This window comes from Kiritimatiellia bacterium (assembly GCA_026417735.1).
In the GTDB taxonomy this organism is placed as follows: domain Bacteria; phylum Verrucomicrobiota; class Kiritimatiellia; order PWTM01; family PWTM01; genus CAACVY01.
On sequence record JAOACR010000020.1, the window covers coordinates 1 to 57,671 of the forward strand.

At 67.9% G+C, this 57,671-nt stretch carries 42 protein-coding genes and 1 tRNA gene; 12 read left to right on the forward strand and 31 right to left on the reverse strand.

All coding sequences use genetic code 11. From position 1 onward, the window contains the following. The 3 genes from N2652_09935 to N2652_09945 all read right to left on the reverse strand — a co-directional run. Window positions 1-1,112, reverse strand: a 1,112-nt coding sequence (locus N2652_09935; GenBank protein MCX7819504.1) for a hypothetical protein, incomplete at its 3' end; no start/stop codon positions are given. A gap of 371 nt (window positions 1,113-1,483) precedes the next feature. Continuing rightward, a complete protein-coding gene (locus tag N2652_09940; GenBank protein ID MCX7819505.1) occupies window positions 1,484-5,503 on the reverse strand; it encodes a PAS domain S-box protein in 4,020 nt (1,339 codons plus the stop codon). 48 nt (window positions 5,504-5,551) lie between these two features. Continuing rightward, on the reverse strand, window positions 5,552-6,913 hold the full coding sequence (locus N2652_09945; protein MCX7819506.1) for an alpha-L-fucosidase: 1,362 nt from the start codon (window positions 6,911-6,913) through the stop codon (window positions 5,552-5,554). 108 nt (window positions 6,914-7,021) lie between these two features. Here N2652_09945 and N2652_09950 point away from each other — a divergent pair, with 108 nt between their 5' ends. Continuing rightward, the gene (locus tag N2652_09950; GenBank protein ID MCX7819507.1) at window positions 7,022-7,567 is read left to right on the forward strand and encodes a LysM peptidoglycan-binding domain-containing protein; all 546 of its coding nucleotides are present in this window, start codon (window positions 7,022-7,024) and stop codon (window positions 7,565-7,567) included. Beyond that, the gene (locus N2652_09955; protein MCX7819508.1) at window positions 7,557-8,003 is read left to right on the forward strand and encodes a hypothetical protein; all 447 of its coding nucleotides are present in this window, start codon (window positions 7,557-7,559) and stop codon (window positions 8,001-8,003) included. Before N2652_09950 ends, N2652_09955 begins: the two co-directional genes overlap by 11 nt. Here N2652_09955 and N2652_09960 read toward each other — a convergent pair. From N2652_09960 to N2652_10035, 16 genes are all read right to left on the reverse strand, one after another. Next, a complete protein-coding gene (locus tag N2652_09960) occupies window positions 7,975-9,489 on the reverse strand; it encodes an excinuclease ABC subunit UvrC (protein MCX7819509.1) in 1,515 nt (504 codons plus the stop codon). The genes N2652_09955 and N2652_09960 overlap by 29 nt on opposite strands. After that, entirely contained in the window at window positions 9,455-10,360 is a 906-nt protein-coding gene (locus N2652_09965) for a sulfite exporter TauE/SafE family protein (GenBank protein ID MCX7819510.1), read from the reverse strand. The genes N2652_09960 and N2652_09965 overlap by 35 nt, the downstream gene beginning before the upstream one ends. Window positions 10,361-10,381: 21 nt before the next feature. Beyond that, window positions 10,382-13,114 carry a right-handed parallel beta-helix repeat-containing protein gene (locus N2652_09970; protein MCX7819511.1) on the reverse strand — a complete coding sequence of 911 codons (2,733 nt, stop codon included), beginning with the start codon at window positions 13,112-13,114 and terminating at the stop codon, window positions 10,382-10,384. A gap of 28 nt (window positions 13,115-13,142) precedes the next feature. After that, complete coding sequence (locus N2652_09975) at window positions 13,143-13,994, reverse strand: M55 family metallopeptidase (GenBank protein ID MCX7819512.1); 852 nt, start codon at window positions 13,992-13,994, stop codon at window positions 13,143-13,145. A 281-nt stretch (window positions 13,995-14,275) separates the two neighbouring features. Then, complete coding sequence (locus tag N2652_09980) at window positions 14,276-15,388, reverse strand: UDP-3-O-acyl-N-acetylglucosamine deacetylase (protein MCX7819513.1); 1,113 nt, start codon at window positions 15,386-15,388, stop codon at window positions 14,276-14,278. A gap of 58 nt (window positions 15,389-15,446) precedes the next feature. After that, a complete protein-coding gene (locus N2652_09985) occupies window positions 15,447-17,099 on the reverse strand; it encodes an arylsulfatase (protein ID MCX7819514.1) in 1,653 nt (550 codons plus the stop codon). Between the two features lie 50 nt (window positions 17,100-17,149). Beyond that, complete coding sequence (locus N2652_09990; protein ID MCX7819515.1) at window positions 17,150-21,145, reverse strand: glycosyl hydrolase; 3,996 nt, start codon at window positions 21,143-21,145, stop codon at window positions 17,150-17,152. Between the two features lie 130 nt (window positions 21,146-21,275). After that, window positions 21,276-22,127, reverse strand: a complete 852-nt coding sequence (locus N2652_09995; protein ID MCX7819516.1) for a hypothetical protein — start codon at window positions 22,125-22,127, stop codon at window positions 21,276-21,278. Then, a complete protein-coding gene (locus N2652_10000) occupies window positions 22,124-23,239 on the reverse strand; it encodes a hypothetical protein (protein MCX7819517.1) in 1,116 nt (371 codons plus the stop codon). Before N2652_10000 ends, N2652_09995 begins: the two co-directional genes overlap by 4 nt. Window positions 23,240-23,375: 136 nt before the next feature. Further along, a complete protein-coding gene (locus N2652_10005) occupies window positions 23,376-25,982 on the reverse strand; it encodes a carbohydrate binding domain-containing protein (GenBank protein ID MCX7819518.1) in 2,607 nt (868 codons plus the stop codon). A 22-nt stretch (window positions 25,983-26,004) separates the two neighbouring features. After that, window positions 26,005-27,351, reverse strand: coding sequence for a magnesium transporter (gene mgtE / locus N2652_10010; protein MCX7819519.1), 1,347 nt, complete (start codon window positions 27,349-27,351; stop codon window positions 26,005-26,007). Window positions 27,352-27,364: 13 nt separating this feature from the next. Next, window positions 27,365-28,735, reverse strand: a complete 1,371-nt coding sequence (gene mgtE / locus N2652_10015; protein ID MCX7819520.1) for a magnesium transporter — start codon at window positions 28,733-28,735, stop codon at window positions 27,365-27,367. Between the two features lie 157 nt (window positions 28,736-28,892). Further along, the gene (locus tag N2652_10020; GenBank protein ID MCX7819521.1) at window positions 28,893-29,585 is read right to left on the reverse strand and encodes a DUF459 domain-containing protein; all 693 of its coding nucleotides are present in this window, start codon (window positions 29,583-29,585) and stop codon (window positions 28,893-28,895) included. Window positions 29,586-29,730: 145 nt separating this feature from the next. After that, window positions 29,731-30,024: a hypothetical protein gene (locus N2652_10025; GenBank protein MCX7819522.1), complete on the reverse strand. Its 294-nt coding sequence runs from the start codon at window positions 30,022-30,024 to the stop codon at window positions 29,731-29,733. Window positions 30,025-30,032: 8 nt separating this feature from the next. Further along, entirely contained in the window at window positions 30,033-31,457 is a 1,425-nt protein-coding gene (locus tag N2652_10030; GenBank protein MCX7819523.1) for an MBOAT family protein, read from the reverse strand. A gap of 18 nt (window positions 31,458-31,475) precedes the next feature. Next, entirely contained in the window at window positions 31,476-35,129 is a 3,654-nt protein-coding gene (locus tag N2652_10035) for a tetratricopeptide repeat protein (GenBank protein ID MCX7819524.1), read from the reverse strand. Between the two features lie 203 nt (window positions 35,130-35,332). Here N2652_10035 and N2652_10040 point away from each other — a divergent pair, with 203 nt between their 5' ends. The 8 genes from N2652_10040 to surE all read left to right on the forward strand — a co-directional run bounded on the left by N2652_10040 (window position 35,333) and on the right by surE (window position 42,678). Beyond that, window positions 35,333-35,851 (forward strand): GGDEF domain-containing protein, encoded by a 519-nt coding sequence (locus N2652_10040; protein ID MCX7819525.1) that lies wholly within the window; start codon window positions 35,333-35,335, stop codon window positions 35,849-35,851. Then, window positions 35,842-36,453 carry a 16S rRNA (guanine(966)-N(2))-methyltransferase RsmD gene (rsmD, locus tag N2652_10045; GenBank protein ID MCX7819526.1) on the forward strand — a complete coding sequence of 204 codons (612 nt, stop codon included), beginning with the start codon at window positions 35,842-35,844 and terminating at the stop codon, window positions 36,451-36,453. The genes N2652_10040 and rsmD overlap by 10 nt, the downstream gene beginning before the upstream one ends. A 67-nt stretch (window positions 36,454-36,520) precedes the next feature. Beyond that, the gene (gene fusA / locus N2652_10050; protein ID MCX7819527.1) at window positions 36,521-38,539 is read left to right on the forward strand and encodes an elongation factor G; all 2,019 of its coding nucleotides are present in this window, start codon (window positions 36,521-36,523) and stop codon (window positions 38,537-38,539) included. Between the two features lie 33 nt (window positions 38,540-38,572). Continuing rightward, complete coding sequence (locus tag N2652_10055) at window positions 38,573-39,325, forward strand: YebC/PmpR family DNA-binding transcriptional regulator (protein MCX7819528.1); 753 nt, start codon at window positions 38,573-38,575, stop codon at window positions 39,323-39,325. An 8-nt stretch (window positions 39,326-39,333) separates the two neighbouring features. Next, window positions 39,334-39,882: a crossover junction endodeoxyribonuclease RuvC gene (gene ruvC, locus N2652_10060; GenBank protein ID MCX7819529.1), complete on the forward strand. Its 549-nt coding sequence runs from the start codon at window positions 39,334-39,336 to the stop codon at window positions 39,880-39,882. Next, window positions 39,879-40,769: a bifunctional methylenetetrahydrofolate dehydrogenase/methenyltetrahydrofolate cyclohydrolase FolD gene (gene folD / locus N2652_10065; protein MCX7819530.1), complete on the forward strand. Its 891-nt coding sequence runs from the start codon at window positions 39,879-39,881 to the stop codon at window positions 40,767-40,769. The genes ruvC and folD overlap by 4 nt, the downstream gene beginning before the upstream one ends. Then, a complete protein-coding gene (locus N2652_10070) occupies window positions 40,766-41,890 on the forward strand; it encodes an LptF/LptG family permease (GenBank protein MCX7819531.1) in 1,125 nt (374 codons plus the stop codon). Before folD ends, N2652_10070 begins: the two co-directional genes overlap by 4 nt. Further along, window positions 41,866-42,678 carry a 5'/3'-nucleotidase SurE gene (gene surE / locus N2652_10075; protein ID MCX7819532.1) on the forward strand — a complete coding sequence of 271 codons (813 nt, stop codon included), beginning with the start codon at window positions 41,866-41,868 and terminating at the stop codon, window positions 42,676-42,678. The genes N2652_10070 and surE overlap by 25 nt, the downstream gene beginning before the upstream one ends. An 8-nt stretch (window positions 42,679-42,686) precedes the next feature. Here surE and N2652_10080 read toward each other — a convergent pair whose 3' ends face one another. From N2652_10080 to N2652_10095, 4 genes are all read right to left on the reverse strand, one after another. Next, window positions 42,687-43,121, reverse strand: coding sequence for a DUF1844 domain-containing protein (locus N2652_10080; protein MCX7819533.1), 435 nt, complete (start codon window positions 43,119-43,121; stop codon window positions 42,687-42,689). Continuing rightward, a complete protein-coding gene (locus N2652_10085) occupies window positions 43,105-43,572 on the reverse strand; it encodes a hypothetical protein (GenBank protein MCX7819534.1) in 468 nt (155 codons plus the stop codon). The genes N2652_10080 and N2652_10085 overlap by 17 nt, the downstream gene beginning before the upstream one ends. Window positions 43,573-43,606: 34 nt before the next feature. Further along, complete coding sequence (locus N2652_10090) at window positions 43,607-44,038, reverse strand: HIT domain-containing protein (GenBank protein ID MCX7819535.1); 432 nt, start codon at window positions 44,036-44,038, stop codon at window positions 43,607-43,609. Between the two features lie 40 nt (window positions 44,039-44,078). Further along, window positions 44,079-44,154, reverse strand: a tRNA-His gene (locus N2652_10095). Window positions 44,155-44,498: 344 nt separating this feature from the next. On the opposite strand from N2652_10095, the gene N2652_10100 reads away from it, so the two are divergent. After that, window positions 44,499-45,551, forward strand: a complete 1,053-nt coding sequence (locus tag N2652_10100) for a Gfo/Idh/MocA family oxidoreductase (GenBank protein ID MCX7819536.1) — start codon at window positions 44,499-44,501, stop codon at window positions 45,549-45,551. 21 nt (window positions 45,552-45,572) lie between these two features. Beyond that, window positions 45,573-46,826 (forward strand): Gfo/Idh/MocA family oxidoreductase, encoded by a 1,254-nt coding sequence (locus N2652_10105; GenBank protein MCX7819537.1) that lies wholly within the window; start codon window positions 45,573-45,575, stop codon window positions 46,824-46,826. Between the two features lie 27 nt (window positions 46,827-46,853). Here the strand turns inward: N2652_10105 and acnA are convergent, their stop codons facing one another. The 8 genes from acnA to secA all read right to left on the reverse strand — a co-directional run bounded on the left by acnA (window position 46,854) and on the right by secA (window position 57,629). Beyond that, window positions 46,854-49,523 carry an aconitate hydratase AcnA gene (acnA, locus tag N2652_10110; GenBank protein MCX7819538.1) on the reverse strand — a complete coding sequence of 890 codons (2,670 nt, stop codon included), beginning with the start codon at window positions 49,521-49,523 and terminating at the stop codon, window positions 46,854-46,856. An 87-nt stretch (window positions 49,524-49,610) separates the two neighbouring features. Beyond that, the gene (locus tag N2652_10115; GenBank protein MCX7819539.1) at window positions 49,611-50,138 is read right to left on the reverse strand and encodes a KH domain-containing protein; all 528 of its coding nucleotides are present in this window, start codon (window positions 50,136-50,138) and stop codon (window positions 49,611-49,613) included. Beyond that, entirely contained in the window at window positions 50,138-51,877 is a 1,740-nt protein-coding gene (locus tag N2652_10120; protein ID MCX7819540.1) for a membrane protein insertase YidC, read from the reverse strand. Before N2652_10120 ends, N2652_10115 begins: the two co-directional genes overlap by 1 nt. Beyond that, the gene (gene yidD / locus N2652_10125; GenBank protein ID MCX7819541.1) at window positions 51,874-52,113 is read right to left on the reverse strand and encodes a membrane protein insertion efficiency factor YidD; all 240 of its coding nucleotides are present in this window, start codon (window positions 52,111-52,113) and stop codon (window positions 51,874-51,876) included. The genes N2652_10120 and yidD overlap by 4 nt, the downstream gene beginning before the upstream one ends. After that, window positions 52,110-52,505, reverse strand: a complete 396-nt coding sequence (gene rnpA / locus N2652_10130) for a ribonuclease P protein component (GenBank protein ID MCX7819542.1) — start codon at window positions 52,503-52,505, stop codon at window positions 52,110-52,112. The genes yidD and rnpA overlap by 4 nt, the downstream gene beginning before the upstream one ends. A gap of 18 nt (window positions 52,506-52,523) precedes the next feature. Further along, entirely contained in the window at window positions 52,524-52,658 is a 135-nt protein-coding gene (rpmH, locus tag N2652_10135) for a 50S ribosomal protein L34 (protein MCX7819543.1), read from the reverse strand. A 252-nt stretch (window positions 52,659-52,910) separates the two neighbouring features. Beyond that, on the reverse strand, window positions 52,911-54,542 hold the full coding sequence (lnt, locus tag N2652_10140; GenBank protein ID MCX7819544.1) for an apolipoprotein N-acyltransferase: 1,632 nt from the start codon (window positions 54,540-54,542) through the stop codon (window positions 52,911-52,913). 21 nt (window positions 54,543-54,563) lie between these two features. Further along, window positions 54,564-57,629: a preprotein translocase subunit SecA gene (secA, locus tag N2652_10145; protein ID MCX7819545.1), complete on the reverse strand. Its 3,066-nt coding sequence runs from the start codon at window positions 57,627-57,629 to the stop codon at window positions 54,564-54,566. Window positions 57,630-57,671 lie beyond the last annotated feature (42 nt).

A 57,671-nucleotide genomic window follows, 5' to 3' on the forward strand; every position in this document is an offset into this window, starting at 1 on the left:
GTGGCATACGCCTCATTGGGCGCCGTGCCGTAGGTGCGCAGCGGCGTGCCCGCTCCGTCGTGAGTCACCAGAACGGCGTCCGCGCCAACACCGCCGTTGGTCCGCGCGATGATGTAAGGAACGATGTCGCTGTGCGTGGCGCCGGCTAACGCGGGCGGCGTCGTCACCTGGATGCGGTTGCGCGAATCACCGAATCCGGTCGAGATGAACGTGACCACACCATTCGTCCGGGTCACCGAACCAAACGTGAGCGTGCTCGTTTGCCCGGCCGCCGCCAGCGAACTGGTGACGACCAGCGAACCGGAGGCGAGCTGCAACTCCCCGAGCGTTTCCGAGTAGTTTTGACCCGACGCCCCGGGGTGCACAAAGGACAGCGCGCCACCGAAACTGCGAACCAGTGCCGCGTCCGGCACACGGTTTCCCAGGTTCACCGCCGCATTGTCAATGATCAACGTCCCACCCGGAGCGCCGGGGCGAAGCTCCACCGCTGAGGTGGCCGACAGTGCGCCATTCGTCGCCAGCCAAAGACGCCCCTCGAGAATCCGCGTTTCCCCGCTCCACTGGGCGCTGGTCAACACCATCAAGGTGCCCTGCCCGACCTTCGTGAGATTCACACCGGCGACGTTGCTCGTCACCGCGCCCCAGAACCAAAGCGGTGTGATCGGCGCGGTGAGCACCGACACGCGCAGGTCATTGCTGAGCGCAATGATCCCATCGATGCGATGCGGCCGCGACGCGTCCGTGGTGTAAGCATTTGAGACGACGATTTCGGCCAGCCCGTCGGTGTCCGCAAACACCCAGGTCGTGTGCGCGGTCCTATTGCTGAAGGTGTAGGGACGATCCCCATCCCCGATCAAGAGGGTACCGATGGTAACAAGGTTGTCTTCATCCTGAATGCGGACAAACCTGCGCGTCGTGGTGATGTTCAATCGCGCGAAGTCGGCGACGTGTCCAACCCCGTCGGGATAGCCGCCTGACCCAATCCAGTTCGCCGCATTGGTCCACTCGCCATCGCCATCCAGATTCCACACCCATGTCTGGGCACCGGCCGTGATGCCCAACAGCAGCCCACCTACGAGCACCAGAACGCCGACCCGCCGTTGATCACGCATGTATGTTCCTCCGATGCACCCGCCGCCCTTCTTCTCTCTGCCTCGCTCTACAATAGCGCGCCCTATCGCTGTCAATAGAAGAAAAGTTGCCACCTTTTTGACCGTGCGTTGTTCACCTCGCGCGGCAGCAGCCCACGCACACGCACCAGAACGCCGACCCGCCGTTGGCCACGCATATGTGTACCTCCGATGAATCCGCCCGTCTTCTTCCTTCTCTCCACACACTATAGCGCGCGCCCTATCGCTGTCAATAATAAAAAGTTGCCACTTTTTTGACCGTGCGTTGTTCACCTCGCGCGGCGGATTGTGCCCCTGCATGGCCGGCCCATTCGGCTGGTTACGCCGTCCCCCCGGAGGCCGGCCCGAACAAATCAACCTCCTTCCCTCCTACGAGGACGCGAGTGCCCTCGCAGTGCAACCGCCGCCGCCTTCTGGAGTTCCGCGATTGTGAAGGGCTTCTGCAGAAATCCCGCGAATCCTTTCGAGGCAAACCGCGCGGAGAGTTCGTCCGCGGTGTAACCACTGGCCAAGATCACTGGCAGGTCAGGGCGGACCTCGCGCAGCCTCCGAAATGTTTCCTCTCCGTCCATCCGCGGCATGGTCAGGTCGAGAACAACCAATACCCATTCCTTCGGCCGGTTGGAAAACATTTCCAGCGCCTCGCGTCCGTCGGCGGCGAGCACCACACGGAATCCCATCCGTTCGAGCATGCGGCCGCCCAGCGCGCGGACGGATTCCTCGTCGTCCACAAATAGCACCAGCCCGCCCTCGTGTCCGGCCAGCTCTGGCAGCAGGGCCGGTTCTTCCACAATCGGCGCGGGGCTGGCAGGCAGCAACACCTTGAACAGCGACCCTTTACCCGGTTCGCTGTACACCTTGATTCCGCCCTTGTGCGCACGCACGATCCCCAGGACCGCGGACAATCCGAGCCCCCGGCCGGCGAACTTCGTGGTGAAGAACGGCTCGAAGATGCGGCCCAGCGTCGCCGGGTCCATCCCGCAGCCGGTGTCCGCGACCTCGAGCAGCACATACAGACCTTCGGGAAGATTGGTTTCGAACGCGGCCTGATCCAGGTAGGCGCGATCACACCGGGTGACGCCGGTTCGAACGGTAATCGTGCCGCTGCGGTCGCCGAGCGCCTCGGAGGCATTGATCACGAGGTTCATCACAACCTGGCGGATCTGAGAGGGGTCCGCACGCACCGGCGGGATGTTGGGCTCGAGGTGGACGTTCAACACCGCGCGCTTTGAGATCGTGGTTCTCAGCAGACCGAGCATCTCGTCCACCAGGCGATTGAGGTCGAAGATTTCGACGACGAACCGGCCGCGCCCCGCGTACGCGAGCATTTGGCGGCAGAGCTCCGCGGCACGGCGAGCGGAAAGCGCAATTTCCTGGAGATTGACGCGAACCGGCGAATGGGAAGGAAGATCCTGCGCGGCGAGCTCCGCGTTGCCCAAGATCGCCATCAGAATGTTGTTGAAGTCGTGCGCAATGCCGCCCGCGAGCACGCCAAGGCTTTCCAGTCGCTGCACTTCGGTCATGCGGGCTTCGATGCGCCGTTTTTCCTCCTCCGCCTTGCGGCGCGCAGTGATGTCGCGGACGAACTCGACGACGCCGGTCACCTCGCCGGTGACGGGGTCACGCATCGGATACGCGTAGAGCTCGACCCATTCCACCGGCGAACCGGGCAGGCCGGGCACGATCTCGCCCTCCGGGCGGCCGCTGGCCAGACAGCGGATCGTTGGACATTGCGCGCAGGGCTCGCCCTTGTTGTGAAAGACGACATGGCACTTTCGGCCCTCGAGCGGGAGATTGGGCTCGTACCAGCGACGCATCGTGCCGTTCGTGAAACGGACGGTGAGGTCGCGGTCGAGCACCGCGATCCCCTCCTGAACGGTTTCGATGATGTCGTGCAGCAACTGCCGCTGCCGCTGAAGCTCCATCGCAGCCCGGTGACGATCAGTGACGTCGAAGAATAGGGTCGCAAAGCGGCCGGGTTCGGGGCAGTAGGCGGTGACGTGATAGGTGCGGCCGGTGGGCGCGTGGTGCATCTCGAATCGTTCGGTCTGACCGGTGGACGCGACCCGACCGTAAATCTCAACCCACTCGAGCTCGGTGCCGGGCAGTGCCTCCCGCAGCGTGCGGCCAAGCAACTCCTCCGCACGCAGACCTGTCTGCCGTTCGAAGGCGGGATTGATTTCAAGGAATCGGTAGTCCACTGGTCGGCCGGCCTGATCACGGATGATTTCGTGCAGCGCGAATCCGTCGTCCATCTCCTCGAAGAGTTGCCGGTACCGCCGCTCGCTCGCGGCGAGCGCCTCGCGCGCCGCGTAGTCGGCACCGACATCGCGGAAGACCAGCACGACGCCGATCGGCCGCGGATGGTCGGGCAGGCGGATCGGCGCGGCGCTGTCGGCAATGCGGATCCGCCGGCCGTCGCGCGCAAGGAGGACGATGTCGTTGGCGAGGCCGACGGCGCGGCCGCTCGTGAGCGCCTGCTGCACGGGATCGGGGGCGGGCTCGCCGGTCGCACCGGCAACGATGCGGAACACCTCCGCGCAGTCGCGGCCGATCGCCTCCGCCGCGCTCCAGCCTGTGAGGCGCTCTGCCTCGGGGTTCAGTAGCGTCACGCGACCGTCGGCATCGGTGGCGATGACTCCGTCATGGATCGCGTGGAGCGTGACGCGCAGATTTTCCTCGCGCTCGCGGAGCTCGCGCGTGCGAGCCAGCACCTCGCGTTCCAGCCGCACCTCCCGCGAGCAGACCAGTCCCACCAGCGCAGTCAAGGTCGCGACGGTGGCCAGCCCCCAGAACTGCAGTGGACGCGCGGGCCAGAACGGATGCGCAGCCGTGGCGGGCTGCAGCTGCCGGCACATCAGCGCCCAGGAGCGCCCGCCCCACACCAACGGGTATCGCAGTGCGTGCTGCGTGAGGCCCTTTGGCGCAGGTAGCTCGATCAGCTCAATCTCGAGAGAGGGGCCCGCCCCGGCGATGCGGCCGATCGTGGCGTTGACGATGGCGGAGGGCTGCAGCACGCTCACGATCCAACCGTCTGGGGTGCGATCCTCCCGACCGGGGCGGCGCACCGCCTCGATCAGGCACCGCCAGTCGGGCAGCGCCTGTGCATCGGCGCTCGTGATGGCATCGGACATCACCAACCCTTGTTCCCGGGCGGCGCGATCCAGCGCCGCGGCCAACACCGGATCGTCGGCGAGGTCGCGCCCGATCCAGCCGCGAGCGCGCTCCGCCGGCACCGCGTACTGCACGGGCGCACGGTACCGCGGCGGTGCCGCGACGGTTTCACCGACAGCGGCGGCCTGCTGCGAGAGCCGCTGCGCTTCCGGCGCGACGGGCTCGCCGGCCGCGATCCGGGGCACCCACAGCACCGCGGAGACCGGCATCCGCCGCAGCAGCGGCGTGGCAAACCCGGCGTACTCTTCCGCGGTAACCAGCTCGCTTCCGCTGAAGAACCGCACCAGCGAGGCGTGATGCGCAGCTACCTCCCGCAGCGCCATCCGCACCGCCCCGCTGACGACGTCAGCGGTGTGGCGCAGCTGCAACTGGCGCTCGCGCTCCTGCGCGACCGTCACCACGCGCAACACGCCGCTGAGCGCCAGCAGTCCGAAGCCGGCCGTGAGCAGCGTTTCGAGATGCCGCCATCGCAGCCGGATTGCAGCGGTCTGCCGCTCCCGCCAGGCCAACACCGCCACGCCCGCCATCAGCACCAGCGCCAGCAGCCCCGCGGATCGCAACACCTCCCAGCGGGCGCGGCGGGCGATGCGCCAGTCGAGTTCGGCGGGTCCGCTCAGTACCGTCGCCGCCATCGGCACGCCGGTCAACGGATCCCAAATCGGCGCCGCTGCCAGCATCCACCCCCGGCCGTCGCTGTCGATCCACTCCGCGATCCCGCCATCGACCAGCGCGCGCAACACCTCCCGCGAGGGTCCGTCCGCCGCACGCGCCTCCAGTCGCGCGCGCCCGGGTTCGCCACCCGACGCCGGCCCCACCACGGCGCGGCCGCGACGAATCGTCATCAGGGAAACGTCGTACCCCTCCGGTAGCCACGCCCGCCACGCATCAAACAGGTCGCCGATCACTCGGGAGGACGCCGATTCGCCGCCGCCTTCGTCCTTCAGCGCCTCCTCGACCCTTTCGGTCGGAAGCCCCGCGGCGAGATCACGGGCGGCCAGCTCGAGCCGCCGCCGGAACTCGTCGTGCATGACGCGCTCGGCCCAGCGCATCCACACCGCGGAGAGCACAACGGAGATGACCAGCAGCACCAGCACCGCGGCGGTGGTCCACCGAAAACGTCTCGACCACCGCGGAAGCGGGTGACTTTTCTTGCGGTGGTTAGCCGGGGATGGTGCAGAATCGGGCCCGGACTCCGCCATCGTCGACGCCCTCGCTCTGCGGCGAGCCTAGCGGGGAGCCCTCCGCTGTCAAGCGGCGGCTTCGGACGGCCCCCCGACCGGAGGCTGCAGATCGCGATCGAACTCGAGCCGAACCACCATCGGCTCGTTGGCCATCTCGTTGGCAGGCAGTTCCCGCAGCCGCAGGTATCCGCGCTGCTCCGCGTGATCGCTCGGCGCCATCTCCAGCGTCCAGCGCACCGGCGCGCCGGTGTTGAGCAGCGTCGCACGGATCGGCGCGAGCGCGAGGGGTTTAAGCTTGATCGCCTCGCCGACCGGATCACGATGTGCAATCACGTAGAGGGTCCGACCGCGCCGGGTCAGCAACACATTGCGGTTGGCAATCCACGCGGACACGTTCTCCGTACCGGTCCACGCCTCGCACACGCGCCGGTACCACTCGCCGAGGCGCCGCAGGATGCCGGCGGCACGTTCCGGAATGGTGCCGTCGGCCCGGGGACCGACGTTGAGCAGATAGTTTGCGCCGCGGGCGCAATAGGCAGCAATGCTGCGCATCAGATGGCGATCGGTGTAGTAGTCCTCCTCCTCGCGCCAGCCCCAGCTCTCCATGCCGACCGACTGGCACGCCTCGGTGGGGCGCTCGAACACGAGCGCCTCGGCGGCCGCGCGGTCGTACTCCCGCTCCGGCGTGCCAAAATCGCCCTCGTCAAAACCGCGGTTATTGATGATGATGCCGGGTTGCAACTCTCGGATCATCGCGTTGATGGAGGGATCGCGGTGCTGCGGGACGTTCATGTCCCACCAAAAGCCGTGGATGCGGCCGTACTCAGTACAGAGTTCCCGCACCTGCGCGCGAAGGAAGTCCAGATAGCGCGCCCAATCGGGCGTGTCGCCCGGTTGCGGTGGCAGCTCGTGGTGCCGGCCCTGGTTCGGATAGCAGGGATGGTTCCAGTCCGCAATGGAGTAGTAGAGGCAGAGGGGCACGCCGCGGCGGTGGCAGGCGTCCGCCAGCAGGCGCAACACGTCGCGACGGTACGGCGTGTTCATCGTATTGAACGGCGTCTGGCGCGTCGCCCACAGGCAGAATCCATCGTGGTGCTTCGTGGTGAAGCACAAGTAGCGCATGCCCGCGGCCTCCATCAGGTCCAGCCACGAATCCGGATCGAACCGGGTTGGATTCCACTGCTGCGCGAGCTTCACGTACTCCGCACGCGGCACGCGAGCGCGCCACTGCTCCTGCTCGTGGAAGCCGCGGATCGCATAGAGGCCCCAGTGGATGAACAGCCCGTAGCGCGCCTCGAAGAACCAGTCGCGGCCGTCGCCGAACCGCCGGGGTACCGAGCGCAACGTGCCGTCGGCGCCCGTTGCGGCACGCAAAACGCCCAGCGCCGCTGAACTAGCCAGAAATGCCCGCCGTCGCATGGTTCGCATCGTCCGGGTCCTCCTCGCTCCACGATACCGGGTGGGGGCATGCACCGCAACGCGGTGCTTGAGGACACCCTGCCCGGGCGACTATGATCTCAGGTCAGAGGGCCCGACATGAACGAGACCAGGCTGAACGAGTCCGGCGGTGGCCGACCGGTCGGCGGCCGCGCAATGCCACTGATCGCCGCCGCGGTGGCGCTGGCCGCCGGTGCGGCCGGATTGGTGACGGCCATCGCCGCGCGCGCAGAACTGCGCCGGCTGCGCGCAGACCTGGAGGACCTGCGCGCGACGGTCCCCGCGAAGGCGGAGGAGCCCGCGCGCAATCTTGCCGCGCAGATCAACCGCGTGCTGGACACGGTTGCTAAGCGCATCAACGACACCGAGCTGCGCCTGAACGAGCTGGCGCGCCGACTCGCGGAGCTCACCACCCCACCTGAGCGTCCGCCCGCCGCCGCCGCGCTGCCGCCAGCGGCCGCAGCTCCACCCGCGGAGGCGCCCTCCGCGGCAGCCACGGCCGCGCGCACCTACACGGTGGCCGCGGGCGACACGCTCGGTGGCATCGCGCGGAAACTCGGCGTCAGCGTGTCGGCGCTGCAGCAGGCCAACCCCGACGTGAATCCCGCAAGACTCAAGATCGGCCAAAAGCTCAATGTGCCCTGAAGTTCGACATCTGATGCTCGCCGGAGCGGCGGCGCTGATGGTGAGCGGATGCGCGACGACACCGCAGGACCGCATTCGCCGTCACGCGGAGTTGTTCGCCTCCTTCCCGCCGGAGATTCAGGCGAAGGTGCGAGCGGGGCGCGTGGAGCCCGGCTTTACGCCGGACATGGTCCGCATCGCGCTGGGCCGGCCGGACCGGGTGATCACGCGACTGACGCCGGAGGGCGAAACGGTGGTGTGGGTGTACACCGACGCGGTGCCGGAAACCTGGTCCGAGCCCGTACCGGTGTTCTGGCCCTACCGTTCCGCCGGCGGGGTGTACCGCTGGTACCCCGACATCTTTTGGAGCTACCGGACCGCGTGGCGAGAGCGGGACGCCGCACGCGTTGAGTTCCGGGACGGTCGGGTCACCGCGGTGGAGCGGGTGGGTCCGTAGTCGCCGCGCCGGCGGGGCGAAGACCGGCGAGGATCTCCGCGGCGAGCTTCGTTCCGATACCGGGCACGGCCGCGATTTCCGCCAGCGGCGCGCGCGCGAGCCGCGCGACCGATCCGAACTTCACCAAGAGCGCGCGCTTCCGTTTCGGTCCGATGCCCTCGATTTCATCGAGCTTCGATTCGGAGAGCCGCCGCGCCCGCAGCCGCCGGTGATACGCCAGCGCAAAACGGTGCGCCTCGTCGCGTAACGCTTGCAGCACCGTCAGCGCGGGCGACTCGCGCGGGATTTCCACGATGCCCTCCGACCCGTCGGGCCCGTGGATCACGTGCTCGAACCGCTTCGCAAGGCCGATCACCGGCATCGCGCCGAAGCCCGCGTCGCGGGCGGCAGCCTTCGCGGCGCGCACCTGCGGGATGCCACCGTCCACCACGATCAGGTCCGGCGCCGACCACCCCTCGTCCTCCCCGCGCGCCCGTTCCAGCCGGCGGCGGACCACCTCGCCGATCATCGCAGGATCATCCGCGCCGTCGACGGTCCGAATACGGAACCGACGGTAGCGCGAGCGCTGGGGCAGACCGTCCTCCGCGCGGACGAGACTGCCGACCGCAACGTCGCCGCCGATGTTGGAGACGTCGAAGCATTCCATCACGCGGGGGATAGTGGCCAGTCCCAACCGCGCCGCGAGCTCGGCCATCCCCGCGCGGGCGACCGCCGCATGCAGTTCCGGCGTGCGCCGCGCCAGCGCGCGCTCCCGCACCGCACGATCCAGCGCACGGGCGAGATCGCGCAGCGCCGCGGCTCGTTCGAAATCGAGCGAGGCGGCCGCCTGACGCATCGCGTCGGCGATCAGCCGGCGGCGTTCGGGATCTTCCCCGCGCAGAAACCGGCAGGCCTGTTCCAACCGCTCCCGGTACGCTTCGGCAGTGATGCGGCCGACGCAGGGCGCGCTGCAGTGCCGGATGATGTCGGCGTGGCAGTGGCGGTGGTCCTCGGGGCCGGGGAGGCGCGGGCGACACTGCCGCAGCCCGAACTGCTTGCCGAGGAAGTCGAGCGTCGCGCGGGCGACCGCGGCCGAAGGATACGGACCGAACCACAGCGCGCCGTCATCCCGCCGAATCCGAGCGAGCGTGAAGCGCGGCCACGGTTCACGCGGATCCACGCGCAACAGCAGAAACCGCTTGTCGTCGCGAAACGCAATGTTGTAGCGCGGGCGGTGTTCCTTGATCAGCCGGCTCTCCATCACCGCCGCCTCGGCCTCGGTGCGTAGCGGCAACACCTCGAGGTCGCCGATCGAGTGCACCAAACTGCGCAGCTTCGGGTCGCCGCGCCGTCGCGCCGCAACCGAAAAATACGACCGCACCCGGCGACGCAGCGAGCGGGCCTTCCCGATGTAGATCACCGTGCCCGCCGCATCGCGGAACAGGTACACGCCGGGTGCGTCGGGCAGCGCCTCAAGCTTCGCGCGAAGATGTTCGTTCCCCTGCACGGTTCGCCGCGCTCCGCACGGTTTGACCCCCCGTGCCGCGCGATTCCAGGGCCACCATCGCGCCCATCGCCAGCAGAATCAACCCAAGCAGCAGTCGGGCGGCGACGATACCGAACCGCTCGAGCGCCAGCGCCACCGCGCAGAGCATTAGCAACCCGCCGAAGGCACGCTCAAACCGCGCCCGAACGATGCGCGCGCAAGCGCGCGCACCGACCCGGACACCGCCAAGCGCGCCGGCCGCCAGCAGTACGGCCGGCGCCCAATCCATCTGCCCTGCCATCCCATAGCGCACCGCCCCCCACCCCCCGGCCGCCGCGACACCGGCCAGACTGAGCGCCACCGCGTCACGATGGTGCATCCGCGCGCCCAGCATCAGCGCCGGCACCAAAATCAGCCCGCCGCCAAGGCCGACCAGCCCGCCAATCACGCCGGCCGGAAGACCGAGCGCCGCGGCCAGTGCTGCAGACAGTGCGCCTCCCCCATCCGCCCCACCTGGCCGTGCGTGCGGCGCCACCATCAGCCGCAGCGCGACCGCGGCCAGCACCGCGGCCAGCACCAGCTGCACAACCTCGCCGGCTACGCCCAGCCGACCGCTCCACACCAGTGCGCGCCGCCCGAGTTCCACTCCGACCGCACAGGCGATCGCGAGCGCTGCCGCGCTCCGCCCCTCCACCCGCCCGAGCTGCCAGTGCTGCACCAGCCCGGCGGCGCCGGTCACCGAAACAACGGCCAGGCTCGTACCGACCGCCACCACCGGGTCGCGCCCCGACCACATCAGCAACGGCACCACCGCCCACCCTCCCCCCGCTCCATAGAACGCCGCGAGCATCCCCATCAGCGCCCCGAGCGCCGGCCAGAAAAATAACTCCAATCCGCGCACCCTTCCCGCCCATCAACGCTCGATCCGCATCCGCCCCAGGTACTCGCGCGCGCCAGTCACCTCGACGATCGGCCAGCTGGCACGTAGCGGATGCGCGTACGGACCGATTCGCTCCATCGGGATCGGTTCAAAGCCAAGCTGGAAAGCGGGCGACTGCGGCTTCAGCCGAAAGTTGTCCCCATCGAGGTCCTCAAACAGCGGATCGGCCACCACCGACGCGCTGTCGAAGCCCAGCGCCCGCCAGCTCGCCCATTCGTCTTCCACCTCGCACTCCACCAGCCGCGGCACCGCAAGCTCGACGAACCCATCGGCCTCCGGAAAATCGAAGCGCACACGGAACCGCGTCATGCCGGGCCGGAACTCGCCGTCGCCCGGCGACGGAGTGGTCACCAGCGCCTCCAGCCTCGCCCATTCCGTCGTCAGCCGCTGCAGACGCGCATCGGAGACCCAGAAAAACTCGCCGGCACGAAACGTCTGTAGCCTCAGCGCGAGCCGACGGTCCGCACGGTCCGCGCGCGCGCGCACCGAGAGCCGGTACACACGCCCCGGTGTCAGCTCCACCTCTTCGCTAATGAGAATGGGCGTCACCACCCGCCCGGACGCGTCCTTGTTCGTCTGCGCGCCACCCGTCAACCGCGCGACGCCGCCCGACACGGTGCCGCCGACCGATCGCAGCGTCACCGTCGTGCTGGGCGAGGCCTGCCAGCGCCATCCCGGCAACCGCCCGTCCGGCGCGGCCGCAAAAACCGCGTTCGACAACGGCACTTCCGCCCGCTCGCGCCGCACTTGGCAGTAGCCCGTTCGGATCGGCGCACCAAATCCCCACACGACGTTCGAATCGCTGCGGTAGGCGTGGCGCGGAAGGTGCCGAAACCGGAACAACGCGGTGTTGGTGCCGCGCCATGCGATGATGTTTCGTACCAGCTCGTTGCCGGTCATGATCGTTCCATCCGGTTGAGGGGCGTTGGTCGGATGAACCTGCATGTTCCTCATCGAGCGCCAGGCCGCCGAGGTCGCGACCGACTCGTACCCCGTGATCATCGTCCGCAGATGCTGTGCCCAGTATGAGTGTTCCGGCGTCCATCCGTTGTACTCGAGCATCCGCTCACCGCAATCCACAAAGATGTTGTTCACGATGCGTGTGTCGCGCGCATTGTGGAGCATCAGCGCAGCACGGGAACAGCGCAGAACAACGTTGCCTATGATGTCCACTCCGCCGGCGTTGTCGTCCTGGTATATGCCGAACGCGAAGCCGGGCATCGTCAAGCATTCCCCCTCCGCATGCAGCCCGAACATGTCGTGGATGAAGTTGTGGCGCAGGAGGGTGCCACGCGAGGAAATCCAGTCGCGCCCGGCAGTATAGGTGCCGCCCGTGTCGGAGGTGTCGAGGTTCATGTGCCGAATCCGGTTGAACTCGATGCGCAGATTGTTGCCAGAGTACATAATGCCCATCCTCGGCCCGTCGTGGATGAGGTTGTGTGCGATCCGGTGACCTACCCCGGCGACGCTGACGCCGACGCCCTGCGCATACTCGAGCCCAACGTGGTGGATGTAGCAGTTCTCCACCGTGTGCGCACCCCCTCTCAGTGAGATCCGATCCCCCCCGCCGACCGAGACGCCGGAGGCTCCAACCTCGGAGATATCACACCCGAACACCACGTTGGAAAGCCCCTCCCAGATCCCGATCCCATGCCCGGCGTGGTCACCGGCGCTCCGCACCGTGCAAGCGGCCACCACGCACTGCGTTGCACCGTGCATCAGCACCGCGTGCGACTGCGCGCACTCGAACCGAATCCGCTCGACCCGGATCCACGACGCACCCGGACGAAACGCCAGCAGTGTCGCCAACCGCCCCACCCGGACCGGCGGCGCAGCGTCCGGATGCACCGCCTCGGGCGGAATCATCCACAAACGGTCCGTCGCCGCCTCGTGCCACCACTCGCCCGGTGCGTCGAGCGCCGAGCGAACGCCGCGAAGGTAGTACCGGTCGCCCGGCCGGATCGCATACGACGCGTTCCGCTCTAGCAGGACGCGCCGTTGACCCACCTCGACGCTTTTCACCCTCACCACGTCGTTCCACCAATTGTATCGGGGAAACACCACGATCTCCGCACCCTGCCATTCTCGCCAGGCGGGCGCATCCTCGGCGCGGTACTGACAACGGTCCCGCAACTCACCAGGAAGCTCCTGATGCATCGAGACCTTCGTACCATTCGCGAACATCCACCCCCTGGTGTGCGGTGCAGCCGCATCACCGTTCGGTGTTCGCGCCATGGGCAGCCGCCGGCCACCCCAGACCACCATCCGCACTGGCGCACCGGTCCACCCGATCCTGCGCAGATCCGCTACCCAGATGCCATTGCTCGCGATGTGGAACTGCTGCACCCGTCGGCCGCCGGTCCAAACGGTCGCACCGTTCGTCGTCCCCCGAATCGTCATCGGCCGGCCCGGCCCCCCGCTGTGCTGCGCGGTCAGTTCGACCGTCGCTGGCAGCTCCCACACCCCCGGGCCGAACTGGATCACCACCTCTCCCCGATCCGGCAGTGAGCTCAGCAGCATCAGCGCCCGCCCAACCGTCGCGACCGGCCCGTCACTACCGTCCGGCAACGGCTGCTCCGACCGCCCGCTCCAGCGATCGAGGCCGTTCGTTGCTACGTGAATCCGCAGCGTTGTCTCCGCGTCCGCGCGAACAGCTGCGGCGAGGCACAACGCAACGAAGTGCGCGGCGCGCAATGCGATGGTCATGATTTTTTCCTGGAGGTTAGACGCCACCTCAGCCCGCGGGGCCGAGCAGCAACGTTTCCACGCGCTCGCCGGTGCGTTCCTCCACTTGGGGGTTCGGCACCGGCACAAAGGCCGGGTCATGCGTTCGCCGCGACCCCGGCGGCAGCAGTTCGCGCGTGAGCGTAGCGGGATACTCGATCCGGATCAGCGGGATCTCGCGCCGCTTTCGCAGCGCCTCGATTGTCGCCTCGCGAATCCTCCGCCGGGATACCTCGGCCGGAAGTGGCTCCGCACTTTGCGGCCCCGTGCCCCGCTTCGTCTCGCAAACCACCACACCCGGGATCCACGCCCGGGCTTCCGCGCAGGTTTTGTCGTCGCCCGTCACCAGCACGACCGGCACGCCGTACTCCGCCGCGATCGCGGCGTCCACTCCAATCTCCCCCACCTCCCGCCCGTTGAGCCGCATGCGCTGAATTCCTTTCGACGAGTACGTGTGCGCGAGCACCGCGCCGGGCGTCAGCGACATCGCGTGATAACCTAGCAGAATCACCGCCTCGCTACCCGCCAGCTCCGGATAACGTTCACGCCGAGTAGGCCCCTGAATCAACCGGGCGCGACCGTCCACCCGCGACGGTGTCACATTGCTGCCCCCGCCATGCCCGTCGCGTACGATCACCACCGTCGCCCCCGCCTCGAAACACGCGGCCACACATGCATTGATGTCCCCCTCCATCGCGGCCACACCTTCCCCGGCGCGCGCGCCGTGGATGAACTCGCTGCCGGTCACGCCGGTGCATCCCTCCATGTCGGCAAACACATACACTTGGAACGCACCGCAGGGTTCGACCACACACGCGGCCGCCATCAGCAGCGTCCACACCCGGATGTCGACAGCTGACATCCCCGAAGACTCCTTTCGCCCTTTATTCGACGATCCTCGGATTCGAAGAATACCCCTCTCGTCCACCACCCACCAGCGAACACCAGGTCCATAGATGCGGCTCCGAGGGCTCTGAGACTTCCCATGGGGGGCGCGCTCCTTCTCGAGGCCCCAGTCGCCAAGCGCCGCGGCTGGTCCGCACCGCGGCAACGATCGATTGCACTCTCGGCGGCACGAGGCCACGGGAGTTCCTCCCTCTCGAGCGGCCGGCATGCCGGAGCGCGATCCGAGGCCGACACGGCCTACCCGCAATGCCCTGTGCCGATCGCCCGGCCGCTGGAGTTCTCCGGCCGCACACCCGATGGCGCCGGCGCCTCACCGGGTACAAAGGACATCAGCAGACCCTGCCGATGGAGCAACGTGATCAGCCGCACGTCCAGCGCATGGCCAGCGCGATAGGACACCACCTGACCCACGAACCGCCCCCCTTCGACCAAGCCGAGCGCCGCGGCCAGATCCAGCGCCGCCCGGTGCCAGACCGCTTCGAGCGACCGCCCGTTGTGGATCAGGCGCGGCCGGTTCAGATACGCACGGCGACCCGCGATCAGCAGGTTCCGCCGGTTGTAGCCGAGCCGCCGCACATCCGCGAACAAACGGCCAATGGTCTGGCAGTAGAATTTTTTGGAAACCGTCGTGTTCGTCCGCGCGACCGACGCGGTCCGAAAAATCTCCCGGTCCATGAAAAACCGGATCCGTTGACGTCCAATCACATTCGGAAAATCGATCGCGACATCCATCAGCAGCGACCGGATCATCCCGCCCCGCGGCGGCGCGACGGCGAGAAACGCACCGTTCGGCGCAACGACCGCGACCGGCTCCCGCACCGTCACATGGTGCGCCGGCGCATCGGTCTCCACGATGCCCACCCGCTCGGCCGCCTCGACCAAGTCCAGACTGCCCCGCTCAAAAAGAGGGGGATCGCCGGAGTCCAACCGCACTCGGACCCGGTCAAGCACAAGGCCCACCTTCAGGGCCAGGATGTGCTCCACCATCCGGCAGTAGTTGTGGGGGTCGCCGCTGCGCAAGACGATGTTGCTGACGATGCGGCCGGTGGTCCACACATTGCGCACTGTCGCGAGCGTCGGGAGGTCGTCCGGCCGGTCAGTCCGCTCAAACCACCAGCCGGTTTCCGGCGACGGCGCCAGCGTCAGGCGTCGTGTTTCCCGCCCATCGAACGTTCCCGGCCCCCGGACTTCGACAGTACCACCCAGCGTCGTTTCTTTTGCCGGCCAGGAGGGCGGCGGCCGGTCGGTCAGATCGTGGTCCACCGGCTGATCGGCCCAGAGTTCGACGGACCGGCGGTACTGGCCGACGTCACCCCGAAGCACTTTCGCGGAGGCAACCCACTCGTTCACGGAGCCAAGCACTATTGCCCAGCCCCCGCCAACAGACAAGCCGACCGGCCGGCACCTCTCAGTCGTTCAACGCTCCGCTCTCTGGCACACCCGTGCGCCCCTTCGCAGACTCGTCCTTCACCGAGGAGAACGTCGCGGCAGGTGCAGCGTCACGGTTCGCCAGCTGGCGGATTTCTTCGGCGATCGCATTCCACTTGGCCACCATCGCTTCCAACCGCCGGGGATCGCGCGCCGCAAGGTTCCGGGTCTCTCCCCGGTCCTCCGCCAGGTTGTAGAGCTCCCATGGATCTCCCCTGGACGCGACGATCTTCCAATCGCCCATCCGCAGCGCCCGGTGTCCCTCGTGGCAGAACCATACGGCCTCATGCAGCGGCTCGCCGTCCCCCCGCAGCACCGGGACCAAACTCCGCCCCGCCGGATTCGGCACAGATCGCCCCTCCCATTCCTTTGGCCACGGGACCCCGGCCAGCTCCAGCACCGTGGGCGCGAAGTCAATCACGTGTGAGACGGTGTGCCGCAAGCCACCTCGTTCGCGTTCCGGGATGCCAGCCGGCCAGTGCACGATCAAGGGCGTCGCGATCCCGCCCTCGTGCACCCACACCTTGTGCCGCCGGAATGGCGTGTTCGCGACGCTCGACCACCCCGGTCCCAGGCACAGGAATGTCCCCGCCGAACCGTGAGGCGCGTTCGGGTCGTGTCCGTCACCCCGAATCATGATCTCCGCGCTGGCGCCGTTGTCGCTCGCGAACCAGATCATCGTATTGTCCATCGCACCCATCGCAGCCAGTTGATCGAGGATGCGCCCAATCTCCCGGTCCATCCGGTCCACCATCGCGGCGTGAATCGCCATCTTCATCGCCTGAAATCGCTGTTGCTCCTCCGTCAGGTCCGACCACCGCAGCGGACGGTCCACCTCGCCCGGCCCAAGTTTCTCCAACGCATCGGGGAACGAGTACGGCGGCCCCAGTTCCCGTTCCATTGGGGGCGGGTCGTGCCGCACGATGCCGAGTTCCCGCAAGCGGCGTCCCCGCGCCGCCTGCACCTCGTCCCAACCATTCGTATAACGGCCCGCGTACCGCGCGATGTCTTCTGGCGGCGCCTGCAGCGGAAAATGCGGCGCGGTGAAGCAGACGTAATGGAAAAACGGACGCCCCGAGTGTTCACGGGCATGCTCCCGCAGGCACGCGATGGCGTGCTCCGCGATCCACGTCGTCATGTAGAAGTTGCTGCCCCGCTCCACCGGCGGCCAGGGACGATCATTGAGCGTGTGCCGTCGGGGATCGAAGTAGCGGTCGTGGTCCTCGATGATGTAAGCCCGATCAAACCCCTGGGGGATTGCCTGGCCGTCAATGTGCCACTTGCCGGAGTGGTAGGAGCGGTAGCCGGCCGCTTTCAGCATCGCCGGGAGCAAGGGCGCCCAGCGCGGTCGAACATGCTCTCGGCGACCGCCACCCTGCACCCCCGGCATCGCGTCGCGCCGCACTTGTTGAGGATAGAAACCCGTCAGAAGCGCCGCACGCGTTGGCCAGCAGCGGGCGGTGTTGTAGAACTGGGTAAACCGGAGACCATTCGCGGCCAGGCGGTCGAGGTTCGGCGTTTCGATTTCGCCGCCGTAGCAGCCGAGATCCGAAAACCCGAGGTCGTCGGCGAGTATCAACATCACGTTCGGCCGGGGTGGCGCCGACATTGCTATGCCCGCGCTCGCGAACATCGCCGCGAGAAACTGGCACCACGGCGGTCTCATTGCCCTCTCCCCCGCGTTTAGCGAATCACGTCCACCGCTACCGTGCGCACAACGACCGGCCCCACCAGCCCCGACGGAGCCAGCAGCGCACCCGCCGAATAGATCCCGCCCCGCGTGAGGAACGCAATCCGGCCCGACGGCCGTGCACCGCCGCGCAATAGCCACTCCGGCCACTCGATCGGAACGCGCTCGCCCGCCCGCGATGGGACCCAGCGGACGTCGTCATCCGGAAACCGCGCGTCGCCAATCAGCCGGTTCACCCACAGGTTCGTCACCCGCACCTCGAGGCGATGGCGGCCGGGCGCCGGGGGCGGATCCAGCCGCAACCGAAACGGCGGTGCCCACACCGTGCCCAGCTCGCGACCATCCAACCGCACCGATGCGATCACGTGCACCGCCCCGAGGTCCAGCCAGAGCTCCTGATCGCCGCTCTCGGAAATCCCCGGCGGTAGCTCGAAGTCAATTGAGTAGGTCGCAGTCCCGGAAAAATGCCGCACACCCGGATCGGCATGCAGCGAAAGGTCCACCAACTCATCCAGCGCAACCGACGGCGGCGCGCCGCGACCGGCAGGAAACGTGATGGTCCAGCGTCCGCGGACCGCAAAATCGTGCACCACCTGCGATCGCGACAGCTCCGTCTCCCGTCCGTCGTTGAGGCGAACCCGCAGCGGATCGGACCGCCATCGCCGGACCCACAGCGATCCGTCCCTGGCTCGAACCAGCTCGGCCGCCGGCCCGGCCAACAGGTCGTCAGGTGCGGCGAGCGCGGCGATCTCGGCATCGGACAAGCGTCGCGAATACAGTGCCACGCGCTCGGCGCGACCGCGAAACGATTCCGCCGACCCTGCACGCGCGTGCACCCGCATCGTGGTGCCGGTTGCGCGCCGCATTTCGTGCCCGTTTACGTAGAGGGCCGGGACCCCACCGGCGACCGCTACCGCCACATGCGCGCCGCCACTGAGGTCGCCGGTCCAAGTGAGCACCGCCGGCGCGTGGTGCGCGCTGTGTTCAAACACCACCACACCATTGCGCCCCACCGCGACCCCCATTCCCGCATGCCCCCGCCCCCAGGCGCGCTCGCCGTGCGGCGGTGGCACCAGCCAGTTCTGCCCCTCAAAGGCAATCAGCGCCCGTCGCTCGGGCGGCAACGGTATGTCCCTCCCCGGCCATACCCACGCGCTGAGGGTGAAGTCGCTGTCCGCCTCGCGCACCGGCGCATCAGACGGCGGAAGCGCACGTGTTGCCCACCCCGCGCTTTCGACCTCTACCGCATATCGAGCCCGCCCGCTGGGACGAAAGACCACAAACACCGAACCCCGCGGGGGCAGCACAAGCGGCACCCGACAGCGTCCGTCACTCTCCCGGCGATACAGGCCCACCGCACGGACGGTTCCGTCCATCGGGTCCCACAACTCCGGTTCACCCGCTGCATCCCGAAACACCAACTCCGCCGACTCGCTCCGCTCGCGCGATTGACACACGAAATAGACATCCGCGTTCCAATCCTCCACCCGTCGGTGAATCCATCGGACCTCCGCGTCCGACGCCGCCCGCCCCAGCTGCACGTCCGGCGCCACGCCCAGCCGGCGAAATGCCTCTTCAAAGCTCATCCCCGACAGCAGTCGCCCCCGGCCCACCGGCCGATCCACCTCCCCCTCACTGTCCGCCCAAAGGTGACCCAGAGCGCGTTCGACACGCCGGTCTCCGTCGCCTCGCTCAGCGAGCGACGGCGAACGGACGGGCCGGACCGGCGCCAGCACCGTCGCACCATCCTCCAGAAGGCGACGCACCTGTTCGGCCACCGCCACTCGCATCGTTGGTATCGGCGGCAGCAGCAGCACGCGGTACCGCATGCCGGATGGCAACACGATCCGGCCGTCCCGCACACCGGCCTCCAGCACCGCTCGTCCGTCTGCGCCGTCGAAGTCGTAGCCCCACGGAAGCGGCGGCGACAACTCCTCGCGCCAGCCGATCCGATTCGGAACATCGTCCCCCACGAACGCGAGCACGTCGGCAACGAAGCGTCCCTGGCGCAGCATCCACTGACAGCGGGTGATGTACTCGATCCACGGTCTTCCGTCCTCCCACCACGTGTTATGGCGGTTGAAATTGAGACCCCAGTGGAAAAATGTGAATCCCGGCCCGACGACGTCCCACGGCTGATGAGCGAAGGTGTGAAACACGAACTGATTTACTCCCGCACAGAACGCCTGATCGCCGAGTTCCTTCAGCGTGTACGGATGATTCTGCCACTTCTCCGCCTCCGGTCCGGCAGTGTATGCCTCCGCCGCGATCACCGAGCGCCCGGTGATGTGCGCGAGCGACGCAGCGACTTTGTTGTCCACCCGCAACCACCCCCCGGGTGAACGGTCCAACCAAAACTCCCCCATCGGCACATGGCTGCGCCGATGCCACCCAACGTTGTAGAGGTACTGCTGACGGCCCGTGCTCTCCGCCACGAACGTCAACCGGTGGTCCGCCGCAAACTGCGATGCGACCGCGAAAAAGTTGCGGTCCAGTTCGTCAGCAAGGAAGCGCCGCCAGTCCCAGAGCATGCGATCAGACTCGTCCGCGGAGCCGACGATCCACCCCTCCAGCAGCGCCGGCCAAAACGGCGTCAGTTCGTAGCCCACCCTCTCGCGGAACCTCCGCTCGAGCCCATCCGTCCAGTTCTGGATCCCGCACTCCCAACTGTCAATCTCCATCGCGGCAAATGTCCGGCCAGCCGCGGGGCCGGCCAATTTCAGGAGCCGGCCGACGTACTGCTCGAGATGAAACCGCACGACCCGCGCATCGAGCTTGTCACACTCCAGACCTCGACCTTCCGCAGTGGCCGGCCCGACGTAGTGCCCGTTGCTGGTGAAGCCGATCCGAAGCACTCGCCAGCGGCGCGCGTCGGGCACGCGCCACCGGAGGCGTCCCTCTGCCGACATCGCTCGGGTCAGGTCCAGCACTTCCGCCGGTCGCACCACGTGAGTGGCGGGCAGCTCTCGGTCCAACGCGGGGCCAGGATAGGCGCGGTGGTGGCGCCACTCCGCGCCATGCCCGCGGCTGCGCAACCGGCCGGCCTTCGCCTCAGCGAAGTGCACCCGCGCGGCATCACTCAGCCGAAGCTCACCAATTCGCATCGCCACGGAGTTCGTGAATGCGATCCGGATGACGACCGCGGTCGCCGTCTCCAACGCAACCGTGGCCCAGTCGTCCGACCTCTGGAAGTCCCAGTTGAGCGTGAAGACGCCGACCGGCCGGAAGCCCACCCCGTCGGTGGAGGCCTCCAGCACCATCGGCGTGTCGGACTCCCACACGTGCGGCGCACAGTTCGCGGCGCGCAGCGAGCGCACCACGCGAGGTGCCTCAAACCGCCACTCGATCGCATGCCCTTCCGGCCGGCGTGGAAACACAACCTGCGTGGCAGGTTGCCCGTCCTGGAGCGCGCGCAGTTCGGCCGCCGGCACTGTCCCGGCCAGCTCGGCGCTCAGGTGCTGGCCCTCCGGAACCGGAAACGCCACCACGGCGATCTCGCGGTAAAAGCTCTCGCGCGCCGGTGGCTGCGCCAGCTCAAGCTCCCTCTCACCCGGGCCGGTGACCTCGGCAGCGCTCCACACGAGGATCTTCATCGACGTTGCCGGTGTGATCCACGGACCGCCCGCTTCGGAGAACCCGTCGCAGTTGTGCACCCCGAACTTCAGTCCCAATCGCTCTGCCTCGGTCAGAGTGTGCCGGACCATGTCGAGCCAGGCCGGCTGCAGAAATCTCACCTGGCCGGTGGGCCACTGTCCGCCGCAATTGAACATGTAGCAGCCCCCGAGACCAATCCGGGCCATCGCCTCGAGGTCTTTCGTAACGCCCTCGCGAGTGATGTTGCCGTTGAGCCAGTGCCACCACGTGAGCGGCCGCGCATCCGCCGGCGGTGAGCGGAACACCATGTCCGGCCTCATCCGTGCGCCCGCGCCGAGCACCGCTTGACTCGCCAGCAACCCCATCAGCAAAACCGCTTGCCACCACCCTTTCATCGTTCGGGCACTCCTGACTGGGGATCCGTCGTTCGGGCTACCGAACAGGCTTCCTGCCCCGACTGCGCTGCGTCGGAAGCTGCACTGCCCACTCGGACGGCCCCGCACCCGCCACCAGCAGCATCGTCGCTCAACGCCGCGCCCGTTCGGGTGTCACCGTTTCGGGAGTCGCCGCGGTCGCCCCCTTCGGCAACCATTCGATCGTCGCACGTGACTCGAACGTTTTGCCGCCCCAAAGATACGCAAAGCCGAATCCTTCGGCGGGTTTGGTGCCTCCGTACTGCCAGAAGCGGAACAAGGCGTCCCGCCGGTCCATCGAACCCCGCACCACCCAGTTCGTCCAGATGCCCCGAACCGTCCACGTCGTGCAGTTCAGATGATTGGTCACGTCCTCCCAGAAGCGGATCGTCCGCGCATTTCCGTCATCCAGCACCAGCTCCACGGCCATGTCCCGACACAGCTCGGGGAGGTTCGGTATGCTTGAGATCGGCCGTGAGGGCACTCCTGGCGCCCGGCTGAAAAAAACCGAAGTACGGACCGAGCCCGAGGGGTCCCGAGCGGACTGGCGATAGCTTGTCTCCAGCACCACCGAATTCGATGCGAAGCGTGTGTCCAACACCACGCGGGACCTGCGCTCGTCTTCCACGCGGATCCGCAGGCGGAACTCCGCGGAGGCCGCCCGCGCCGGCGCCTTCGACGTCTCGATCACCGCGCTCTGCAGCGACCGCTGCACTGCGAATCCCGCATCGCGCGCCCAAAAACCGACGTGGAAGATCCGGAAGGGCGGGCCGTCGCGCACGCCGTCGCTGAACAACTGCAGCCAAAGACCGTCGCGGCCCCAGCTCACCTCGTAGTCCGTCGTGCGGTGCACGACCGCACGCCGGCTCACCGGCTCGCTCGACGTCACCCCCCCCACTGGCGCTTCCGCCGCCAGCCCGAGGGTTGCCAGCATCACGAGGACGAACGGATGTGCTCGCTTCATCCCCTCCACTCTTGGACCGTTTCGATCATCGCCAGCACGTTCTCGATCGGCGTACCGGGCTGCACGTTGTGACAGGAACACACGATGTAGCCTTCGCCGCCCGCACCGAGCGTTGAAAGGCAGTAGCGAGTCTCCGCGCGGACATCGTCCGGGGTTCCAAACGGCAACACCCGCTGATTGTCCACCCCCCCATGAAAAATCACTCGCTCACCAAACTCGCGCTTCAGTTCCTCGCAATCCATGCCGGGACACGCATGCTGGATCGGATTCAGCACGTCCACACCACAGTCGAGGATCGGTCCCAGCAGCGGGCGCGCCGCGCCGTCGGTGTGGTAGAACACGCGCAGGCCGTGCTCGTGGATGAGGCGGCACCATCGATGCAGCCGGGGACGCAGGTGCCGCGCCCACATTTCGGGCGACATGATCAAGGAGGTCTGCCCGGCGACATCGTCGCTCACGAACACTAGGTCGAGCACGTCGCCGGTCCGCGCGAACATTCGACGCATCATCTCGGTCTGAATCCACTCGATCCGGTCGAGCACCGCATCGACGTAGTCCGGATCCAGCGCCAGATCCAGCATCGCCTGTTCCAGCCCACGCATTTGACAGTAGATCTCGAACAGCGACACCCACGGCCCGATCACGCAGAACTCCCGCGCGGCCTCCCGCGCGGCCGCATCCGCAGCGTCATAGTCAAAACGGTCCGGATCCGGCCACCACGGATAGTCATCGAGCGCCGCTGGCGACGAATACCCCGCCAATGGCGGATCGCCGAACTCCGCATAGTGCGCTGGACCCGCCTGCACCTCCCGCAGCGGCACCCCCCACATCGTTCGCGACCCGCCCGACTCCGCCCCCGCGCCGGACTGGGCGCCGGCCCGTTCCCCCTCCGCGGAACGGTAGTCCATGAACACCCACACGATTTTGTCGAGCCCGAGCGCCCGGAACATGTCCAGGTCGCGGTCCACACCGCAGCGCGAACGCAGCGCGGCACCGATCTCCGGCGTGAACCAGAGATCTACCGGCAGCCGATCCACCGGCCGGCGCTCCAGCACCGCGCGAATCCGTTCCTTCGCCGTCATTCGACCGTTCGCGGCGACCGCCCCCCACATGCCGGGCGCTCGAGCTCCTGTAGGGCACCCCCAACCGGTGCGCCGGCATTGCAACCGCGCCGAGCATAGGGCGGCAGCGTCCGAAAATCATTGCACAAAATGATCTTTTTTTTGCACAAAATGACACAGTTTCCAATCATCGCGATGGCGCGGTCAGCCGCAGTTCATACCAAAGCGTCGCCGCGCCAGAAGCCGACACCGCGCCGCCGCGCAGTTCCCGTGCAGTGCCGGTGGGCCGGCCGCGGTCGTCGAGCGGCTGCAGCGCACCCTCCGCACCCGGTAGCACCAACTCGAACTCCACCGGCTCAATGCGGCTGGGCGCGCTCCCCCACTGCCGGCCAACGGACATCATTTCCGGCGACACCCACCGCATCCCGGTGTTCTCCGTGTACGCGGTCGCCGCCACGATCGCGCGCAGCGGTGCGCGCACGAGCGAGCCGCCCTCGAGCGCGCAGATCGCGAAGGTGGCCGCCCGAAGACGCGTCGGCCCGATTCGGACCCGCAGGCCTTCGCCAAGATCGAGCTCCGCCCCGGCGATGCGACCGAGGGCCGCGCGGAACCGCTCCGAGCGCACCAGCAACCGGCCGCCTCCGGACTCCATCAGGCGCCACTCGATCTGGCCGGTGTCGGCCAACCACTCATGACGCCTTCGCTCAGGCGCGGCCGGCATCGGGATCGGTTCCCCTGCCTCGAGATCCAACGCCACACGGTGCTCGAGCGCCACATCGAGCGGCAGCCCCGCGCGCGCCAGCCCCACGACGTCCCACGCGTACCCGTGCCGCGCAATCGCATCGAGCTCGCGATCCAACGACCAAGGCGCGGTCACCTCGGTCCGTGCCGCGGCCACGTCGCCGCGGCGAAACGCGAGCGCAGCCGGACGCACGTTCGCCAGAATCGTCGGATGCTGGCCGATATCGAAATACCCTGGGATACGTCCCGCCTTCAGTGAATCGTCCCCGTGCGCCCAAGTGTATAGGAAGATCGCGTCCCAGTCCTGCAGCGAGCCAAACGTCGCGAGCATCAATGGCCCCTCGCCCGCGTGAGGATTCGGGGCCGGATGGTTGTATTCGCTGACCATGTGCGGCCGCCCCTTCACGCGCTGCCACGCAAGCATCCTCACCGTCGACTCGCTGGGGGCGTCCACCATCGAGCGCGGCTCGACGATCCAGTTCTCCGGATCCCAAGGGCGGCCCGTCCACCGCGGATGCTGCCAGTACGCGTGCGTGTCCACCAGTTCAAACTCCCCCATCAGCCGCGGCGTGGACGTCATCACCACCGTGCCGACCACCGGCGCCGCCACCCCGATCTCCTGTTGGAGACACTTCCGCATCGCGGTCCAGTGCGCGCGTTCGGTGTCCCACAAAAACTCGATCCAGTCGCGCCGCATCCGGTCCGTGAGCGGAGAACGCCCGTGGCGCCTGGGCCAGCGCACCGTGCCACGCTCCGGCCGCTCGTCCTCCGCCGGTCCAATCCGACCGCCCGGTCGCACCGAGAGATCTGCGAACCGGAACACCGCGCCAGCTTGCGCCAGGTCGCTGAAGCCGAACCGCACGCGTGGATCGTCGCGCTCGGCTTCGAACGTGAACTCGTACGCGGTCCACTCCGGCTTCACTTCGATCCGCACGTCCCATCCGACCGACTGCCACGGCTCGTGCGCCTGCATCACGTTCGCCAAAATCCATCGCGGGCGGTCCGCCGCGACGCGGAAGCGAACCGTGTAGAGCCCCCCTCGCCGCACCGCGAAACCGGGCTGGTTGAACTGCACCGCCCAGCCACCGTCGGCCGGGTTCTCCACCCGCACCACCGCGAGGCCGTTGGAGGTCTGCAGTTTCGCGCGCGCCCCCCGGTGCAGCTCAAGCACCCAGCCGGTCGCGCCGGCGGAGAAGTCCGCGTTCGTCAGCAGCTCGGGCCCGGGCGGTTCGCACCGCGCCCCCCAGGCCGACATCATCGCCTCTGCCGAGCTGTATCGCGCCGCAAGCCACCGGTTCCACTGGGCCTGCAGGTCCGAGGCGAACGGCTCCGGCAGTCCGTCGAGGTCGCCGCTCAGCCAGGTGTGGATCAGGCCGTTCTCGTTGTTGATCTCCACCATCGCCAGCGCCGGATCATCCGCGACGCGCTGGCCGGTGAGCGGGTTGACACGGTCCAAGAGGCGCCGGGCATAGGCCTTCTGCGCTTCCAGATGCGGCGCGTGAAAGAATCCCACCGCGTGCGCCGCCTTCCAGTCGAGGCGCTGGATCGCGGGATCCACTCCGTCACCCACGCCGAACCGCCGGCCGACCAGCAGATTGATGTTCCAATAGATGCCCTGCCGCTTCAGCTCGTGCAGGAACACGTCCAGTCGGCGGAGAGCGTCCGGGTTCCAGTTCGTCCAGGAGCCGCTCTCGTAGCGGATGAGCCGCGGCTCGCCCCACGTCGAGTCCAAGAAATGGAATCGAACCGCGTTGATGCCGAAGCTCGCCATTCGAGCGGCGATTTTCGGCGCGTCCGCCTCCGCCGGGAAACACGCACTGGCCGTCACGTTCACCCCAAAGAGGCGCACGCGCCGGTCGCCGGCGACCAGCCGCCCGTTGCGCACACGGACCGGACGGATCGAGGCCGCCGACTGAGCCAGCACCGGCCGCAAATCCAGCACGCCCCCCTCCGTATCATCCCACGGCGGCGCAAAGGGTACCGGTTCCGACGCACCCACCCTTATCGTCAGGCTCGCCGCCACTCCCAACGCTCGCAGTGGTGTCGTTCTCATCGTCGCCCCCAGATCGCTCCGCTCAGTCCCCCATCAGCAGCGAGCGGGCAATCAGAAAATAAATGAATACCCCCGACATGTCCGCGATGGACGTGATCAGCGGCACGCTCGCCGCCGCCGGATCCAGCCGCGCGCGCGCCAGTCCGAACGGCAGCAGCACGCCGATCAGACAGTTCAGCACGACCACCGCAAACATCGCCGCCGCGACCACCGTCGCGACCCCGATGCCGCTTCGCCAGAGCCCCAGCGCGAATACGCCGGCCGCCATCGTCAGCCCCAGCCACGACGAAAGCACCAGCTCCCGACCGGCCATCCGCAGCCAGTCGCGCAGACGGATGTCGCCGATCGCCAGCGCGCGGATCACCAGCGTCGCGCTCTGCGACGCCGCATTCCCTCCGCTGTCGATCAACAGCGGCAGGAAAAACACCAGCGCAACGTTCGCCGCGATCACATCCTCAAACGCCACAATGCCAGCCCCGGACACGACGTTGATGCCCAGCAGTGCCATCAGCCATCCCACGCGCCGCCGCACCAACAGCCCCACTCCCGCATCCACGAAACTCGTCTCCAGCGGCCGCACGGTCGCGATCCGGTGAAAGTCGCCCGTCGACTCCCGCTCCTCGACGTCCAGGATGTCGTCCATCGTAACGATGCCCAGCAGCATCCCCTCGCCATCCACCACCGGCATCGCAAAGAGATCGTACTTTCGGAAGAGCTGGACCGCCTGCGCCCGGCCCTGATGTGCCGTGAGCGCCGCGAACTGATGGTCCATCATGTCGGCCACGCGGGTGCCCGGGTCCGCCAGAATAACGCGACGCAACGGGATATCGTCGAGCAGGCGGCCGCGATCGTCGGTCACATACAACATCGCGAGCGTCTCGCTGTCCCGCCCCCACTGGCGGATGTGCTCGAGCACCTGCTCGCGTGTCCAGTCCGGCCTCACCCGCACGTACGCGGTGGTCATCAGCCGGCCAACGCTGCCCTCGGGGTAGTTCAGCAGCTCCATTGCCGCCCGGCGGTCGGACTCCGGCAGCAGCGCGAGCAACCGACGCGTCACGCGCGCGGGCATGTCTTCGAACAGCGCGGTGCGGTCGTCCGGCGACAGGCGCAGCAGCACCCCCCGAACCTCGTCGCTGGCCATGTGCTCGAGCAGCGCGGTCTGCAGCTCGGAAGGCAGGTTCGCGAATACATCGTCCGCGAGGCGCTGCGGCAGCAGACGGAACAGAATCAACCGGTGCTTCGGGTCGTCCACCGCGGCCAGCAGATCTGCAATTTCCGGTGCCGGCTGCCGCGCCAGGAAGTCGCGCAGGTCGTTCCATTGCCCCGCCTCGATCAGATCGAGGATGTCGGGTTTCAGAGAGGGAACCACCGGCGTCAAGGGGTCAACCTCCCCCCAGCACCGCTCGGGCGATCGAGAAATAAATCAGGATGCCGCCGATGTCGGCCAGCGACGTGATCAGTGGCGCGCCGGCCGCGGCCGGATCGAACCCGAGCCGTCGCAGCCCGAGCGGCAGCAACAGCCCCACCGAACTTCCAAACACGACGACCGTGAACATGCTCGCCGCGACCACCTCCGCGACCCGCGGCGTCCCGCGCGTGAGCGCCAGCGCAAACACCCCCGCCGCCATCACCAGCCCAATCGCCGAGCTCACGCGCAGCTCGCGCCACACCAGCCACGGTACCGCGCCGGGCCGAATCTCGCCCAGCGCCAGCGAACGGACCGCCAGCGTCGCGGTCTGCGAGCCAGCGTTTCCACCGCTGCCGATCAGCAGCGGCAAAAACGACACCAGCACCACCAGTACCGGCTTCAGGCGCTCGCTTTCAAAATCGGGTTGAAAATGCGCCAGCGCAGCGGTGGAAAACATGTTCACGCCGATCAACGTCACGAGCCAGCCGATCCGGCTCCGAAACAGATCCACCAGGCGCGCACGCCGCAAACTGCCCTCGATCGGCGAAATCTTCGCAATCTTGTGGAAGTCCTCCGTCGTCGCCGCCTGCGCGACGTCGAGGATGTCGTCCGACGTGACAATCCCGAGCAGCACCCCCTGGTCGTCCACCACCGGCAGCGCGTACGCGTCATATTTTTTGAACAGCGCGACCGCCTCCTCCTCCGACTGCATCGATCGCAGTACCGGGCCGGTGCCGGGATCCATCAGTTCCCGCAACCGCGTCTCCGGCGGCGCGAGCACCACCCGCCGCAGAGGGATCGAGGCGGTGAGGCGCCCCTCCTCGTCGGTCACGTACAGCACCGCCATCGTCTCGCTGTCCCGCCCGTGCGAACGCAGATGCTCGATCGTCTGCGCTGCGGTCCACTCCGGCCGCACCCGCACCCAGGCGGTGGTCATCCGCCGGCCGACGCTCCCCTCCGGATAGCTCAACAGCGTCAGCGACTCCCGCCGTTGAGACTCCGGCAGCAGATCGAGCAACCGGTGCAACACTTGGGCGGGCAGCTCCTCGAACAACGCGGTGCGGTCATCCGGAGTCAGCCGTGTCAACAGCTCGCGCGCGTCCTCGGAAGCGAGATTCTGTAGCAACCGGTTCTGTACGTCCGCGTCGAGCAGCGAGAAGACCTCCGCCGCCAGCGAGCGCGGCAGCAGCCGGAACACGACCAGCGTGGTGCGGCGGTCCAGCAGGCCGATGAGCTCCGCGATCTCCGGTGCCGGCTGGCGCGCAAGAAAGTTGCGGAGCTCGTTCCACTGCCCCGCCTCGACCATCTCAACGATGTCGACCTTCAGCAGTTCTGAGAGCAGCATCGCGACTTGCGTGCGCGCGGTATCGGAGCGCCGGACCGCCTCGCGCGCGGAGTATACGCTTCGCGCTCGGCCACCGCACGCCGTCGCGGTGCGACCCCCGCCGTCCCTCCCCCGCGGCGCTCACACCACCCGATGGCGCCGCCGCGGGCCGCCGCGGTCACTTGCGCAGCTTCGCGGCGATCTTCTCGCGGATCGCCTGCGCCAGAATGTCGGCGCCATCCGCGTTGAAGTGAATCCCGTCCGAGGCCCGCACCTGCACCACCTTACCGCCAGGACGGATCAGGTAGGGGCTGAAGGTTCCCGGCTTCGGGCTGAACAGCGGCACCACATCAAAAAACTCTGAGACCGCAACCCGCCCGCATTCCGTCCGAATGATGCGGTTGATTCGCTGGCAGTCCTGCTGCAGTTTCGGATCCCGCATGTCGGGCAGGCCAACCCAAAGGATGTAGCCCACCCCGGCCGATTGCAGGGTCCGCAATACCGCCGCCACCCGTGCCGCGTACTCGCGCTCCCACTCCGTGGTTCCGTTGACCACCACCTGCCCCGCGTCCGTTCTCAAGTTCTGCCCGTCATTCGCGCCGAGCAGTAGCACCGCCGCAGACGGCCGGCCCGCCGCCGCCTCGCGCAACTTTGCGGGCCAGTCAAACACATCCGGCCGGGCCAACCCCGTTCCAATCGAGACCACCGTCGTGACCTTCACCGAGGGCGTCGACGCAAACTGCCGCACCACCGACCGCGACACCGCCTGCATCAACGAATCGCCGCAGACCAGCACCTCCTCCGCCCCCCCCCGCGCCGCCACCACTACCCATCCCAGCACCACCGCCGCACATCCGCACCATCGTCGCATCTTCTCGAACCTCCGGGTCGCGGCGGAGTCTGCCGAAGACCCTCGCGCCCCGCAAGTCGTCACGACGAGGCGCGTCCCTTTCCGCACCGCACCGCCGCACCCTCCGCATCAGACGCCGGTGGCACCGCGATCCGCTCCCTTGCACTCAGCGGGAAGCGTCAGCGGCGAGCGGCTCCGCGTACCAGCGCTCCGCAAACCGTTCCAGCGCGTCGCGAAAGCGGTCGATCCGCAGCGTCGTCGACGCCGCCGCCAGCGGACGCACCGCCGCGAGCCAAAGCCGCTGCGCGGCGCCGCCGTGCTCCATCCGCTCGGCGGTCCGAAGCACCGCCCTGCCGTTCAGCAGCGCCGCCGCAAGGTAGAACGCCAGAACCAATCGAACGACGTCGCGACGAGACCGACCTGTGCCGTTGGCGCCGTCCGCCGATGTTCCCGTGCTCATGTGCCGCCTCAGAACTGGAAATAAATGAACGGCGCGACGCCCCGCGGTCCCAGCGCAAAAATCATCGTGATCAGCAGCGCGGCGATCACGCCCGCCACCGCCGGCGCGAGTGTGGCGGCGCGCCGTGCGAGGCCGTCGGCCCGCCGACCGTCGAGCCACTGCATCGCAAACCCCACCGCCATCGTCACCGCGATCGGAACGGTGACGCGCAGCGGCTCACCGCCGCGCGCGAACGCGCCGAGCAGCGCGACCGCATCGTCCAGGCTCCGCGCGCGGAAGAACACGTACGTGACACCGACGAGGTGGAACGTCAGCACCGTCAGCGCCAGCCGCGCCCCGAGGGGCAGCCTCGCGACCGCCTTGGCGGCGCCGCCGCGCCGCGCCCACACCGCCCGCTCCACGATCAGGTACGCACCGTGCAGGGCGCCCCACAGCACGAAGTTCCAGCCCGCACCGTGCCAGAGCCCCCCCAGCAGGAAGGTCGCCATCAGACTGAGCGCGGTACGGCCAAAGCCCCGGCGGGACCCCCCGAGGGGCACGTAAAGATAGTCGCGCAACCACGTCGAGAGCGAAATGTGCCAGCGCCGCCAGAATTCCTGCACCGAGCTCGACAGGTACGGCGCATCGAAGTTCCCCGGAAACTCAAACCCAAGCAGCTTCGCAACCCCGATCGCGATGTCCGAATAGGCCGAAAAATCGCAGTAGAGCTGCACCGCATAGCCGTACACCGCCGCGAGCGCGTCCCACCGCCCGAACATCTCCGGGTGGTCATACACCGGATCCACCAGCAACACGCCGAGCCAGTTGGCAATCACCACCTTCTTGAACAGACCGCCCACGATCAGCACCACGGCCCGGCCCACGTCCAGCCGCTCGGCGGTCGGCGGCGACTCGATCTGCGGCAGAAGGTCCCGCGCACGCACGATCGGCCCCGCGACCAGTTGCGGAAAGAACGCAAGGTAAAGCGCAAAATCCAGCAACGATGCGGCCGGGGGGATTCGGCCCGCCGCGACGTCGAACACATAGCTCATCGCCTGGAACGTGAAGAACGAGATGCCGACCGGCAGCACCACGTCCAGCAGCGGCAGCGAGCACGGCCATCCCAGCCGCGCGCACAGCGCATAGGCATTGACGACGAAAAAACCGTAGTACTTGAAAAAGCCGAGCGCCAACAGGTTGGCCGCTGTCGCGAGCGCGACCCAGGCGCGGCGGCGGCCCGGGGAGGGGCTGCGCGCCAGCGCCCGCGCAATCGCATGGTTCACCACCGAGGAGCCGGCGATCAGCCCCAGAAACCGCCAGTCCCACCACCCGTAGAACACGTAGCTGGCCGCCAGCAGAAACCACTTGCGCGCGGTCGGCCGACCGATCAGCCACCAGTGGCCGGCGAACACGATCGCGAAGAACACTGCGAAGGTGAGCGTCGGGAACAGCATCGCGGGCTGGTCGCGGCCTCAGAACTTGTACCGCACGCCGCCGAGCAGCGAGATCTCGTTGTAGTTCGGGTTCCGGTTGTACGAAAACTCCCCGTTCAGCACCCAGTGCTCGCCGATGGGCTTGCGGAACGAAATCGCCAGCCCCAACACCGGTTCCCAGTCCTCCTCCGGCGGAGGGCCCGGATCAAAGCGCAGCAACCGCGCACGCGCGACCGTCGCCCGGTACCGCTCCTCCTCTTCCGGCCGCACGTCTTCACGCCCGATGCCCAGCCGCAACCGTACGTTGTAGTACATTCGCAGATAGTTCCCGCGCACACCCGTCTCGATCGCATATCGCTGCAGATGGTACGGCGTCCAGTACGCGCGACTCTCATGCTCGGCGCTGTCCCACGAGGCCCGCAGTCCGACGCGGAAGCCGGTGCGCTCGTGCAGCGTCCACGACGTCGAGGCGGCGAAATGATCGCGAACATTGTCGTCGGTGAAGTCATACCGGATCGCGGAAAGCAGCAGCGACCAGGGGTCTTGCAGCCGCACGTTCGCCACACCCATCAGCATGTGGTAGCGGATGTCCTCGACGATCGCGAGCGCGGACGGGTGAACATCGTGCTCATAGCGCAGCAGCAGATCCACCGGCGGAACCGGCCGCAACTGGCTCTCGAGCGAACCCGCGAGGACCTGTTGGTGTGCATCGCCCGCGTACATGCGCTCCAGCAGCTCCCCCGCGAGGTACACGCCGTTCGGAAAGGTGAACATCGCCCGGCCGCCGACGGTTCGCTCGTCCACATCGTAGCGGCGTCCGATCGGGGAGACCTCAATCGTTGGAATTCGACGACGGCCGAAGCGCCGGACCACGGCATTCGTAAGCAGATCGGTCACGTCCTGCCGGAAGTGGCCGATGCCGGCGCGCCCTTCCAGCTGCAGGTTCGGCGTCACGTTCAGACCCGCCAGCCCGTACAGCCGCCAATGCTGCCGGTCCTGGTTGTCGCGAAAGTATTCCGCGTCCGCGCCGACGTACGGTTTGCGCAGCTCGAGCGTCCAGGGGGATTTTTTGATCGTGCCGGGCCGCTCCGCCGGCGCCCGGAACGTGCCGGCGAGCCGCTCCTCGACGTATTTGCGCACGCGCGCGAGCGGGCGCTCGGGATAGCCGGCCTCCTCCAACGACCGCAGCGCGTCACGCGCCGCGTACAGCTTGCCCTCCAGCGCGCAGTACTCCGCGCGCAGCCGCCGGGCCAGGAACACGGGGTGATGCTCGTACAGATAGTCCACCACGTCCTCGCCGCTCATCCATCGATCTGGCTCGTGGCGCTGGTAGAGCAGCGGGTCGTCGCCGGCCACCGCATAGCCGAACACGCTTTGAATGAACCCCACCTGGAAGTGCCGGCGCGCGTGCGTGAGAATCCGCCCGACGGGATCGTCCACGTTGGTCTCGTCCTCTTGGCCAATGTCCCCGAACGGGTACGCGACAAAGTTCACCGGCCCGCCGAGCTCGCGCTGAAGGATCGCCCGGCTTTCGCGGAACTCTCGCGCGAGCCGCTGGTCATATTCGGCCGGCGTTTCCATGCGGCCGAGGTCCGCGCGCCAGATGAGATTCGGCAGCGCGTGCCAGAGCCGGCCGCTCGCATCCACCGGCGTCAGAATCGCGCCCTCGAGCATGTGGCCACCGAACTCCCAACATCCCGCCTTCGCATATTCGCGCAACATGTCCCACGTGCAGATAAAGGGATGGTTCTGCAGGATGTAGCCGACCGGCACGTGCATCGAGAACACCAGCCCCAGCTCCGTCCCCACCTGCGTGCCGTACCGCATCGAATCGCGCCGGGCATCGTCGAAGCTCACGGCGACCATCAGCGGCACGGCGCCGCCCGCGGGCCGCGCGAATCCCGGCCCGCGCAGCACCGGCCGCACCGCGATCGCCTCATTCGTCGCCGCCCGCTGGCCGAGCACCGTGGGCAGCTCGCTGCAACGCACAAACCGGACCCGCGCCTTCTGCAGCGCGACCATGTGCTCGCGAAACCGGTCCACCGACAGCGCATCCGTGAAGTACCGGCTGGGCAGCAACCCGTGGTAGAGCAGCACGGCCACCGCCCCCTGCAGGCCGAGCTGCTCGAGCTGCCGCAGCGCCTCGTGGGCCTTATAGAAATCGCCCCGGGCCGACTCGATCCGGGCCAGGTGATAGAGCAGATAAGGGTCCTGCGGATTGAACCGGCTCAGCGCCACCAGCTGCTCGCGGGCGGCGTCGTACTGCTTCGCCGCCAGATACACCTCCAACAGCCCCTTGCGCGCCCGGATGTTGTAGGGGTTGCGGTCGCGCAGCACCGCGATGAACTCTCGTTCCGCGTCCGGCAGCATCATGTCCATCAGCAGCAGCTCGCCGAGCAGCAAACGCGCATCGACCGAGGTGGGGTTCTCCGCGAGTCGCTCCCGGCTCAGATCAATCGCTTCCCGCAGCCCGTACACGCGCGGCTCGGCCTTGTGCAACCGCACCAGCAGCCGGATCAGGCGCGCACGGTAGCGCTCCTTTTCCAGTTGAGTCTTCGCAGTCGCCATCATTCGGCGCAAGTGCGGCACCGCTTCCGCGGGCTTGTCGCCAAACTCCGCGAGCGAGGCCATCACATCCAGCGCGGTCGCGTCGTCCGGCACCACGTCGAGCACCCGCCTGGCCAGCTCCCGCGCCCCCTCCGCGTCGTTGGTGTGCAGCCGGCAGAGCGCCTCGAAGCCCATGTAGGACGGTTCGTCCGGTGCCACCTCGCGCAGGCGCTGCCACAGCGGCAACGCGCGCTCAAACTGCCACGCATAGGTCAGCGCCTTCGCGTATTCCATCAGCACATCGAGCCGGTTCGGATCCGCCGACAGCAACGACTCCAGCATCGGAATCGCCTCATCGCTCGATCCCTTCCAGAGCAGCACCCGGGCCAGATCAAAGCGTGTGCCCGGATTGTCCGGCGCCAGCTCCAAGCTCTTCCGGTTGTACTCGATCGCACGCTCCAGGTCGTTCTCCGCCGCCGCCGCGCGCGCCAACCAGCTCCACGCCGCTGCGTTCCGGGGATCCAGCGCCAGCAGCCGGCGCCACAGCGCGATCGCGTCCTCCTTGCGCCCCAGCGCCCAGTAACTCCAGCCCAACTGCTCCCAGGCGGCCGTGACGCCCGGATCCTCCCGAATGATCTCCTCCAGCAGCGGCACCGCCTGCTCGTGCCGTTGCTCCCGCGTTAACGCAATCGCCTCCTCCAACCGCTGCACGACCGCCCGCGCAGTGGGCTCCTGCGCCACCGGCGCAAGCTGACGCGAGGCCGGCGGCGCCGAAGTCACCACCGCGGCCCCCGCCCCCGGTGCTGCGCCCGACGGCCCGCGGAACAGCTCAAAAAACAATCCTACCGGGCCACCGGCAGGGGCGGCGGGAGCAACCGGCGGCGCAGAGGTCGCCACCGCCACCGGAGCCTCGCCAGTCGAAACCGGCGCCGGCGTCGGTGCCGCCGGGGGCGCAGAGGTGAGCACCGCCACCGGCGGCGCCGGTACTGCGGGCACCACCAGGTTGGTTGCCGCCGCGCGTTGCGGGGGAACAGCTTCCGAAACCCGACGAATCTCCAGCGCCGGCGACGCCGACGGCCGTGCCCGATCGCGACGGATGGTCAGTTCCTCATTCGTGGAGGCCCCCACCACCCCCACCACGAGCATCCCTAACTCCGCGCAACGCCAAGCCCACCGCTCAGGCGCCAGACCGATCCACCGGCACCGCGCGGCCGCTCCGCGCCGCGCTGTCCCCGTTTCACGGGGCCCTCCTCGCCGACCGCCCACTTCCCGTCCCATGGTCATGGTCCCACAATACGCCATCTCTTGCCGTGTTGTCACGGCCCAAACAACCGCTAACCTAGCGCCACATGTCCTCGCGCTTCGCAGCTGGTCGTCGGCGCCCCGACTGGACCGACCCGCTCACCGGCGCATGGAACCGCCGATGGCTGCGGGCCCGCCCGCGCCTGCGCACGCCCCGAGACGACCAGCGGCTGCTGGCGGTAATGCTGTTCGATGCCGATTCGCTCGGACGCGTGAACGACCGCGAGGGCTTTGGCGCCGGCGACGTCTGCCTCGTCGCCGTCTACCGTGCGCTCGTCCGCGCGCTCGGTCCCGTCACTCCCATCGTCCGCATCGGCGGCGACGAGTTCCTGGCATCGACCCGCGTTCCGACGCGCGCGGACGCCGTTCGGACTGCCCGCGCCGCGCTTCGAGAAATCAGCACCGACCGCGAGCTGCGGCGGCGCAGACTTGGCGTATCCGCCGGCATCGCGCTCACGCGAGGCGGGATGTGTCGGGACTGGCTCACATTGACCGATGCCGCCTACCGAGCGCTCTCTCGCGCAAAGCGCGCCGGCGGCCGGCGCGTGCGCACGACATGGGTCTGATCCGCATCACGGGCGGGCAGTGGGGGGGACGCCGCATCCGGGTGCCCCCGCGCGGCGTTCGTCCAACGTCCGATCGCGTCCGCCAGGGGGTCTTCTCCTCGCTGGCCGCCGCGATGCCCGGCGCCCGAGTACTGGACCTGTTCGCCGGCAGCGGCGCCTACGGCATTGAAGCGCTCAGCCGGGGCGCCGCGGCCGCATGCTGGGTGGAGAGAGATCGGGCCGCGTGCGCGAAACTCACCGAGAATCTTCGCGCGCTGATGCCGGCCGGCCCGCTGCCTGCCGACTGGCGCGTCATTTGTGCCGATGCGACCCGACCGGACAGCTACCAGGCGTTCGGCCCCTTCGATCTGATCTTCGCCGATCCGCCATATCGCTTCGCGACCGAGCCGTCGCGGTTGTTGGCGCTGCTGCGGGCGCTCGCGGCCGCACCGATTCTGCGGCCGGGCGGTGCGCTGGTGCTCGAACTGTCTCGCCGCACCCCGCTGCCGCCAACCGCAGACTGGACGGTCGAGCGGGCGCACACGGTCGGAGAGTCGCAGTGGATTGTGCTGCGGCGAACGAGCGCTCCGGCTTGTGCGGATGCAAATCCGCCGCTATGCTGAGCGATCTGTTCCGCTTGCCCGTGACCGCGGCGCGGGTGGCGCGGAGCCGAATCCCGGGAGCGTGTGGATGAAAGATATACCGGTCGACAAGGTTCGCAACGTCGCATTGCTCGGACACACCGGTAGCGGCAAAACCACGTTGCTGGATGCGCTGTTGTTCCGGCTCGGGCTCAACGACCGCAAGGGGCAGCCCGACAACGGCACCAGCGCCGCCGACTGGACCGACGAAGAAAAGGACCGAAAAATGACGGTGTGGTCCAAACCGTTCGAGCTTCGGCGCGCGGGTGCGGGCGGTGTCGAGCGGTTCGTGGTGCTGGACACGCCGGGCTATGCGGATTTCGTGGGCCAGATGATCTGCGCGGCGTCCGTCGCGGACGCGGCACTGGTGGTGGTGGACGCGGTCGCGGGCGTGCAGGTCGGGACGGTGCGCGCCTGGAGGTTGTGCGAACAGCTCGGCCTGCCGCGCGGGATCGTGATCACCGGCCTCGACCGGGACAACGCGAATGCTGGCGCGGTGCTCGCGGCGATTCAGTCCGCCTGGGGTTCCCGCTGTCTGCCCGTGACGCTGCCGACGGCCGACCTCTCCACCGTGGTGCGCGCGGATGACCCCGGCGCACAGGGCGAAGCGGAAGCGGCCCGGGCGCGGTTGATGGAGGCGGCCGCGGAAGCCGACGACGCGCTGCTCGAAAAGTACCTCGGCGGCGAGCCACTCAGCGAGCAGGACGTTGCGGTGGGTCTGCGCCGCGCGGTGGCGGCCGGCTCGTTCGTGCCCGTCTTCGCGGTGTGCGCGCGCACCGATGCCGGTCTCGCGGAGCTGCTCGACGGTCTTGCCCGCTACTTTCCCTCGCCACTCGACCGCCCCCGCCCCGCCTCGGACGGTTCGCCGGTGGATCCCTCACCTGACGCGCCGTTCGTCGGGCAGGTCTGGCGGACCATCGCGGATCCGTTCGCCGGGCAGCTGTCGCTCTGCCGCGTGTTCGGCGGCACCTTGCGGGCGGATAGCGAAGTGGTGAACCTCGCGCAGGGCTCGCGAGAGCGCATCGGCTCACTGCTGCTGCTCAACGGTCGCAAGCAGGAGATGGTGCCTGAGGCCCATGCGGGAGACGTGATCGCACTTGCGAAGCTGAAATCCACCCGTTTCAACGACACCCTCGCCGCAGTCCCCTCCCAGCCCGCGCTTCGGCCGATCTCCGTCCCCAACCCCGTGATGGCCTACGCGGTGGCGCCGAAAACGCAGGGGGACGATGACAAGCTGATGGCCGGCCTGCAGCGCGTCGCGGAGGAAGACCCGACACTGCGGCTCGAACGCAATCCGGACACACACCAGCTGATCCTCTCCGGCATGGGCGACACGCAGATCAACGTCGCGGTGGAGAAAATGCGCCGCCACAACCGTCTCGAGGTGGTGCTCTCCCCGCCGAAAATCGCGTACCGCGAGACCGTCACCGGGCGCGGCGAGGGTCACTACAAACACAAGAAACAAACCGGCGGGCGCGGCCAGTACGCGGAGGTCTACCTGCGTTTGCAGCCGCTGCCCCCGGGAGACAACGAGTGGTTCGTGGACGCCATCGTGGGGGGGGCGATCCCCGGCAACTTTCTACCCGCGGTGCAGAAGGGGTTGCTGGAGGCGATGAGCGCCGGTCCGCTCGCCGGCGCGCCCGTTGTGAACGTGAAAGTGACCGTCTACGATGGCTCCTACCACGAGGTCGACTCCTCGGAGATCGCGTTCAAAATCGCCGCCGCCCGAGCCTTCAAGGACGGGATGCTCAACAGCAAGCCAGTGCTGCTGGAGCCGATCATGAAGCTGCGTGTGATTGTGCCCGAACAGTGCATGGGCGACGTCACCGGTGACCTCAACCACCGTCGCGGCCGCATTCTCGGCATGGACACCGAGGATGGTATGCAGGTGGTCACCGCGGAGGTGCCGCAGGCGGAGCTCTTTCAGTACTCTTCCCAGCTTCGCAGCATGACCGGTGGGCGCGGCACGTTTGAAATGGAGTTCTCCCGGCTCGAAATCGTGCCGTCGAACATCGCGCAGCGTGTGATCGCGGAGGCGCAAAAGGCGCGCCAGCCCGAGGAGGAATGATCGCGCCCGCCGCGCAAACCAAGGAGCCCCGACATGAGTGGTCACAGCAAGTGGGCGACGATCAAACACAAGAAAGCCGCCACCGACGCGAAGCGCGGGAAGATTTTCAGCAAACTCGCGCGAGAAATCATGGTCGCCGCGCGCCAGGGTGGAGGCGATCCGGCCACCAACATCACGCTGCGCTCGCTCGTCCAAAAGGCGAAAAGTGTGAACATGCCGGCGGAGAACGTCGAGCGGGCGATCAAGAAAGGAACCGGCGAGCTGGATGCGGGTCAGCAGTACGAGGAAGTCATCTACGAAGCGTTCGGTCCCGGCGGCGTCGGCATCATCGTGCAGGTACTCACCGACAACCGCAACCGCTCCGCCGCGGAAGTCCGCCATGTCTTTTCGCGCCACAACATCAGCCTTGGTGCACAGGGTAGCGTCGCGCGCGGCTTTCGCCGGCGGGGCGTGATCCGCGTGCCGGCGGACAAGGTCGCGGAGGACCGGCTGCTCGAAATCGCGCTGGAGGCCGGCGCCGACGATATGGAGCGCGATGATGGCCAGTTCGTCATCACAACCGAACCCGCTGCGTTCCAGCGCGTCACGGAAGCCATCGTCGCCGCCGGTATTCCGGTGGAGCAGTCGGAGGTGACCCTGCTGCCGGACCTCTGGGTCACGGTGTCGGATCCCGCCGTCGCGCGGGAAATCGTCAAGCTGGTGGACGCGCTCGAGGACCTGGACGACGTGCAGAACGTTTACACCAACCTCGATGTAGACGAGGCGGTGCTGAGGGAGGTCACCTGAGAGACGCCGTGGCTGGCCGCGCCGATTCGGCGGGTATCCTCGGACTCGACACCGCGCTGCGCTGCAGCGGCTACGCGGTGATCCGCCGCGCGGGCGCGGGGTGGGAGGCGGTGGAGCTGGGGCGAATCCATAACCCCGCCGGCCGCCCTGTCGCCATTGCGCTGCTCCACCTGCACGCAGAACTCAGCGACCTGCTCCGCCGGCACGCCCCCGCCGCGGTTGCCATCGAAGGCGTCTTTCACGCCCGGAACGCCCGCACGCTTTTGGCGCTCGGCCAAGCCCGCGGCGCCGTCCTCGTCGCTTGCGCGGCGGCCGGCATACCGGTTTTCGAATATTCACCGCGCGAAGTGAAGCGTGGCGTGACCGGCCACGGCCAGGCCGACAAATCGCAAGTTGCCCGCATGGTGCAGGCGATGCTCGGGTTGCCCGCCCCGCCCCCGCCGGACGAGGCGGACGCCGCCGCGATCGCGCTCTGTCACGCCCACGCCACCGGCGCTCGCGCGCTGGGCCTCGTGCGGCGGCTCGATGCGGCTCACAACGGAGACCCCCCGCCATGACCGCCCGCCTCCTCGACGGGCGCGCGGTGGCCGCCCAGATTCGGGACGAACTGCGCCCCCGTATCGCCGCGCTGGCCGCCGCCGCGGGCCGACCGCCCGGCCTGGCGGTGGTCCGGGTCGGCGACGATCCCGCCTCTCAGTCCTACGTCGCCGCAAAACGCCGCGCCTGCTCGGAGCTCGGCCTGGTCTCCATCGAATGCCACCTGCCCGCAACCGCGAGCCGCGCGGACATCCTCGCCGCGGTGGAGCGCTTCAACGAGGACCCCACCGTCGATGGCATCCTGGTCCAGTTGCCGCTGCCCGACCCTTCCATCGAGGCGGATGTGATTGAGGCGATCCGGCCAGACAAGGACGTGGACGGGTTCCACCCTCTCAACGTCGGCCGGATGCTGCTGGGGCTGCGCGCGTTCCTGCCCTGCACCCCGCACGGCATCGTGCAGCTGCTGCGCAGGTCCGGCATTGCAACGCCCGGTGCCCACGTGGTCGTGATCGGCCGAAGCCACATCGTGGGCCGGCCGCTGGCGCACCTGCTCAGCCGCAAGGGGCCCGACGCAGACGCCACGGTGACGCTCTGCCACACCCGTACGAGGGACCTCGCCGCACACACCCGCCAGGCCGACATCGTCGTGGCCGCCGCAGGCCGCCCCGGCACGGTCCGCGGTGACATGATCCGCGAGGGGGCCGTCGTCGTGGACGTCGGCGTCAACCGCTTGCCCGATCCAACGCGGGCCTCCGGCTACCGTCTCGTCGGCGACGTGGACTTTGAGTCTGTCGCCCCACGCGCCGCCGCAATCACCCCCGTGCCCGGCGGCGTGGGTCCGATGACGATCGCGATGCTGCTGGCCAACACCGTCGCCGCTGCGGAATGGCGTGGCGCCGCGCGATGAGTATCCTGAACCGCTACGTCGGGATCGGCTACCTCGTCCATCTGGTCGGCGCACTGGTGGTGTTCTCGGTGGTGATGGCGATCGGCTCGGTGGTGCAGGCGATCGATTTGGTCGCGCGCGGCGCCTCCGCGCCCGTGCTCGCCCGCTACATGGCGCTGAACGTGCCCTACATCCTCCAGTACACGCTGCCAATGAGCGTGATGACCGCGACGCTGCTGCAGTTCACGCGGCTCTCCCTCGACGGCGAAATCACCGCGATGAAGGCCTGTGGGCTCAGCCTCTGGCAGATCGCCTCGCCGGTGCTGCTGGTGGCGACGCTGGTCGCCGCTCTCGCGATGGTCGTCACGCAGTGGGTCTCCCCCCGCAGTCGGCTCGCGCAGCGGGTGCTGCTGACGCAGCTGGCCGGGGAGGATCCGCTGCAGCTCATCGAGTCCGGCCGCTGGATCCGCGACTTCCCCGGTCTGCTCGTCTATGTCGGCGGGCGCAACGGGACGCACCTCACGGACATTGTGATCCATCAACTCGACGCGGCGAATGCGGTGCGGCTCTCCATCCGCGCCCGCAAAGGCGTCGTGGAGCTGTCGCCGGAACCGCCGGCGCGCCTGATCCTGGACCTCTACCAGGTCCGGATGGAGGAACCCGACCGCCGCGACCCTCTCAACCCCCTCCGCGCACGGGTAATGTTCGCGGAGCACAACCGTCAGACCGTGGACATCGCACAGCTCACGCGGCGATCCGGCGTGAAGCGGAAAATCTCCGACTTCACCGGCCCGGAACTCCTCGCGATGATCGCCGGCGCCGACGCAGAGCCGCCCCTCCCCGAGGTCGTGCGCCGGGACCAGCAGGCGCGTGTGCTGATCGAGATGAACGGTCGTCTCGCGATGTCCTTCTCGTGCCTCGCGATGGCGCTGGTCGGCATACCACTGGGGCTGAGATCGCGCCGCCGAGAATCCTCCGTGGGCGTGATCGTGAGCCTCGCGGTGGTCTTTACGTTCTATTTTTTTCTGATGATGGGGCGCTCGATGGCCGGCCGACCGCAGCTCTACCCCGAACTGTGGGCGTGGATCCCTGTGGTCGTCGCCGAAGCTGCCGGCCTATGGCTGATCGAGCGGTCAAACTGATGAGCGACGGCCGCCCCCGGATCCTGGTCACGAACGACGACGGCATTCACGCGCCGGGCATCCGCGAGCTCGCGCGGGCGCTGCGGCCGCTGGGTCGAGTCACCATCGTTGCGCCCGACACCGAACGCAGCGCGGTGGGCCATGCAATCACGCTCTCCGACCCGATCAAAATGCGCGCGGTGCGTGACGATGGTCGCCTGGTCGGCTACGCGGTGGGCGGAACACCCGCCGACTCGGTGAAACTGGCGGTTTGCGCGCTGTTGCGCCGGCGGCCGGATCTGGTCGTCAGTGGGATCAATCTGGGCCCGAACGCCGGCATCGCGGTGCTCTACTCCGGTACCGTCTCCGCCGCCACCGAAGGCACCCTCCTCCACATCCCCAGCCTCGCGATCTCGCTGAACACGTTCGACCAGCCGCAGTGGGCGACCGCCGCCCGCGCGGCGGCCGAGCTCGCCAACGGCCTGCTGCGCCATCCGCTGCCGCGGGGCGTGCTGCTCAACGTGAACGTGCCGAACCTGCCGTGGGAGCAGATCCGCGGCTACGCACCGGCCCGCATGGCTCGCTCACGCTTCGTCGAGGTTTTTCACCGGCGCCGGGACCCGCGCGGCAACCTCTACTTCTGGATGGACGGCTATCTCGAAACCGACGGGCCGCGCGAGGGCACTGACCTGAAGCTGCTGGCGGACGGTTGGATCACGCTCACACCGGTGCACTTCGACCTCACCCACCACCGGGCGCTCACCCACCTCCGGCGCTGGTGCGGTCGGCTCAACCGGTCGCGCCACTGAGGCCGCGCTCAGCCGTACTTTTTCTGAAAGCGCGGCGGACGATCTTTCTCCTCATCGACTGGCGGCGGGGCCGTGGGTTCGGCGCCAGCCGGCGTCGGGGGGGTCGCGCCGGCCGTCACACTGGCCGCCGGCGCCGCCGGCGCGTCGGCCGGCGCACCGCCCCGCTGCGCCCGAACCGCAAGGTCAGAGACCCGCACGAAGCTCAGCTGCAAACCCGATATCGTCTCCGCGATCGCGGCGTCCTCCTCCGGCGTGCGCCGCCCCCGCGTCTTTTCATCCAGATCATGCAGGATCTCGATCAAATGCGATGCGAACTCGAGGTCCACATACACCTCGTTGCGCTCGTTAGGGCCGCCCGCCCCGAGCGCGGTCATCGCGTGCGTCGCCAGAATGCCCAGCAGGCTGATGAACGGCGTCGGTTCCGGCTCACGGTCGGGGCTCATCCGCGTTCCTCCGCAGTGTTGATCGGCTCCCGCGTCGCCGACGCGACGACGACCGCCTGGGTTCAACCGGCGGCAAAAACGGGAACCGGAATGCCTCGTCAAAATCGTACACCGCAACGAAGTCCTCGGGCTTGTCGTCGGGCGAGGCCAGCAGCACCTGTTCCCGAACCAAATGAAAGACTAATTCGCCGATGTCTTCCGTGGAGCGGATCCCCCAGTGGTCCAGCACCCGTTGCGCCATCGGCCCGAACCGCTCGAGCGCCAACGTGCGCACCGCGTGGCAGACCTCCCGGCCGTTCAGGTGGATCAGCGCCTGCCCGGACCTGGGCTGTCGCCGCTCGACCTCGCGGTCCAACGCCTCGCGCAGAAACTGATAGGCCTCCTCTCGATACCGCGAATCGCGCGCCCGGATCCGCGCAACAGCCTCGTCGAAATCCACCCCCGGCACCATCGTTTACCTCAAAGGTCGCACCGGAGCTGCACGCTCACAGCGCCGCCGCAATCTGGTCGCGGATCGTGCGCGCTTCCTCCGCAGTGGCGTAGGAGCGCGCCGCCCAGTTCCAACGGTGACCGTCCTCCCGGAACCGCGGGATCACGTGCACGTGCACATGCGGCACCACTTGGCCGGCCGCCGCCCCGTTCGCGACGAACACGTTCACGCCGTCCGCGGAAAGGCCCCGCAACATGGCGCGGGCGACTCGCTGCGCGCCCTCCACCAGGCGGTGAAGCATCCGCTCGGGCGCGTCGGTCAGCAGCTCCACGTGAGTGCGGGGCACCACGAGCGAGTGCCCCTTGATAATCGGCGCAATGTCCAAAAACGCGAGCGTCTCCTCGTCCTCAAACAAACGATTCGCGGGAAGTTCCCCCGCGATGATCCGGCAAAACACGCACGACTGAGAGCTGCCCGCCTGGCTCATCTCGCACCCTTCGCCCGGGACGCCGGCACCCCGCCGCGCGTGGGGTGGATGACGGGATTCGAACCCGCGACACCCAGGGCCACAACCTGGCGCTCTGCCAGCTGAGCTACATCCACCGTATCCCGGGCCGCACTATGATGCCCCCACCGCCACAAAAATCAAATCACCGCCGTCCCCCACAGTCCCCATCGTCGCCCGGATTGGCACGGCTGTGGAGCCCCGGCCTCCAATCGTTGGAACCGGCGCGGCCTCGGCGTTCCAACGCTGGGACGCCCCTACGAGGGCTCCGCGCTGGCCACTTCGACGGCGCATCGCCCCTCCGCACACCGTATCGCTCTGCTCATTTCCACTCGCGCTGCAACCGGCTTCGCAGAAACGTTGACGTTGTCCCCATATCGCGCCATCATGCCGCCGTGCAACCGACTGCCGGAAGAGGTCGCACAGGTCGGAGAGCGTGGCAATGATGAGTGACGGGGGCGAAATCGGAATCGGGATCGTCGGTCTCGGCTTCATGGGGGTCACTCATCTCCGTCACTGGATGACGATTCCCGGGGTGCGGGTGAGTGCGCTGTGCGATGCGAAACGGCTGCCTGCGGATGGCGACTTTTCCACGGTCGCCGGCAACATCGGGAGCGGCGCCCCATTGAAGGTCGACCCCTCGCGCGTGCGGATGACGGCCAGGTTCGAGGAGCTGCTCGCGGATCCGGAGGTCCAGCTGGTAGACATCTGCGTACCGACGGTCGCGCACAAGCCGTTGGCGCTTGCGGCGCTGCGGGCTGGCAAGCACGTGGTCTGCGAGAAGCCTTTGGCGCGCACGGCGGCGGACGCGTACGAGATCGCTCAGTCTGCTGAGTCCTCGCAGCGGATTCTGTTGCCCGCGATGGTGATCCGATTCTGGCCGGAGTATCGCTGGCTGAAACACGCGATCGCGGACCGCCGCTACGGCGAGGTGATCGCCGCTCGATTCACCCGCCTCGCAGAGCCCCCCACCTGGAGCCCGGACTTCATGGATGGGGCGCGCTCGGGCGGCGCGCTGCTCGACTTGCACATCCATGACGTGGACTTCATCCAGCACTGCTTCGGCCCGCCGCTGGCGGTCTGCGCGGTCGGACGCGTCGTACGCAGCGGAGCGGTGGATCACGTGGCTGCGGTCTACCGCTTGCGCGGCGGGGCCGCAGTGTCGGCGGAGGGCGGCTGGGTAATGACCCCGGGGTCCGGTTTTGTCATGTCGTGGCAGGTCGTCTGGGAACGCGCCAGCGCGGAGTATGACTGCCGGCGGGGCGCGGAATCACTACGGCTGATCGAGGCGGGCCGGCCGCCCCGAACAATCGTCGCTCCCGGGCCGGACGGCTACCGCGCAGAGCTCGAGTACGCGGTGGAATGTATCCGCACCGGTCGGCGGCCCGCCACAGTCACCGCGCGCGAGGCCGCCCACGCGGTGGCGATCTGTGAGGCGGAGGAAGCGTCGATCCGCCGCGGCGGCGAAGTCGTTCCGGCTCTCCGAACCGCCTGAAACCGCACGAGGAGAACTCCAATGCTCAGCCGACGTGTTGTGCTGCAGACTGGCGTGGCGCTTGCGGCGGGCCTCACCCGTTCACTCACCGCGGCCGAGCGCGCCCGATCGATCGGCGCGAACGACCGGATCCGGATCGGACTGATCGGATGCGGAGGCCGCGGCGTCGGCGCCCACATGAAGGCGATCCGAGACCACGCACAGGCCGCCAACGCGGCGGTGGTCGCGGTCAGCGACCCCTGGCGGGTCGCGGCGGAGAAAGCCGCCGCCCAAGCGGGGGAATGGTTCGGCTCGCCGGCACGAGTGTACCGCACGTGGCAGGAACTGCTGGGCGCGGAGGACCTCGACGCGGTTATGATCGCATCGCCGGATCACGCGCACGCCGCCCAGCTGGAAGCCGCCGCCCGAGCGCGCAAACACGCCTACGTCGAGAAGCCACTCGCGAACCGGATGCCCGAGCTATTGCGCGCGGTCGACGCGGTGCGCGAGTCCGGCATCATCGTGCAGTGCGGCACGCAGCTGCGCAGCATGCCCGGCGCAGTGGGCGCCCGAGAGCTGATGCGCAGCGGAAAGCTCGGCCGCGCCTCGCGCGCAGAACAAATTCGCAATGCGGAGCGCCCCTACTGGTATGGCTACCTGAAAAAGGACGTGCGCCGGGAGGATGTCGACTGGGAGCAGTTCCTCATGGGGATCACCGGCGTCGAGTTCGACGCGGTCGTCTACTCCGCATGGTACGGGATCTGGCGGTTCAGTCAGGGGCCGGTGCCGCAATGGGGCGTTCATTTTCTGGATACGATCCACTACATCCTCGGCCTCGGTCTTCCCGAGACCTGCGTATGCCTCGGTGGGCGGTACACGTGGCGCGACGTGCCCCAGTTCGATGTGCCCGACCAGGTGCACGCGCTCTGGCACTACCCCGAGGGGGTGATGGTCAGCTACACGACGAACTTCGGAAACGGATTCGGGAACACCACCCGCATCCTCACCGACCGGGGCGTGCTGAAGCTCGACAAGGGCAATGCCCCCATCTACACCGCCGAAGGCGGAATCCATCGCGACGGTTCGATCCGGGGCGAAAATGTCGTCGAGCCGGTCGAACGACCGGATCATTTTCTGGACTGGCTGCAGTGCCTGCGGTCGGGTTGCACGCCGCACGCGCCGATCGAAGCCCGCTACCAGCACGCGGTGGCCAGCATTATGGCGACCGAATCCTACGAAACCGGCCGCCGGATGCGCTACGACGCGCAACGCCGGGCGATCGTTCCTGACGGGTGACCGTCCCCGGCCGCGCCGGCGCGGGCCTCAGCATGCCGCATCGCGCAGCAGCCGCGTGCGCAGCACGTACGGCAGAATCCCGCCGTGCCGCAAATATTCGATCTCCGCGCGGCTGCTCAGACGTGCGATTGCCTCGAACACGAGCCGGCTGCCGTCCGGCCGTTCCGCGATCACCTGCACCGTTGCGCCGGGACACAGGTCCGCCAGGCCGCGGATCGTCACCCGCTCATGCCCCGTCAGTCCGTGCGCAGCGGCCGTGTGTCCCTCGGAGAACTGCAGCGGCAGCACACCCATCTCCACTAGATTGCTGCGGTGGATCCGCTCGAAGCTTTCCGCGATCACCGCGCGCACTCCGAGCAAAGCGGGCCCCTTCGCCGCCCAATCGCGCGAGGAGCCCGCCCCATACATGCGCCCCGCAATCACCACCAGCGGGACGCCGGCGGCACGATACCGTTCCGCTGCCTCGAACACGGTCACCACTTCGCCGGAGGGAACGTGCAGCGTCCATCCCCCTTCGCGTTCGACCATCCGATTGCGCAGCCGGACGTTCGCGAAGGTGCCGCGGATCATCACCTCGTGATTGCCCCGCCGCGCCCCATAGCTGTTGAACTCTGCCGGCCGCACGCCGCGCTCCTGCAGATACCGACCCGCCGGGCTGTCCACCGGAATGTTGCCGGCCGGGGAGATGTGGTCGGTGGTCACGAAATCGCCGAGCACGACCAGCACCGCGGCGCGCTCAATGTCGGCCAGCGGCGCCGGTTCGTCAGGCACCCCGCGCACAAAAGGCGGTTCGCGCAGATATGTGGAGTCGGGCCGCCACGCGAACACCTCCCCGCCTGCGCCGCTGATCGCGGCCCACGCGGGCACACGAGCGGCCGGGTCTGCATACGCAGCGACGAAATCCTCCGGCTGCACACACCGCTCGACCAGCTCCGCCACTTCCGCAGCCGACGGCCAGAGCTCCTCCCATCCCACCGGCCGCCCCGCCGCATCCACCCCCACCGGCTCGCGCCGCCAATCTCCGCGCACCGTCCCACGCAGCGCCGCAATCACCACCATCGGCGGCGAGGCCAGATAGTTCGCGCGCGTCAGCGGATGCACCCGCCCTTCGAAGTTCCGGTTCCCGCTCAGCACCGCCGCCACCACCAGCTGCCGGCGGCGAATCTCCTCCTCCACCTCCGGCCGCAGCGGACCGCTGTTGCCGATGCAGGTCGCGCAACCGTACGCCGCGATGTGGAATCCCAGCGCCTCAAGGTGCTCCAGCAGCCCAGCGCGCCGCAGAAACGCGGCCGCCGCCAGTGATCCCGGCGCGAACGAGGTCTTCACCCACCACGGCACACGCAATCCGCGCTCCACCGCCCGCCGCGCGACAAGTCCCGCCGCGATCAACAACGACGGGTTCGAGGTGTTGGTGCACGAGGTGATCGCGGCGACCACCACCGCGCCGTGATCGAGCGAACCGCGCCCCTCCCGGACCGCCGGCACTGGCGCGGCGCCAGCCGCGCACAATTGCTCGAAACTGCGCCCCACCTCACTGAGCGTCAGCCGCTCGTGCGGACGACGCGGGCCGGCCAGCGTGGGCTCGACCGAGCCGAGGTCGAACTCGACCACCGATTCGTAGTCCAACCCCTCGTCCGTCGAGGGGTCCCACCACAGCCCCAGCGCCCGCGCCCCCTGCTCCACCCGCGCCACCAGCGAGGCCGGCCGACCGGTCCGCCGCAGGTAGACCAACGTCGACGCATCTACAGGGAACCAGCCCGTCGTCGCGCCGTACTCCGGCGCCATGTTCGCTAGCGGTGCCCGGTCTTCCACCGACAGACCCGCTAACCCCGGCCCGAAAAACTCGACCATGCGGTCCACCACCCCGTGCGCGCGCAGACGCTGCGTCAGCATCAGCGCCGCATCCGTCGCCGTCGCGCCCGACGGCAGCCGGCCGGTCAGCCGAACACCGACGACCCGTGGCGGCGCCAACGGAATCGGCTGGCCGAGCATCGCGGCCTCCGCCTCAATGCCGCCGACGCCCCACCCCAGAACGCCAAGACTGTTGATCATCGTGGTGTGCGAGTCGGTGCCGACGACCGTGTCCGGCACCCACGCGCGGCGGCCGTCGGCCAACGTCTCTATACGGATCACCTCCGCGAGGTGCTCCATGTTCACCTGATGACATATGCCGAGTCCCGGCGGAAACACGCGTAGCCGGCCGAATACCGCCTGCCCCCATCGGAGGAACTCGTACCGTTCCCGATTCCGCTCGAACTCCAGACGGGCGTTCTCCGCCAATGCTTGCGGCGAGCCCGCCACATCAATCTGCACAGAATGGTCAATCACCAGATCCACGGGGATGAGCGGCTCGACGCGCCGCGCCTGACCGCCCCGCCGCGCGATCTCCGATCGCAGCGCAGCCAGGTCCGCCACACACGGCACACCCGTGAAGTCCTGCAGCAGCACGCGGGTCGGCCAGAACGGCACTTCGATGTCGGAGCCCGGTGCGGCCACTCCCGCGAGTGCGCGCAGCACATCCGGCGCGCGCTCCACCTCGTCCCACCGGCGCAACACCGCCTCGATCAGCGGCCGCACACAGCGGGGCAGCCGCGCGAGGGGTACCCCCGTGAAACGCTCAAACGCCACGAGGTCTACGCACACCACCGGACCTTCGTGGTCGGAGGTCAGCGTCCGCCATGAAATACCTGCGCTCATTCGCACAACTCCACGAAACCCCCTCCTCGCCGGCCGCGCCCGACCGGCCGGGTGACGCCAGGCCGGCCACCGCCCCTTCGCCTCTCGTCAGCCAGCCGACGGTGGCGCTGGCGCAGCCGGCGCGCCCTCGCCGGCGGCCGGCGGGGTTCGCAGCCGCACCACCAGCCGCTTCATGCCGTTTACCGCCGGCTCCAGCGACACCGTCTCAATGTCCGGATCGTCCACCAGCGCACGATGGATCGCACGCCGGTCCGCCGCGCTCAGCGGGGGAAATGTGAACGGGCGACCGGTGCGTCGCACCCGCTCCGCAATATCTCGCGCCTCGCATGCCATCGCGTGCTGCCGCTGCTCCCGGAAGCCGCCCGCATCCACGATGCAGAACCACGGGTCACCCAGCCGGCGCCGCACCATCCGGTTCATCAAGTACTGAAGCGCATCGAGCGTCTGGCCGTGCGGTCCCACCAGCGCACCGACCTCGTCGGCGCGGACCGTCAAATGCACCCCGCACTCGCCCTGCGGCCGCGCTTCGACGCTCGCCGGGATGCCCATCGCCGCCAACAAGCCGGCCAGCAGCTGCCGCACCTGTTCGATCTCTGAGGCTCCGCCCGGACTCATCACGACGCACCTCCCGCCGCGGATGCGCTTTGCACCCGACGGCGCACCAGTTGGCCGATCATCAGCGCCTGATTTACCGTCCAGTACAGCACCAGCCCCGACGGAAAGGAGTAGAAGAAAAACAGCATCAGCACCGGCATGAATAAGAACATCTTCTGCTGTGCGGGATCCCCCGCCGACGGCGTCAGTTTCGTCTGCCAAACCTGCAGCGCGGTCATCACGATCGGCAGCGGATTCAGCGAAAGTCCGAACGGCAGCATGCCCTGCAGAAGGTTCTCCGGCTCGCTCAGATCCCGAATCCACAAAAACGAAGCGAACCGTAGCTCGATTGCACCCCGCAAAACCACGAACAGCGCGAACAACACCGGCAACTGGACCAGAATCGGCAGACAGCCGCTCAACGGATTCACTTTGTGCCGGCGGTAGAGCTCGAGCGTCTCACGGTTCAGCCGCTGCGGATTGTCCCGGTACTTCGCCTGCAGTTCCTTGATTTGAGGCGCGAGCGCCTGCATCCGCTTCATGCTTTCGGTGCTCTTGTGCGTGAGCGGCCAGAACAACACGCGAATCAACAGCGTGAGCAGCAGAATCGCAACGCCGTAGTTCGGAATCACACCGTAGAAAGCGTTCAGAGCCCGCAGCAGCAGCTTCGCGATGCCGCCAAACCGGCCGAACTCGAGCACGTCCACCCGCTTCGCGTCGAGCTCCCGAAGCACATCATATTTCTTTGGCCCCACAAACAGCTCGTATGTCTGCGACCAGGCCTCGCCAGGCTCCAGCGTGCGCGAGGGGGATTTCGCCGCAGCGCCGACCGACGCCAGCCGAACCTTGGGCTTGCGACCTTCCCCCGGCGCCACCTCGCGCCGAAGGCGGGCCTGGAGCTTCTCAAACCGATCCTCCGGTTTCAGGATCTGCACAAAATACTTGTTCTTGACGGCCACCCACTCCGCCGGCCGGTTCTCCGCCAGCAACGGCGCGGCGACCGTCGCCGGCACAGTCTCGCCCTGCGTCGCGTGGAAGAACCCCGGCAATCGACGCCCCCAATACGTCACCGGCTCACCGGGCGACAACGAGTCCACCCCGAGGAACTCCATCCCCGCGGTTCGCGATTCCCCCGGCAGGTAGCCCATCTCGCCTAAACGGATCCACGCCTCCGCGATCGCCACGGCCGAAGTGCCGTCGTTGCGGAATGTGTCGACAATGCGGAGCTGATAGCCGGTGGCCGGCAGCTCCACCGTGCGCCGCAGTCGCAGCCCCTGCGCGGTGCCGCGCTCGAACACCAACCGCGCCGAGGTGCTGTTGGTCTCCCCGCGCACCGTCATCAGCGCGGACTCCCCCAGCCCGCGCAGACCCTCGTAGACCAGGGCCGGCGAGGCACGAAAGTCCAGGCGCACCGGCCCGCTGGTCGGATCGGGCGTCATCGGGTAGCGCAGCACCACCGCCTCCAGCAACCCACCACCCCGGTTGTGAAAGGTGAGCGCCAGCACATCATTCGAGATCGTGACCTCCATCGGCGGCACCGCCGGTGTCTCCTCCACCGTTGCGGCGCCGAGCTCGGGTGTCTCGCTCGTGCCCACGCCGGCCGGCCGCGTCGCCGGGTTGGGCTCACCCGCCGCTCGGAGCGGCTCCGCCGGCGCGACCGGCTTCCGGAACAACGGCGCGATGTAGCGACGGTCAATCGCCGGCAGCAACAGGATCAGCGCCAACAACACAAAGAAGATCGGCAGGTCGCGCTTCGTCATTGCTGCTCGCCCCCGCCGCTCCACGTCCCGGGCACCGGATCCCACCCTCCGGCATGCCACGGATGACATCGCAACAGCCGGCGCAGCGCCAGCGCCACACCGCGGAGCACGCCGTGGCGTTCGATCGCTTCAATCGCATAGCGGGAACAAGAGGGTTCAAACCGGCAGGCAGGCCCCAACCACGGAGACACGCACCACTGGTAGCAACGGATCGCCACAATCAGCGCGGTTCTCATCCAGTGCCCTCCGGCCTCCACAGCCCGGCGCGACACGCGAGCTCGAGAAAGTCCTCCCGCAGACTCTCGAACGAGGGCTCGGGTACGCTCGCGCGAGCAACGAGCACCAGATCGACGCCCCCCTGCAGGCGGTGGCGTTCCTGGCGAAACACCTCGCGGAGCCGTCGGCGCCATCGATTGCGCTGTACCGCCCCGCCGATCCGCCGCCCCGTCACCACGCCAATGCGCAGCGCCGCGTCCGGCGCCTCGCGCACAAACATCACCATGTGTCGCCCCACCAGTTTGCGCCCGCGATAGGCTTCCTCAAATTCACGCGCGCGCCGCAACCGGCGCTCCCGCGGGAGCCCGCGATCCGGCGGCAAAGGCTGCCCCGCGCGGACGCTCGCGGCCATCCCGCGTCCCCCGCCATGTCAGATCGCCAGCCGCACCCGCCCGGCCGCGCGTCGACGCGCGAGCACCTTACGACCATTCCGCGTGGCCATCCGCTTCCGGAACCCGTGCTTTCGTTGGCGCTTCTTCCGATGTGGCTGGTATGTCCGTTTCATCGCACTCGGGTCTCCATCTCAACGTGAATCGAACAGCCTATCGGCCCCGCGGTGGTCGGTCAAACCGGCGCTGCCCGGCCGGCTTCCGCGCCGGCGCACCGCTTTCCGGACCCGGCGCGAAGCGAACGCGCAACGACGACTCCTCGCGCATCCCAGCTGCCCCTCTGCCGGCGATCGGACACGCACACGCCGTCCTTTTCAACTCGCACACGGCGCAGTGCCATTGTCTCCGACGAGGCGCGCCGCGCCAGCTCATCTGCCCACCGCCAGACGTCGGGCGCGCGCCATCCCACCCACCAGGTCGCCGATACTCAACAGCAGCGCCACCGCGGCGAGAAACCGGCCCACCACCGGACCGCGCCGCAATAGCCAGGTTTTTCCGCCACTCGATGAGTATGGAACGGTCACCACCAGAAATCCCTCCAGCGGGCGCCCCTCTGGCCCCGTGACCGGCAACGTACCGGCCGATTCGCCGGCCGTTCCTCCGATCCGTCCCAGCGGATCCACCCAACCGGTCACTCCCGAGTTCGCACAGCGCACCACCGGCACACGCGTTTCGACCGCCCGGAAGACGCTCTGGATCATGTGCTGACGGGGCCCGCTGGTGCCGTCGAACCAGGCATCATTCGTCTGCACGAACAGCATTTGTGCACCCCGGCGGACAAATTCCAGCGCCAGACGCGAGATGGTGTCCTCGAAGCAAATCAGCGTTGAAAAGCGCACGGGCGGATTCGAAAGCGCAAACACCACGGGCAGCCGACCGGGGTGCAGGTCGTAGTCCATCGGCACCAGGCGTCCCAGCCAGGGGAAGTGGCGACGGAACGGCACGTACTCGCCGAACAGCACCAGATGCTGTTTGCGATACACACGCGGCGGGCGACCGTCCGGCGTCACCAGGAAGGTTGCGTTGTAGTGGCGCTGGTCGCCGCGGGGACCGGTGTCGCTATCGAGCGCGCCCAGCAGCAGTGGCGTTCCGTTCGCAATGAGCCCGGCGACCAATCGCTGCGCCGCACCGGAAACGCGATACGTCTCCGGCAGTGCCGTCTCCGGCCAGACCACCAGGTCCGGGCGAGCGGCGAGCGCCGCACGCGTGAGCTCAGCCAGCCGGACATACATTCGCTCGTAGCTCTCCGCCGTCCACTTTTCGTTCTGCGGCACCGCCGGCTGAATCAGTGCGACGCGGAGCGCCCGATCTGCAGCCGGCGCGCTCCCCACCAGCGCGATCCCCTGAAGGAGAGCGCCGACCAGCACCATCGCCGCCAGCATCCACTCCATGCGGGCGGTCGGCGCACGCCGCCTCCGTGCCAGCGAGAGCACGATCGCCAGCCACAGTCCATTCCCCCACACCACCAGGAAGGAAACGGCGGGCACACCCCCCCAGGCCGCATGCTGGATCAACGCCGTCCGGGAAAACTGACTCACACCGATGAAGTTCCACGGAAACCCCGTCCAGAGTTCCCCGCGCAGTACCTCCCAGCCTGCCCACGACGCCGCCAGTCCGCCGCAGAGCGCCAACGTCCCCAACGGCCGCTCCAGACACCGCGCGGAGGCCAACCATGCGCTCACAACGGCCGGCGGCACCAGGTACAGCGAACAATACCCTGCGAGCGCAATCCAGCCGGCTGCCGTCACACATCGGATCCAGTGCAGCGACGGGATCCAGAACACCACCCCCGCCAGCAGCCCCAGCACGGCCGCCAAAGAACGCGATCGGTCCGCAACTGCAGCGCCGAGCACCGCGGGCGCTAACCAGGCCGCCCAACTCCACTCAAGGGGCGGAAATGCGCTCCACAGCAACACTCCCGCCAACGCGGCTACAACGACTCGCCCCGCAACTTCCCGGCGACCCCCCCGGACCGCCCGCGCGGCCTCCGACCCGCTCATCGGCCCGCTCCGTAGACGGCGTTAGGCCATTTCGCCGCCCGCGCCCGTCGGAGCCCGTGCCGCACCGCAGCACTTTTTGTACTTCTTGCCGCTACCACACGGGCAGGGATCGTTCCGCCCGATCTTCGGCCCCGCCACAACCGGCACCGGCGCCGACTTCACCGCTTCGATCACTTCGTCCACCACCCCGCCCGGCCGCCCCTCCGCCGTCGGCGCCGTCGTCCCGTTCAGCCCGCTCAGTTCGGGATGCACAAACGTCTGCGGAATCGCGCGCATCATTCGCTCGAACGCCTCCAGCGAAGTCGCCGATCGGAACATCCGCGAGAGCACGTCGCCCTTGATCTTGTCCATTAGGTCGGAAAACAGGTCGTACGCCTCCCGCTTGTACTCCACGAGCGGGTCCCGCTGACCATACGCGCGCAGGCCGACCCCCTGTCGCAGCGCGTCCAGGTTTCGCAGGTATTCCTGCCAGTGTTCGTCGATCGCAAACAGGATCATCTGCCGCTCGAGCTCGGCGAGCGCACTCGGATCTTCCATCCGCGCCTTCACGTCGTAGGCGGCCTCCACCCGCCCCACCACCGCCCGCGCCAGCGCTTCCGCATCTGCCTCCGCGGGAAGATCCTCCACCTTCAGACCGATCGGGAACGTCAGATTCGCCCACTGCACGAACTCCCGCCGCCCCTCCTCGCCGTTGTCGAGCGCCACCTCCGCACGCGCCAGCGCCACGTCCTCCACGATGCTCATCAGGTACTCGCGGACGTCCGTCGCATGCAGCACCTCGTTGCGGAACCCGTAAATGATGTTCCGCTGCGTGTTCATCACGTCGTCGTACTCGAGCGTCCGCTTGCGGATCGCAAAGTTGTGCTGCTCGACCCGGCGCTGCGCCGTCTCAATCGATCGATTCAGCCACGGATGCTCCAGCACCTCGCCCTCCTCGATGCCGAGCCGCTCCATGATCCGCGAGATCCGGTCCGAACCGAAGAGCCGCATCAGATCGTCTTCCAGCGAGACATAGAACGTCGAGGAGCCGGGATCGCCCTGCCGCGCACAGCGACCGCGCAGCTGGCGATCGATCCGTCGCGCCTCGTGACGCTCCGAACCGATCACGTGCAAGCCGCACGGGCGCTCCTCCAGGTGCTGACGGAGCGTCTTGCCCTCGTACAGGTCCTCGAGCCTCAGCGGCGATTCGATCACCTCGCGCGGCAGCCAGACCACACCCTCGCCCAGTTTGATGTCGGTGCCGCGACCGGCCATGTTCGTCGCGATCGTCACCGCGCCCTTCTGCCCCGCCAACGCCACAATCTCCGCCTCGCGCTCGTGGTTCTTTGCGTTCAGCACGTTGTGCGGTATTCCGCGCCGCCGCAACATGCGGCTGATGATCTCGGAGTGCTCGACCGTCGTCGTGCCCACCAACACCGGCTGCCCACGCTCGTGGCAGGCAACGATCTCCTCGATCACCGCGTTGTACTTTTCCCGCTGCGTCTTGTAGACGCGGTCGTTGCGGTCCACCCGCCGCACCGGCCGGTTCGTCGGGATCACCACCACGTCGAGCTTGTAGATCTGGTGAAACTCGTCCGCCTCGGTCTCCGCCGTACCGGTCATTCCGGCGAGCTTCTTGTACATCCGGAAATAGTTCTGGATCGTGATTGTCGCCAGCGTTTGGGTCTCGCGTTCGACCCGCACCCCCTCCTTGGCCTCGATCGCCTGGTGCAGCCCATCGCTCCACCGGCGGCCCGGCATCAGACGGCCGGTGAATTCGTCCACGATGATCACCTGTCCGTCCTGCACCACATACTGCACGTCCCGCTCGTACACTGCGTAGGCGCGGATGAGCTGGTCCACCGCATGGATCCGTTCGTTTCGCTCCGCGAACAGATCCTGCAACTGCTGCCGACGCGCGATCTTTTGCTCCGGCGTCAGCGACGTGTCCCCCTCCAGCAGCGACAGCTCCGTCGCCAGATCCGGCAACACGTACATCTCCGGATCGTCCGGATTCAGCGCGGCACAGCCCTTCTCGGTCAAACTCGCATCGTTGCCCTTCTCGTCGATCGTGAAAAACAGCTCTTCGCGCAGCTCGCGCGCTTCCTCCTTGTACATGTCGGTGAGCATCATCGAGTCCACTTTCTCGAAAATGCGCCGCACCGACGGGTCTTCGAGCAGATGGAGCAGCTGCTTGTGCTTCGGCATGCCCTGGCTGACCTGGTAGAGGCGGCGACCCGCCCGCTCCTCGTCCGCCTTCGTCCGATCCGGCTTTTCCAGCAGCGCCTTCGCCTCCGCGACGAACTCGTTGCACAGCTCCCGCTGTCGTCGAACCAGCTTCTCCACTGCGGGGCGTAGCCGCACGTACTGCTCCGTTGAATACGGTGCGGGGCCCGAAATGATCAGGGGCGTCCGAGCCTCGTCGATCAAGATGCTGTCAATCTCGTCCACGATCGCGTACGCATGGCCCCGCTGCACCTGGTCCTCCGCCCGCAGGGCCATGTTGTCGCGCAAATAATCGAAACCGAACTCCGCGTTCGTGCCGTAGGTGATATCGCACTGGTACATCCGCCGCCGCTCCGACGGTCCCATCGCGTTCTGGATGCACCCCACCGTCAGACCAAGAAACCGATACACCGCGCCCATCCACTGCGAGTCGCGCCGCGCCAGATAGTCGTTCACGGTCACGATGTGAACCCCCTGACCGGTCAGTGCGTTCAGGTAGGCGGGCATCGTCGCGACCAGCGTCTTGCCCTCCCCGGTCGCCATCTCCGCGATCTTGCCCTGGTGCAGCACAATGCCCCCAATCAGCTGCACGTCGAACGGCACCATATCCCAGCGAATCGGATGGCCGCAGACCTCGATCGTCTGCCCGCACAGGCGGCGGCAGGTGTTCTTCACCGCGGCAAACGCCTCGCACAAGAGATCGTCCAGCGTCTCTCCCTTCGCGAGGCGTGCGCGAAACTCATCGGTCTTCGCGCGAAGCTGCTCGTCGCTGAGCGATTGATAGCCGCGTTCAATCTCGTTGATCCGGTCGACGAGCGGCCGGATGCGTCGCAGATCCCGCTCGTTCTTCGTGCCGAGAATCTTCTTCAAAATCCAGTTCATCGGTGCACCTCCGCCGCCGCGGCGGAACGTTCCTGTATAGAC

Excerpts from the sequence above, each read along its gene's own strand:
- secA (MCX7819545.1), bottom strand. The coding sequence starts at position 57,629 with ATGAACTGGATTTTGAAGAAGATTCTCGGCACGAAGAACGAGCGGGAT.
- N2652_10090 (MCX7819535.1), bottom strand. The coding sequence starts at position 44,038 with ATGAGCCAGGCGGGCAGCTCTCAGTCGTGCGTGTTTTGCCGGATCATC.
- N2652_10030 (MCX7819523.1), bottom strand. The coding sequence starts at position 31,457 with ATGCTGTTCCCGACGCTCACCTTCGCAGTGTTCTTCGCGATCGTGTTC.
- N2652_10040 (MCX7819525.1), top strand. The coding sequence starts at position 35,333 with ATGTCCTCGCGCTTCGCAGCTGGTCGTCGGCGCCCCGACTGGACCGAC.
- N2652_09955 (MCX7819508.1), top strand. The coding sequence starts at position 7,557 with ATGTGCCCTGAAGTTCGACATCTGATGCTCGCCGGAGCGGCGGCGCTG.
- surE (MCX7819532.1), top strand. The coding sequence starts at position 41,866 with ATGGCTGATCGAGCGGTCAAACTGATGAGCGACGGCCGCCCCCGGATC.
- N2652_10070 (MCX7819531.1), top strand. The coding sequence starts at position 40,766 with ATGAGTATCCTGAACCGCTACGTCGGGATCGGCTACCTCGTCCATCTG.
- N2652_09970 (MCX7819511.1), bottom strand. The coding sequence starts at position 13,114 with ATGACCATCGCATTGCGCGCCGCGCACTTCGTTGCGTTGTGCCTCGCC.
- N2652_10120 (MCX7819540.1), bottom strand. The coding sequence starts at position 51,877 with ATGACGAAGCGCGACCTGCCGATCTTCTTTGTGTTGTTGGCGCTGATC.
- N2652_10080 (MCX7819533.1), bottom strand. The coding sequence starts at position 43,121 with ATGAGCCCCGACCGTGAGCCGGAACCGACGCCGTTCATCAGCCTGCTG.
- lnt (MCX7819544.1), bottom strand. The coding sequence starts at position 54,542 with ATGAGCGGGTCGGAGGCCGCGCGGGCGGTCCGGGGGGGTCGCCGGGAA.
- N2652_09985 (MCX7819514.1), bottom strand. The coding sequence starts at position 17,099 with ATGTTCGCGAGCGCGGGCATAGCAATGTCGGCGCCACCCCGGCCGAAC.
- N2652_10035 (MCX7819524.1), bottom strand. The coding sequence starts at position 35,129 with ATGCTCGTGGTGGGGGTGGTGGGGGCCTCCACGAATGAGGAACTGACC.
- mgtE (MCX7819520.1), bottom strand. The coding sequence starts at position 28,735 with ATGCTGCTCTCAGAACTGCTGAAGGTCGACATCGTTGAGATGGTCGAG.
- N2652_10005 (MCX7819518.1), bottom strand. The coding sequence starts at position 25,982 with ATGAGAACGACACCACTGCGAGCGTTGGGAGTGGCGGCGAGCCTGACG.
- N2652_10085 (MCX7819534.1), bottom strand. The coding sequence starts at position 43,572 with ATGGTGCCGGGGGTGGATTTCGACGAGGCTGTTGCGCGGATCCGGGCG.
- N2652_10100 (MCX7819536.1), top strand. The coding sequence starts at position 44,499 with ATGATGAGTGACGGGGGCGAAATCGGAATCGGGATCGTCGGTCTCGGC.
- rnpA (MCX7819542.1), bottom strand. The coding sequence starts at position 52,505 with ATGGCCGCGAGCGTCCGCGCGGGGCAGCCTTTGCCGCCGGATCGCGGG.
- N2652_10115 (MCX7819539.1), bottom strand. The coding sequence starts at position 50,138 with ATGAGTCCGGGCGGAGCCTCAGAGATCGAACAGGTGCGGCAGCTGCTG.
- N2652_10000 (MCX7819517.1), bottom strand. The coding sequence starts at position 23,239 with ATGTGGGGGGCGGTCGCCGCGAACGGTCGAATGACGGCGAAGGAACGG.
- yidD (MCX7819541.1), bottom strand. The coding sequence starts at position 52,113 with ATGAGAACCGCGCTGATTGTGGCGATCCGTTGCTACCAGTGGTGCGTG.
- N2652_10020 (MCX7819521.1), bottom strand. The coding sequence starts at position 29,585 with ATGCGACGATGGTGCGGATGTGCGGCGGTGGTGCTGGGATGGGTAGTG.
- acnA (MCX7819538.1), bottom strand. The coding sequence starts at position 49,523 with ATGAGCGCAGGTATTTCATGGCGGACGCTGACCTCCGACCACGAAGGT.
- N2652_10025 (MCX7819522.1), bottom strand. The coding sequence starts at position 30,024 with ATGAGCACGGGAACATCGGCGGACGGCGCCAACGGCACAGGTCGGTCT.
- rsmD (MCX7819526.1), top strand. The coding sequence starts at position 35,842 with ATGGGTCTGATCCGCATCACGGGCGGGCAGTGGGGGGGACGCCGCATC.
- N2652_09990 (MCX7819515.1), bottom strand. The coding sequence starts at position 21,145 with ATGAAAGGGTGGTGGCAAGCGGTTTTGCTGATGGGGTTGCTGGCGAGT.
- N2652_09945 (MCX7819506.1), bottom strand. The coding sequence starts at position 6,913 with ATGCGAACCATGCGACGGCGGGCATTTCTGGCTAGTTCAGCGGCGCTG.
- folD (MCX7819530.1), top strand. The coding sequence starts at position 39,879 with ATGACCGCCCGCCTCCTCGACGGGCGCGCGGTGGCCGCCCAGATTCGG.
- rpmH (MCX7819543.1), bottom strand. The coding sequence starts at position 52,658 with ATGAAACGGACATACCAGCCACATCGGAAGAAGCGCCAACGAAAGCAC.
- N2652_09950 (MCX7819507.1), top strand. The coding sequence starts at position 7,022 with ATGAACGAGACCAGGCTGAACGAGTCCGGCGGTGGCCGACCGGTCGGC.
- fusA (MCX7819527.1), top strand. The coding sequence starts at position 36,521 with ATGAAAGATATACCGGTCGACAAGGTTCGCAACGTCGCATTGCTCGGA.
- N2652_10105 (MCX7819537.1), top strand. The coding sequence starts at position 45,573 with ATGCTCAGCCGACGTGTTGTGCTGCAGACTGGCGTGGCGCTTGCGGCG.
- N2652_09975 (MCX7819512.1), bottom strand. The coding sequence starts at position 13,994 with ATGTCAGCTGTCGACATCCGGGTGTGGACGCTGCTGATGGCGGCCGCG.
- N2652_09995 (MCX7819516.1), bottom strand. The coding sequence starts at position 22,127 with ATGAAGCGAGCACATCCGTTCGTCCTCGTGATGCTGGCAACCCTCGGG.
- N2652_10055 (MCX7819528.1), top strand. The coding sequence starts at position 38,573 with ATGAGTGGTCACAGCAAGTGGGCGACGATCAAACACAAGAAAGCCGCC.
- N2652_09940 (MCX7819505.1), bottom strand. The coding sequence starts at position 5,503 with ATGGCGGAGTCCGGGCCCGATTCTGCACCATCCCCGGCTAACCACCGC.